At 62.0% G+C, this 57,671-nt stretch carries 41 protein-coding genes (2 of these 41 cut by a window edge); 8 read left to right on the forward strand and 33 right to left on the reverse strand.

The features are described from left to right. The 8 genes from CSQ87_RS07840 to CSQ87_RS07875 form a co-directional block, all read right to left on the reverse strand. Positions 1-2,566 carry the 5' portion of an immunoglobulin-like domain-containing protein gene (locus CSQ87_RS07840; RefSeq protein ID WP_100513322.1) on the reverse strand. The gene continues 311 nt to the left of window position 1, outside the view, so only the first 2,566 of its 2,877 coding nucleotides appear in the window; the start codon lies at positions 2,564-2,566; the stop codon falls past the left edge of the window. Between the two features lie 174 nt (positions 2,567-2,740). Then, positions 2,741-4,150, reverse strand: coding sequence for an MATE family efflux transporter (locus tag CSQ87_RS07845; protein ID WP_100513323.1), 1,410 nt, complete (start codon positions 4,148-4,150; stop codon positions 2,741-2,743). Positions 4,151-4,179: 29 nt separating this feature from the next. After that, entirely contained in the window at positions 4,180-5,298 is a 1,119-nt protein-coding gene (locus tag CSQ87_RS07850; RefSeq protein ID WP_100513324.1) for an EpsG family protein, read from the reverse strand. A 24-nt stretch (positions 5,299-5,322) separates the two neighbouring features. Then, complete coding sequence (locus CSQ87_RS07855; protein WP_100513325.1) at positions 5,323-6,240, reverse strand: glycosyltransferase; 918 nt, start codon at positions 6,238-6,240, stop codon at positions 5,323-5,325. Continuing rightward, the gene (locus CSQ87_RS07860; protein ID WP_100513326.1) at positions 6,241-6,729 is read right to left on the reverse strand and encodes an acyltransferase; all 489 of its coding nucleotides are present in this window, start codon (positions 6,727-6,729) and stop codon (positions 6,241-6,243) included. Beyond that, complete coding sequence (locus tag CSQ87_RS07865; protein WP_100513327.1) at positions 6,719-7,942, reverse strand: glycosyltransferase; 1,224 nt, start codon at positions 7,940-7,942, stop codon at positions 6,719-6,721. The genes CSQ87_RS07860 and CSQ87_RS07865 overlap by 11 nt, the downstream gene beginning before the upstream one ends. 115 nt (positions 7,943-8,057) lie before the next feature. After that, complete coding sequence (locus tag CSQ87_RS07870) at positions 8,058-9,122, reverse strand: NAD-dependent epimerase/dehydratase family protein (protein WP_100513328.1); 1,065 nt, start codon at positions 9,120-9,122, stop codon at positions 8,058-8,060. 51 nt (positions 9,123-9,173) lie between these two features. Then, on the reverse strand, positions 9,174-10,418 hold the full coding sequence (locus CSQ87_RS07875; protein ID WP_100513329.1) for a nucleotide sugar dehydrogenase: 1,245 nt from the start codon (positions 10,416-10,418) through the stop codon (positions 9,174-9,176). Positions 10,419-11,158: 740 nt separating this feature from the next. Here CSQ87_RS07875 and CSQ87_RS07880 point away from each other — a divergent pair. The 4 genes from CSQ87_RS07880 (at position 11,159) to CSQ87_RS07895 (ending at position 18,722) form a co-directional block, all read left to right on the forward strand. Beyond that, positions 11,159-13,834 (forward strand): hypothetical protein, encoded by a 2,676-nt coding sequence (locus CSQ87_RS07880; RefSeq protein WP_133122374.1) that lies wholly within the window; start codon positions 11,159-11,161, stop codon positions 13,832-13,834. A gap of 197 nt (positions 13,835-14,031) precedes the next feature. Beyond that, complete coding sequence (locus tag CSQ87_RS07885) at positions 14,032-15,696, forward strand: sugar transferase (RefSeq protein ID WP_100513331.1); 1,665 nt, start codon at positions 14,032-14,034, stop codon at positions 15,694-15,696. A 192-nt stretch (positions 15,697-15,888) separates the two neighbouring features. Next, positions 15,889-17,823 (forward strand): DUF4012 domain-containing protein, encoded by a 1,935-nt coding sequence (locus tag CSQ87_RS07890; protein WP_133122375.1) that lies wholly within the window; start codon positions 15,889-15,891, stop codon positions 17,821-17,823. A 353-nt stretch (positions 17,824-18,176) separates the two neighbouring features. Further along, positions 18,177-18,722, forward strand: coding sequence for an arsenate reductase/protein-tyrosine-phosphatase family protein (locus CSQ87_RS07895; RefSeq protein WP_100513402.1), 546 nt, complete (start codon positions 18,177-18,179; stop codon positions 18,720-18,722). A gap of 214 nt (positions 18,723-18,936) precedes the next feature. On the opposite strand, the gene CSQ87_RS07900 is transcribed toward CSQ87_RS07895, so the two are convergent. The 11 genes from CSQ87_RS07900 to CSQ87_RS07950 all read right to left on the reverse strand — a co-directional run bounded on the left by CSQ87_RS07900 (position 18,937) and on the right by CSQ87_RS07950 (position 33,335). Then, positions 18,937-19,842, reverse strand: coding sequence for a cysteine ABC transporter substrate-binding protein (locus tag CSQ87_RS07900; RefSeq protein ID WP_100513333.1), 906 nt, complete (start codon positions 19,840-19,842; stop codon positions 18,937-18,939). An 80-nt stretch (positions 19,843-19,922) separates the two neighbouring features. Continuing rightward, on the reverse strand, positions 19,923-20,771 hold the full coding sequence (locus CSQ87_RS07905) for an amino acid ABC transporter ATP-binding protein (RefSeq protein WP_100513334.1): 849 nt from the start codon (positions 20,769-20,771) through the stop codon (positions 19,923-19,925). After that, entirely contained in the window at positions 20,764-21,438 is a 675-nt protein-coding gene (locus tag CSQ87_RS07910) for an amino acid ABC transporter permease (protein ID WP_100513335.1), read from the reverse strand. The genes CSQ87_RS07905 and CSQ87_RS07910 overlap by 8 nt, the downstream gene beginning before the upstream one ends. Next, positions 21,425-22,078: an amino acid ABC transporter permease gene (locus CSQ87_RS07915; protein WP_100513336.1), complete on the reverse strand. Its 654-nt coding sequence runs from the start codon at positions 22,076-22,078 to the stop codon at positions 21,425-21,427. The genes CSQ87_RS07910 and CSQ87_RS07915 overlap by 14 nt, the downstream gene beginning before the upstream one ends. Before the next feature lie 258 nt (positions 22,079-22,336). Further along, complete coding sequence (locus CSQ87_RS07920; RefSeq protein ID WP_423734783.1) at positions 22,337-23,794, reverse strand: Nramp family divalent metal transporter; 1,458 nt, start codon at positions 23,792-23,794, stop codon at positions 22,337-22,339. Between the two features lie 1,304 nt (positions 23,795-25,098). Next, complete coding sequence (locus tag CSQ87_RS07925) at positions 25,099-25,830, reverse strand: HNH endonuclease family protein (RefSeq protein ID WP_100513337.1); 732 nt, start codon at positions 25,828-25,830, stop codon at positions 25,099-25,101. A 21-nt stretch (positions 25,831-25,851) separates the two neighbouring features. After that, positions 25,852-26,706, reverse strand: a complete 855-nt coding sequence (locus tag CSQ87_RS07930) for an aldo/keto reductase (protein WP_100513338.1) — start codon at positions 26,704-26,706, stop codon at positions 25,852-25,854. Positions 26,707-26,890: 184 nt separating this feature from the next. Then, positions 26,891-27,274 (reverse strand): hypothetical protein, encoded by a 384-nt coding sequence (locus tag CSQ87_RS07935; protein WP_100513339.1) that lies wholly within the window; start codon positions 27,272-27,274, stop codon positions 26,891-26,893. Beyond that, positions 27,274-27,639 (reverse strand): hypothetical protein, encoded by a 366-nt coding sequence (locus tag CSQ87_RS07940; protein WP_100513340.1) that lies wholly within the window; start codon positions 27,637-27,639, stop codon positions 27,274-27,276. The genes CSQ87_RS07935 and CSQ87_RS07940 overlap by 1 nt, the downstream gene beginning before the upstream one ends. Positions 27,640-27,794: 155 nt before the next feature. After that, on the reverse strand, positions 27,795-31,817 hold the full coding sequence (locus tag CSQ87_RS07945; RefSeq protein WP_100513341.1) for a thiol reductant ABC exporter subunit CydD/CydC: 4,023 nt from the start codon (positions 31,815-31,817) through the stop codon (positions 27,795-27,797). Positions 31,818-32,087: 270 nt separating this feature from the next. Further along, positions 32,088-33,335, reverse strand: coding sequence for a hypothetical protein (locus CSQ87_RS07950; protein WP_100513342.1), 1,248 nt, complete (start codon positions 33,333-33,335; stop codon positions 32,088-32,090). 205 nt (positions 33,336-33,540) lie between these two features. Between CSQ87_RS07950 and CSQ87_RS07955 the strand changes: the two genes are divergently transcribed. Both CSQ87_RS07955 and CSQ87_RS07960 read left to right on the forward strand, forming a co-directional pair. Beyond that, the gene (locus CSQ87_RS07955; protein WP_100513343.1) at positions 33,541-34,260 is read left to right on the forward strand and encodes a gamma-glutamyl-gamma-aminobutyrate hydrolase family protein; all 720 of its coding nucleotides are present in this window, start codon (positions 33,541-33,543) and stop codon (positions 34,258-34,260) included. A gap of 237 nt (positions 34,261-34,497) precedes the next feature. Next, entirely contained in the window at positions 34,498-36,318 is a 1,821-nt protein-coding gene (locus CSQ87_RS07960; protein WP_100513344.1) for an AMP-dependent synthetase/ligase, read from the forward strand. A gap of 415 nt (positions 36,319-36,733) precedes the next feature. Here the strand turns inward: CSQ87_RS07960 and araA are convergent, their stop codons facing one another. The 4 genes from araA to CSQ87_RS07980 form a co-directional block, all read right to left on the reverse strand. Next, on the reverse strand, positions 36,734-38,251 hold the full coding sequence (gene araA / locus CSQ87_RS07965) for an L-arabinose isomerase (protein WP_100513345.1): 1,518 nt from the start codon (positions 38,249-38,251) through the stop codon (positions 36,734-36,736). Positions 38,252-38,754: 503 nt separating this feature from the next. Then, positions 38,755-39,447, reverse strand: a complete 693-nt coding sequence (locus CSQ87_RS07970) for an L-ribulose-5-phosphate 4-epimerase (protein WP_100513346.1) — start codon at positions 39,445-39,447, stop codon at positions 38,755-38,757. A 39-nt stretch (positions 39,448-39,486) separates the two neighbouring features. Then, on the reverse strand, positions 39,487-41,118 hold the full coding sequence (locus tag CSQ87_RS07975) for a xylulokinase (protein ID WP_100513347.1): 1,632 nt from the start codon (positions 41,116-41,118) through the stop codon (positions 39,487-39,489). A 322-nt stretch (positions 41,119-41,440) separates the two neighbouring features. Next, positions 41,441-42,622: a LacI family DNA-binding transcriptional regulator gene (locus CSQ87_RS07980; RefSeq protein WP_165776797.1), complete on the reverse strand. Its 1,182-nt coding sequence runs from the start codon at positions 42,620-42,622 to the stop codon at positions 41,441-41,443. Positions 42,623-42,991: 369 nt separating this feature from the next. Between CSQ87_RS07980 and CSQ87_RS07985 the strand changes: the two genes are divergently transcribed. Next, complete coding sequence (locus CSQ87_RS07985; protein WP_100513349.1) at positions 42,992-43,936, forward strand: AEC family transporter; 945 nt, start codon at positions 42,992-42,994, stop codon at positions 43,934-43,936. 564 nt (positions 43,937-44,500) lie between these two features. Here the strand turns inward: CSQ87_RS07985 and fucO are convergent. The 6 genes from fucO to CSQ87_RS08015 all read right to left on the reverse strand — a co-directional run bounded on the left by fucO (position 44,501) and on the right by CSQ87_RS08015 (position 51,383). Beyond that, positions 44,501-45,658 carry a lactaldehyde reductase gene (gene fucO / locus CSQ87_RS07990; protein ID WP_100513350.1) on the reverse strand — a complete coding sequence of 386 codons (1,158 nt, stop codon included), beginning with the start codon at positions 45,656-45,658 and terminating at the stop codon, positions 44,501-44,503. A gap of 54 nt (positions 45,659-45,712) precedes the next feature. Next, positions 45,713-46,606 (reverse strand): dihydrodipicolinate synthase family protein, encoded by an 894-nt coding sequence (locus CSQ87_RS07995; protein ID WP_100513351.1) that lies wholly within the window; start codon positions 46,604-46,606, stop codon positions 45,713-45,715. A 73-nt stretch (positions 46,607-46,679) separates the two neighbouring features. Continuing rightward, positions 46,680-47,450, reverse strand: a complete 771-nt coding sequence (locus CSQ87_RS08000; protein WP_100513352.1) for an amidohydrolase family protein — start codon at positions 47,448-47,450, stop codon at positions 46,680-46,682. 144 nt (positions 47,451-47,594) lie between these two features. Beyond that, on the reverse strand, positions 47,595-48,878 hold the full coding sequence (locus CSQ87_RS08005) for an MFS transporter (protein ID WP_100513353.1): 1,284 nt from the start codon (positions 48,876-48,878) through the stop codon (positions 47,595-47,597). A gap of 211 nt (positions 48,879-49,089) precedes the next feature. After that, positions 49,090-49,881 carry an SDR family oxidoreductase gene (locus CSQ87_RS08010; protein ID WP_100513354.1) on the reverse strand — a complete coding sequence of 264 codons (792 nt, stop codon included), beginning with the start codon at positions 49,879-49,881 and terminating at the stop codon, positions 49,090-49,092. A 218-nt stretch (positions 49,882-50,099) separates the two neighbouring features. Next, complete coding sequence (locus tag CSQ87_RS08015; RefSeq protein WP_100513355.1) at positions 50,100-51,383, reverse strand: enolase C-terminal domain-like protein; 1,284 nt, start codon at positions 51,381-51,383, stop codon at positions 50,100-50,102. Between the two features lie 186 nt (positions 51,384-51,569). Here CSQ87_RS08015 and CSQ87_RS08020 point away from each other — a divergent pair, with 186 nt between their 5' ends. Then, positions 51,570-52,616, forward strand: coding sequence for a LacI family DNA-binding transcriptional regulator (locus tag CSQ87_RS08020; RefSeq protein ID WP_100513356.1), 1,047 nt, complete (start codon positions 51,570-51,572; stop codon positions 52,614-52,616). A gap of 79 nt (positions 52,617-52,695) precedes the next feature. Here the strand turns inward: CSQ87_RS08020 and CSQ87_RS08025 are convergent, their stop codons facing one another. The 4 genes from CSQ87_RS08025 to CSQ87_RS08040 form a co-directional block, all read right to left on the reverse strand. Then, complete coding sequence (locus CSQ87_RS08025; protein ID WP_100513357.1) at positions 52,696-54,006, reverse strand: ATP-binding protein; 1,311 nt, start codon at positions 54,004-54,006, stop codon at positions 52,696-52,698. Positions 54,007-54,611: 605 nt separating this feature from the next. After that, positions 54,612-55,952, reverse strand: coding sequence for a Maf family nucleotide pyrophosphatase (locus CSQ87_RS08030; RefSeq protein WP_100513358.1), 1,341 nt, complete (start codon positions 55,950-55,952; stop codon positions 54,612-54,614). A gap of 189 nt (positions 55,953-56,141) precedes the next feature. Next, entirely contained in the window at positions 56,142-57,188 is a 1,047-nt protein-coding gene (thrB, locus tag CSQ87_RS08035; protein ID WP_100513359.1) for a homoserine kinase, read from the reverse strand. 77 nt (positions 57,189-57,265) lie between these two features. Next, on the reverse strand, positions 57,266-57,671 hold the 3' end of the coding sequence (locus CSQ87_RS08040; protein ID WP_100513360.1) for a homoserine dehydrogenase. The gene runs 917 nt beyond the window's last position; 406 of the gene's 1,323 nt are visible here — the last part of the coding sequence; the start codon falls outside the window, past its right edge; its stop codon occupies positions 57,266-57,268.

Consider the following 57,671-nt stretch of genomic DNA (forward strand, 5'->3'; position numbering starts at 1 on the left):
CGTAGTACGTGTTACCACGACGAACGGCAAGCGTATCCTTGCCATCACCGTCCCAGTCACCCACCAGCACCTGATCATTGGCGAGACCGCGCTGGAAGACCGTCTGATTACCACCGCCATTGAGCTGGTTGGTCACGTAGTACGTGTTACCACGACGGACAGCAAGCGTGCTGATATGAGCGGCGGGAGCCTTAACCGTGATCGTCACCGTCGCGGTCTTACCGCCAGCCTGTGCGGTGATCTTCGTGGTTCCGGCCTTGACGGCCTTGACCAGACCGGCATCGGACACGGTAGCGACGGAAGTATCCGAAGACTTCCACGTCACCTTCTTATCCGTGGCATTCGCCGGCAGAACCTCAGCCTTCAGCTGCAAGGTGGTCTGAGTCTGCATCGAAGCCTTGCCGGAGACCACACCGCTGCCGGACAGAGAGATCGAAGAGACGGGAACGGCAACCGTCTTCACGGTCACGGTTCGCTTCGCGGTCGCCGTATTGCCGGCAGCATCGGAAACCGTATAGGTGAGCGTGTAGGTACCGCTCTTGGAAGTATCCACCTTGCCGCTCACCTTGATCGACTTGGTGACATCTCCATCCGTATCATCCTTCGCGGTGATACCGGCCAGAGGATCGAACACATCGCCGACGGCAATGGTGGAATCCTTGATGCCCTGGAAGGTCGGCGCCGTGACATCACCCTGACGATCGCCGTAGACGAGAATCTCATGGAGGCCCTGGAAGGCCTTTTCGTCCTTGCGAGCGATGAGATTGTCCTTGATACCGGTAATCGTCAGACGGACGTACCGCGCGGTAATCGGCTGGGAAAGCACATGAGGCACGAAACCGATATAGGTGTTGTTGTCATCGGCGACGTACGAGCTGAACGTCTTGCCATCCATGCTGTATTCGATCTTGTAGTTGAACGTGGTCTGATGGTACACGTTCAGTCTCGTGGCGAAGTCGATTTCCGAGACAGTGGTCTTGCCGCCAAGATCAACGGTGACCGCATAGGGAGGATTCTGCTCCTCCGCGTAGGCGGACGAGGTGGAGCTATCGCCATCAGTCAGTGCGGGAACGCTCTTGGAGGCCGAATCGGCGGCCGGGCGTCCGAGCGAAACCAGACGGGAGCTCTGCACCGGAACGGCGCCGTACTCAGAATCCACGTCAACACCCTGATACCAGCCGAAGGCCATGAACGTGCCATTGACCGCGATCGGGAATTCCCTCTGGATGGTTCCCAGCGGAGTGTGCGGCTTACGGTAGGCGCCGGCACCCCAGTGGATTCCCTTGGAGGTGTAGGTGGTGCGCTTCGTGCCGTAATCGGTACGGACCTTGTAATGCTGGGTATCGTACGTAGAGGTATCGCCGACCTCAAGCGTGGGCGACCAGCCGGAAAGCATCGACTTCGACCACTGGTACTTCGCCTGTGAAGGATTGTTCCAAGCGGAGCGCGACGTGGTCAGGTAATACAGTCCATCACGCTTGAATACGTAAGGAGCCTCACCCTGCTCGCCCTTGGCAGTAACCACAGGCTTGGCAGAAGAATCGACATCCGTCCACTGCTTGTTCAGCTTGACGATGCCGGTATCCTGCTGGTTGTTCGCGGCACCCACCAGATAGGCGTCGGTGCCATCGGCGAACAGGAACACGTCACGAAGATCCAGATTGCCGAAGTCCTTCACCTGATAGCTGATGACGACAGGTTCGACGGAATCCAGCTCGACGAGACCAGTGCCCGAAGGAGCGCTGCTGCCGGAGGACGGAACGATACGAGCGGCGGCAATGCTGTTGTGCGTCTGGGGATTGATCACATTGTGGTTGCCCGTGTTGTACTGAGCGTTGTCGATCTTCCAGACCTGACCCTTCGTGTTCAGCGTGGGGGTCCACTGGGAGTCGTAGCAGTGGTGGGTAACCGTCTTGCCGTTTTCGACACGATCATAGGCCCACCACGACTTGTGCTGCAGGTAGACGTAGGGCTTACCCGTGGACTTGTCGGTGGCGTTCACCCATGCGTACTTCGACTTATAGGGACGCGAATCCGCAGGGCAGTTAGGCGATGTGAACCAAGCCGGACGTCCCGCCGAATTCACCGAAGAGATGGCATCGGGCAGCTCATCGGACTCGTCGGAAGCCGGAACTTCACCCTTGATGTTGCTCATGCTGCGGGTGACATTAGTGGGAGTGAACGGAGTGACGGTATTGGAGACCGCGCTTGCGGAGCCAGGATTGGCTACTACTTCATATGCATATTTCGTGCCGACCTTCAGACCGTAGTCATCCCACGTATGGCCGATGGTGGTACCGATCTGAGTTCGAGTCGAACCTTCGATCCGGAATACGGTGAACGAACTCGCACCGCTGACGGTACTCCAGAAAATCTTGGCATTGTTTGCGGATTTCTCGCCGGAAAGGCGGAATTCCTGTGCTGCAACGGTCAGCGAACCGTTGGAAGTCGTCGCATCAGCGGCATTGGCGTTCAGCGGCATCAGACCGAACAACGTGGCGATGGCCACTGCAACGGCCATAAGGCGCCAGTGCAACCCTTTCTTCGAGGATGTCTGAAGTTTCATATACCTCACTCTTCCTTGTCATTCACTGCAGATCATCTCCAACCGATCATCATACAGGAGGCACCCCCTTGGCCATAAAAGCCAAGGAGGAACGGGCACCGATGCCATGACCGATAGCCAATCACGGTCAGATCATCCCATCGCCAGTTGAGCAGGAAGAGCGTGTTCGATGGCTCAGCGAATCCTCTTGAGGGCACCAAGCACACTGCGCAAGGTTCCGAAGTTCAGCAGACAGTAGACCACATAACCGATCAGCACGATGATGAAAGCAATAATCATGTCCAGCTTCAAGGCTACGGCGATGAACAACACGGTGAACAGGATCTCCAGCGTCTCGCCCTTGACCGAGGTTTTTACCTTGAGATCCTTAGCCAGCACATACTGAGTGATCAGATACCGCACGACCAAGGTCGCCGCGCCCGCGCCGATAACCGCATTGGGCGAGTGGAAGATCAGCAACGCAAGGAAAACCAAGCAAACGCTCAGTGCCACGGACACCAGATTGATGGCCAGAAGGAATTTCTCCTTCCTCAGCACCTTGAGATAGGTGGTACCGAGCACGTTCATCTTGCTGTCGAACACGCAGATGGGAAGAACCAGTGCAAACGCCGTCAGACTGGACCGGTATTGGGGCAGCCAATAGGACAGAATCCAGACCAGCGGGAAATAGGCCAGATACAGTGCCGGGAGAATGAGGTCCATGCAGTCCCTAGCATAGCGGTAGAAATGGATTCTCTCCTGCTGCGTACCCTGACGCAATGCCGGGAACAGCACCATGCTCACCTGAGTGATGAAGGACAGGAAGAAATTGCACATCGACAGGGAGAACGAGATTTTGCCGAATACCTCGATGCCCCACACCTGATCGATCACCACTCGTGCGACGCCCAGAATGGCCAGACTGGCCACTCCGGCGATCATCACCTTGATGCCGATTCGTATGCTGTTGGCCGTCCGTACCATGGTCTCCTTGAGACCAAGCGTTTGCGCGGCGAGGAAATCCCGGCCCTTCCAGAAGGTGTATACCAGCGAAACTGAACGCGTGATGAGGTATCCGATGACATACACCTGAAACAGCTGCTCCTTGGCGAACAGCAGGAACAGCAGGGCGATCATGAACAGGAAGCGATCAATGAACGTGGCAAGTGAGAACAGCTGCGTCTCATTGATGGCCTGAAACACGAATCCCAGATACCACGCGACATTGTTGATCAGCATCCAGATCGCGAAGGCGATGATGACGAATCGCCTGTTGGGATCCGGCTGCGTCAGGAAAGCCGGAACGCCGATGATCACGGCAAAGACCGCCTGCATCACGGTTCCGGCCAGAAACTGCGACTTAATGGACGGCTTGTCGACCTCGGACCTTCTCTGCCCGCCGATCAGCAAGTACACACCATCATTGAGACCCAGATGGAAAATGCCGGCATAGGTGGTGTAGAAGATGAACAGCTGCCAGTAACCGAATGCGGCGACGCCCAACACCTTCGGAACCAGCAACGTCGTCAGGCAGCTGACGAGAACGCTCGTTCCCTGGGCCAACACGGCAACGCCGAAATTCTGCAGTATCTTTTTGTAATCCATAGTCAGTGAGACATTCCCTTGACCGGTATTTACCAGAAGATGTTCTGGTCAAGAACCGGATAGAACCAATTCTCGATGAGATGCATGGTGGTCAGCGCCCAGAAATTGATTCCGCACAGGAACACCAATCCCATCGACAGCAACAGCCGTTCCCTGTCATCCTTGTTGTCATTAAGAGGTTTGAGCTCAAACTGCGAAACGAAGAACGCCGTGTATTCGAGGAACAACAGGCCACGGAAAAGTCTGTAACAGCTTGCCACATCGAAGAACAGCAGGATCAGGATCGGCAGGCAGAGATAGTTCATGCGCCGGATCAATTCCAGATACGCGATCTTCCTGTTTTCCGCCGTCAATGACGTTCGGTTGAACGCCGGCAGGGTATTCTCCGCGGTGTATCCGCGCGACGCCATGGCATACTGAACCAAAAGCACCATGGTCAGCAGCAACAGCCATGCCAGCACGACACCCCAACCCTGCGTCTTGCCGAAGTATGCGGTGGCCTTCTCTTCCGTAGTCATCGATTGGAACAGCTTGCGCATTACGCCAGTCGGAATCAGAGCCAGCGAAATCACCGTGACCGCTACCGAACAGTACCGGATATTTTTCTGATCGAACACACGGATCGCCGCAAACAGCAAGTAGAACAACGTGGAATAGTGGAACGTTCCCGCCAATATCACCAAGGCGATGTAGACCCACAGGCCGTGCTTCTTGTCCTTCAGCAAAAACCTAAGTGCGAACAGGCAAATCGACGAAGCGAAGAAGAATCGATACTGCGTGATGTTGATGATGAACGGAACGAAGAAGAACAACGCCAGCACTGCGGAAATCGATTCCGAAAAATCAAGAATGGTGGCGATGACCAGAATGATCGCCACCAGCAACAGAAAGTTCCTGAATGTCATGAATGACAGGGAGAACGATCTGAATACCTTCATCAGGAACTGATATCCGGGCTCACTCGCACCGTAGATCTTCCAGATCTGGGGATTGTCATACTGGGTCGAGAACATTCGATAATCGGAATTATCGGTATTGCCCAAACCGATAATCACCATGAAAACGACCAGAAGGCCTCCCACAAGTTTCGACTTTCTGGCGATAAGGCCAATAAAAGCGATAAAGGAGGCGAGAGCAAAAACGATCACTGTACTCCTCGGATCAGCAAGAAATTAATATCGTCCGAACATGACGAACAGACGGAACATAAGACGTTCCATCCTGCTCTGCGGATAGATGCCGGAATCGTGGATCAGCCACTTCTTCAGCGTGCGGCTTTTCCTGTATCCCGCAATCCGGGTAAAGAAGGCTTTCTGATCCTCGCTCATCAAATCTGAATAGTGATTCAGGAGAAGATCCGCCGGATTCGGGAAGTGCCCTTTGTCAAAGATCCGCTTGAGCTTACGGAACTGATTGGTGAACAGATTACCCGTATCGGAGACGTTACCACCATTGCCACCATGGATCACATGGTAGAACAGCGGTTCCGGATTGTAATAGACGTTACCGAACAGATATCCGATCAGACCGACCCAGTAGTCATGTCCCCAATTCCGGTCCAGTGGCATATCACGAATGACGACATCACGCATCCTCCGAGTCATCACCGAAGCACATCCCTGCGCGTATCCGTTCAGCACAGACCATCCGATCGATGACGGACGGGGAATCTTGTGCTGCTGGCGAGGAAGCTCATGAAGATCGTCGTCCACCTTCACCTTATTGCAGTGAACCAGACAGATATCACCACGCTGATCCTCGGGAATCATGTCGATCGAAGAGGACAGCTTCTCCGGCTTCCAGATATCATCCTGATCGGAGAACGCGTAGAAATCCGCCTCGGACGCTTGGGATAGCGCCACGAGGAAGCTTCGCCTCCAGCCGATGTTCGTTCCGCGTATGACCGACAGCCTCGGTTCGTGGGCGGCGTAGCGATTCAGTACCTCCACGGTATCGTCCGTGGAACCATCATCACGCACCAGACACTCGACGTTCACGGACTGCTGGGCGAAGATGCTGTCCAGCTGCTGCGTGAGATAGCGAGCACCGTTATAGGTGGACATCACTACGATCACATGTGGCGTGCTCATTTAGTGGAGCTCCTTAACAACGATATCCTGATGGGCAATGACAACGGAATTTGGGGGAACATCGTGCGTCACGACGGTGTTCGCACCGATGACGGAATTGTCACCGATAGTCACGCCCTTCAGCACGATGACACCCGATCCGAGCCAGCAATTGCTGCCAATCACTACGGGCTCCGCATGGATCGGCTGCTTGTTGAACGGGAGACCGTTCAACGCGAAGCCGTGGTCATGGTCATAGACCTTCACGCCTTCGCCGAAAATGGTGTAATTACCGATCGTAATGGACTCATGGCAATTGAGGCTACAGTCATTATTGAAAAAGACGTTATCGCCGATGCTGATCGCCGGCGACTTTTTCGATCTGATGTTGACGACGAATCGCCTTCTGAAGGAGACCGACCAGCCCAACTGAATCCTACCGCGCTGAAACAGTTTAAAAGAAGCGATACGCAACTTGCATCGCAGTGTCATCATTCGATCAGTCAGCATGCTTGTCTCCGCACTTGCGTAGTTTCTTGTAGAAATCGGTTCTGTAGGTGTCCAGAATGCGCTTGTTGTACTTGTGCGACAGGTCGAACTGCTTGTCGCGGGTGGCGATGGCCTTGTTCCAATGCGAATGGTATCCGGCCAGCATCAACGCATAGTCCTCGGCACTGTTTCGATCGGAGATGCACTCCTTGTCGAGCAGTTCCACCATGCCGTCGGCAGAGCTTCCGATGCACAGCAGTCCGGAGGCCATGGCTTCGATGATGCTTCGCGGCAGACCTTCCGAATACGTGGGGAACAGGAAGAACATGGACTTCTGCAGCTCCTGCTGCACCGCACGGAATCCGGACCGCCATCCGACGAAGTGGATCTCGTCGCCGACGCCCTTTTCGCGGGCCAGCTCCTCGAACTGCGGCCGCATCGGTCCGTCACCGATCAGCGTACCGTTGACCTGATATCCGCGCTGCTTGAGCAGTGCCAAGGTCTCGATGAAGATCGCATGCCCCTTGCGCAGATCCATCATCTTGCCGACGTGCGCAACGGAGATGGTATCCGGAGCCGACTCCGGCCATTCCTGCAGCGAATAGTCATCATCCGTGAGATTGATCGTGGAGTAGTGGGCGGTGAAGTACCGATCGCTCTCCCCTTCCCGAATCGCCGTGCACGGGAAATCCTGCTGCAGTACGTGTTCGGTGACGTAGGAAACGCCGTTGGCCTTGCGGCACAGTCGCTTGGTGGACGTTGTGGCGAAGAACTGCACGAACGGCTGCAGCGGCGACTTCATCGATTCACGGCTGTACGCGGTGATCGGGTTCATCGCCATCTCCACGGCGAACGGCTTGCCGGATTTGATGACCGTGTTGCCCACGCCGAGAGAGATCGGACTCGGGGCGCGCATGATCACGGCATCCGAAACCTGCAGTGCCTGCTGCAAAGCCGCCTTGATCTTGCCATGGTTCTTGACGAGACCGCCCACGCCACGGAAATCAGGCATCGGGAACAGATGCACTTCAGGGCGAGAGGAGAGCAGCAGCTTCTCCAGATTCTCCCCCGGACGGGCCTTACGGGTGCGGGCGAATACGTTCAGCTCGTCGAACGCCGACAGATACCGATCCCAGAACGTACGGTCGCACTGCACATCGGTGTAGAACGTGCCGTCATCGGCCTGAATAAAGTGCTGCTCCAGAATCACAAGCAGCTTGGAACGGGAACCCATCCACCCTCACCTTTCATGACAATGCTTGGCGGTTTCCCGCCAAGCATTCGTTTTCATACCATAGTGATCTTCAGACCGTTCCTGTATTCAGAACATTCACGGCCGGAAGACCGAATCAGCCGTAGTACTCCTTGTACCATTCTGCGAACCGGCGTAGACCGGTGCGCAGCGAGGTCTGCGGCTTGTAGCCGAAGTCCCGCTCGAGGGCGGTGGTGTCGGCGTAGGTGACCGGCACGTCGCCGGGCTGCATCGGCACCAGCTCCTTGTGCGCCTCGAAGTCGTAGTCCTCGGGCAGCACGCCGGCGCGGATCAGCTCCTCCTGGAGGATCGTCACGAAGTCGAGCAGGTTCTCCGGATGGGAGTTGCCGATGTTGTAGATCCGGTACGGCGGCAGGGGCAGGCCGTCCTCGCCGTTGACACGGTCGGGGGCCTTCTGCATCACGCGGAGCACGCCTTCGACGATGTCGTCCACGTACGTGAAGTCACGCTTGCAGTTGCCGTAGTTGAAGATCTTGATGGTCTCGCCCTTGCGCAGCTTGTTCGTGAAGCCGAAGTAGGCCATGTCGGGGCGGCCGGCCGGTCCGTACACGGTGAAGAAGCGCAGGCCGGTGGACGGGATGTTGTACAGCTTCGAGTACGCGTGGTCCAGCAGCTCGTTGGACTTCTTCGTAGCGGCGTACAGGCTGACGGGGTTGTCCACCTTGTCGTCGGTGCTGTACGGCACCTTCTTGTTCGAACCGTAGACCGAGGAGCTGGAGGCGTAGACCAGATGCTCTACGCCGGTCTTGCCGCCGTCGTAGGAGTGACGGCAGGCTTCGAGGATGTTGTAGAAGCCGATGAGGTTGGATTCGATGTACACGTCCGGGTTGGTGATCGAATACCTCACACCGGCCTGAGCCGCCAGATTCACGACGACCGACGGCTCGTAGTCGGCGAAGATCTTCTCGATGAGGGAACGATCCGCTATCGACCCCTTGACGAAGGTGAACGCGGGGAACTCCTCGAGCTCCTTGAGTCGCGCCTCCTTGATGTGCACGTCATAGTAGTGGTTCATGTTGTCGATGCCGATGACCTTGGCATCCTTGAAATCCGACAACACGCGTTTCGCCAGATTCGATCCGATAAAGCCGGCGGCGCCGGTGATCAGGATCGTCCTGTGAGACAAGTCAATAGCGGTCATTTCATCTCCAGAAGTAGTTTGCGAACATTCGTTGGCGATCGATCGCGGTGATCAGTCGCGCTTGAACAGGTCGCGGGTGAAGACCTTGTCGCTCACGTCGGCGAGGTCCTCGTTCCAGCGGTTGGCGACGATCACGTCGGCCTCGGACTTGAAGGCGGCGAGATCGTGGGTGACCTTGCTGCCGAAGAAGTCGGGGGCATCCAGCGTGGGCTCGTACACCACCACGGTGACGCCCTTGGCCTTGATGCGCTTCATCACGCCCTGGATGGAGGACTGGCGGAAGTTGTCGGAGCCGCTCTTCATGGTCAGGCGGTACACGCCCACGACCGGGGACTCCTTGCCCTCGACCTGCTTGAGCACCTCGTCGGCGATGAAGTCCTTGCGGGTACGGTTCGCCTCGACGATGGCGCCGATGAGGTTCTGCGGAACCTCGGCGTAGTTGGCGAGCAGCTGCTTGGAGTCCTTCGGCAGGCAGTAGCCGCCGTAGCCAAAGCTCGGGTTGTTGTACTGGTTGCGGATACGCGGGTCGAGGCACACGCCCTTGATGATCTCCTGGGCGGAAAGTCCACGGGCCTCGGCGTAGGTGTCGAGCTCGTTGAAGTAGGCGACGCGCAGGGCGAGGTAGGTGTTGGCGAACAGCTTGATGGCCTCGGCCTCGGTGGTGCCGACCACCAGCTCCGGGATGCCCTTGCTGCCGTCCTCGTTGGTGCGCTCGTGCTCGGCCGGGTCGGCGCCCTGAGACAGCAGGTTGGCGAAGGTGTGGGCGGCCTCGACGGCTTCGGCGTCATCGCCGGGAGCGCCGACCACGATGCGGCTCGGGTGCAGGTTGTCGTACAGGGCGTGGCCCTCGCGCAGGAACTCCGGGGAGAAGATGATGCGCTTGTCGCCCAGACGCTCGCGCAGGTCGGCGGTGTAGCCCACCGGGATGGTGGACTTGATCACGATCCAGGCGGTCGGATCCTGCTCGCGGATGGCGGCGATGGCGGCCTCGACGCTGGAGGTGTCGAAGTAGTTCTTCTTCGGATCGTAGTTGGTCGGCGTGGCCACCACGGCGAAGTCGGCGCCGGTGTAGGCCTGCTTCGGATCAAGCGTGGCCTGGAAGTTCAGGTCCATGGAGCCGTCCTGCTTGCCATCGAGGAAGCGGGTGATCTCCGTATCGACGATCGGGCTCTTGCCGTTGTTGAGCAATTCCACCTTCTCCGGCACGATGTCCAGAGCGTGCACTTCGTTGTGCTGCGAGAGCAGCAATGCCACGGACAGTCCGACATAACCGGTACCAGCAACTGCGATCTTCATAATCTCCCCCGTATTCTCCTATTCTTGAGGCACGATTACAGACAATTCGATCATAGTCGAACACCCGCCAAATGAAACCACCAGTCACAAGGTTCCCAAAACTTGGCCCACATACCCCCATCATGTGAGACGAGCGCTCGGGCGGCAGACGACGGCCATAAGGCTCCGTCATCCCCCGTAAGGAAAGGGTAAGAATGAACAATTCAGCTCCGGCATAACCCCTCCCAAAAAAAATGGCGAGGATCTTCCTCGCCTATTTGTTGAACCCGAAAGCTCGTTCGTTATTTTATCGCCTCTACCGAGCAGCCGGTGAACCATCAGTCACAAGGTTCCCAAAACTTGGCCCACATACCTCTCATGCGAGACGAGCGAGAGCCCGAAGCTCACGGGGAAAGTCAAGAAAAAAACGAAACAGCTGCCTTCGGATCGCCGGGTCAGAGACCGGGATATGTGGCGTCCGACCGTAGGCTTGGCCGAACGGCCTTGAGTGTGTCGGACGCCACATATCCCGGTCGACCACATGAAGAGTCGACTCTGTCAGACGAACTTGTCTGTCGGCTCGACTGCGCCCCAGGAACGCCACTGCCGTTCCCTTACCGGGCTCAGTCCGCGGGAAAACCGGAAACGTCTCCAACATTTATAAGGTGGCAAAACACTGTGAATGTGGGTAGGGTGACTTTTAATATGTCTTAGGCGTGCAGGTCGCACGCGACAGGAGCGGAAGACACTTGGGAGAGTCAATGGCCGGCAAACGAGACGACAGCCCCAAAGCGGACAGGAAGAAGATGGATCTGTGGTTCCCCATCGACGACGAGCCGCAGACCGCCAAGGATTCCGGAGCCGACTCCGATAAGAACGATCAAACCACAACGCAGGGCACAGCACAGGGCCAGTCACAGTCCGAGGCACAGACCGGAGCGGACCAGACCACGGCCCAGGCCAACGGCGGCACCGACAAGGCCTCCGACGCCGCCGGCAGCGGCGACAACGCCTCGCAGCCCGCGATCAAACCGCTGGCCGAAGGCGACGTGGTCAACACCCAGTGGGACATCCCTCCGATCACCTTCCCCGCACTGGTGGAGAAGACCGGCCCCAAGCACACGGCCGACGGCGCCGGCAGCGCACAGCCCAGCGCCCCCGCCCAGACCTTCGGACCGGTGATTCCCGCCGAAGACGTCACGAACGCCGGCGGTTCGCCCGCCGGTACCGATGCATCCGCCGGATCAGATGCCGAGCCCGACGAGGAGATCGGCCGTACGATCGCCTCCGCCACGCCGCATGACGGCGGCGACGATTTCGTCGACACCGCCGTGATCACCCCGCTCAACGCCGGATTCATGCCGAAGGCCGGAGCCGATGCCGCAGCAGCGTCCGCTGCGACGGCCACGACGGCTTCCGCGGCAGCATCCGCTCCGGCACAGGCCGCGGCAGGCGCGAACCCGGCCGACACCAATACCGACGCCCCGGCCGACAGCGGCAACGACATCAACGCCGATCAGCCCGAAAGCGGCGTGGAACAGCTCGCCGAGACCATCGCCGAATCGCCCGAAGAGGTGTTCGGCGACGCAGTGCATCAGCCGATCAACTCCGCCTCCACCATCAGCATGCCGGCCATCGGCACCCCGGCCGCGGCGCTCGCCTTCCCCGAGGCAGGCCCGAAGACCGAGTCCGCGACCGACAAGGCCGCGCAGGCGACCACAGCGCAGGCGACCAACACGCAGCCTGCCGAATCGCAGCCCGGCGACGCCAGTCCCGAGGCGACCATGGCGTTCAACCCGCTGGCAGATGATGCCGACGCGAACGCCGGCACCCAGAACGAGGACGCCGAGGCCACCGTCGCGTTCAACCCGAACGACGTCAACGCCGAGAGCGCCGAGAACGCCGAAGCCGACAAGTCCAAGGATCCCGCCAATGACCCCGAAGCCACCGTGGCGTTCAGCCCCGAGGACGTGAAGGCCGCGCAGGCGGCAGGTGAGGGTACCGGCACCGCCGCCGATCAGAAGGCGTCGATCTTCCCGGCCGACATGGATCCCACGGCCAACACCTTCCAGCTCGGTCAGCTGCCGCTCGCCCTGCAGCAGGCGGCGGACGACGAAGCCACCGTCGCCATGAAGCCCGGCGACATCGCCGCGGCCGGCGCGACCGCAGACGCCAACGCCAACGCCAACGGCAAGGCCGACGCCAACGGGGCATCCGCCGACGACGACCTGTTCAGCAAGCTGCCCATCCAGCCGAACGACGCCGAGCGACGTGAACGCGCCCGCAATCTCAGCTCCATTGAATCGCTGGAGCCCAAGCCCGGCGAAAAGGATCCGCTGGCCCTCGTGCCCCCGGAGGAGCAGGAGAAGAAGAAGCCGAACCGCAAGCCGATCATCATCGCGGCGATCGCCGCCGTCGTGGTGATCGCCCTGGCCGTGGCCGGCGTGATGTTCATGCGCGGTCGCAGCAATTCGAATACGGGCAACACCGCCAACACCACCGATCAGGCCCATCAGACGGCGGTAACCGCCTGCCTCGCCTCGGTGGACGACTACGACAGCGCGAAGAAATCGCTGGACTCCGCGGTCAAGGGCGTCAAGGACCAGCTCGCCATCACCTCCGATCAGGTGGCCGACGCGAACACGGTGACCACGCTGAAGAAGGCCGTGGACGCGGCGAACAAGACCGAGGCCTCGAAGAGCTGCGACGACTCCCTGAGCACCAAGGAGCTCAAGTCCAACACCAAGGACAACGCGAAGCTCACCTCCGACATGAAGAACCAGGCCCTTGCCGTGACCACCGCCGCCAAGTCGGTGACCAGCAGCAAGGATGCCAAGGACAAGACCACCACCGACAATGCGAAGCAGAACCTGCAGACCGCCGTCGACAACGCCCAGTCGCTGTTCGAAAGCAGCCGCTACAACGTGGCCGACGACCAGACGCGCGTGCAGCTGCAGATCGCGCTCGGCAACGCCAACACGCTGCTCGATCAGGACGATCCCGACCTGACCGCGGTACAGAATGCCATCAGCGCGCTCTCCACCGCCTCGGCCAACGTGGAGGCCTCGATGCAGGAGCTGCAGAACCAGAACGCCAACTCCACGCAGTCGAACGACGGCACTCAGGACGGCACGACCACCGACAACGGCAGCGACACCGGCACGACCAACGGAGGCACCACCAACAACTCCGGTTCCACCGGTTCGGGCAACTCGGGCTCCACCGGAAGCTCCAACTCCAATCAGAATTCCGGCAGCTCGAACAACAACTCGAAGCCAAGCACCAACAACAGCTCCAGCTCCAACAACTCCAACGGCGGCGGTTCCAACAGCTCCGGAGGCGAGTCCAACAATAACAACGGCACCACCGACGACAGCGATGGCACCACCGACGACGGCAGCGGCACCACCAACGGTCAGGATCCGGCCATCAAGTAGCCGACCGCCGGGTGAGTGCCATGGGCAAAGTGAACAGTCGATAAACTCGGGAACATACTTCCCCCCTTCGTCGGTTATGGATACTATGCTCTGCTAGAGAATAATTTGGATGATCATGAGGAACGAGAGCAAGAAGATTCGCACCGAGGGCCGCAACCGCCCGACGGTCACCGAATCCTCCTCTCCGAGGGGGTCATATGACTGCTGAGAACGGCAAGCCGGAGGTGCCGCCGACACCGCCAACGGAACCGAAGGCCACGAAACCTTCGAAGCCCAAGCTGTTCGGGTCCGCCGCACCCAAGAGCGCGTCGAAGAGCGCACCAAAAGGCACGCCGCGCAACGAATTCAAGTTCACGAACACGCCGTTCGAGGATTCGATCGACAGCTATCGACGCTGGGGCTTCAGGCAGACCCCCCGGTGGCGTTATCTGTTCGTGCTGAGCATGGTCGTCACCGATATCGTGGTGATGCTGATCTCCATGGTCATCGGCTTCGCGATCAACCCGCCGGCCTACAACACCGTGCTGCGCACCATGCCGATCGCCCTGTTCATCGTGATCCTGTGCGGCATCTGGCTGCTGGCGCTGATGTTCGCCGGCGCATACCAACGCCACGGCATGGCCGAAGGCTACGGCATCTACACGAAGATCATCAACGCCACGATCTTCACGATCATCCTCGCCAGCTGCATCGCCTTCATGTTCAATCTGGAGATGCCCCGCACCAGCCTGATCATCGTGCCGATCATCGCCGGCCTGATCGAAGTGGTGGCCCGCTGGCTGCTGCGCCGCTCCCTGCACCGCAACCGCCTGAAGGGCGACTGCAAGTACGCGACCGTGGTCATGGGTTCGCCCGAAGGCATCAACAAGGCCCTGCACACCATGCAGGACTACACCGCCCTCGGCTACGCGCCCATCGCCGTATGCCCGATTCAGGTGAACCCGCACGACCCGAACGTGGTCATGCACGCGCAGTACGTGCCCGACCCCACCATCGAAGGGGCCGACAAGCTCGAAGTGGTCACGCTCAACTCCCACTTCCCTCGCACCGCGGAACGCCTCGGCGCCCAGTCCGTGCTGGTGACCGACGTGCTCACCCGTGATTCGCCGCTGCTGCACGCGCTCTCGCTCGGCGTGGAGTCGCTGGGCATCGAGCTCGCCGTCTCCGTCTCCCTGGCCGACATCGGCGGTCACCGCCTGTACCTGCGCAACACCACCGAGCAGCCGGTGCTCAGCGCCAGCCTGCCGCAGTACCGCATCACCACCTACGTGGTCAAGCGCATCATGGACATCATCCTCTCCAGCATCGCGATCGTCATCAGCTCGCCGATCATGCTGGTCGTGGCGATTCTGATCAAGCTCGACGACGGCGGTCCGGTGTTCTTCACCCAGACCCGCATCGGCATGCACGGCATCCCGTTCACCATGTACAAGTTCCGGTCCATGGTCACCAACGCCGAGGAGATCAAGAAGAAGCTCGCCGAGGAATCCGGCCAGTCCGACCGCTTCATCTTCAAGCTCAAGGACGATCCGCGCATCACCAAGATCGGCAAGTTCATCCGCAAGACCTCGCTGGACGAGTTCCCGCAGTTCTTCAACGTGTTCAAGGGCGATATGTCGCTGGTCGGCCCGCGCCCCGCACTGCCCGAAGAGGTGGCCCGCTACAATTCGCTGTACGCCACCCGACTGCTCGTCAAGCCCGGCATCACCGGACCGTGGCAGGTCTCCGGCCGATCCGATCTTTCCCAGGAACAGTCCGAATACCTCGACGTCTCGTACATCGAAAACTGGTCGATCACCGGCGATCTGGCGATCCTGGCCAAGACCGTGCTCGTGGTGTTCAAGGGAACCGGTTCGTACTGATCCGGCTGATTTGTAGAGATCATGCCCGTCGTGGAGATTTCCGTCTCCCCGGCGGGCATTATTGATAGTTGGAGTTCAATGCTTCCGTACGGACGATCCGCCGGTCACCGTCACCGCACGGGCCGCGGATGATCCACGGCGAAATCCGCGGATGATCCGTACATCGGTAACAGGTAGTGAGGGGAGCGAGCATTGGCAAGACACGTTCAGGGATCGGGACGTACCGCGGGCAACGGCGGACGGTCTGCGGCACGGTCGGCGGCAGCGGCGGCGGACTGGAACGACATCATCAGTCAGCCGGAACCGTCCGCGTCACGCCGGTCGGGCGGACGACGCGGACACCGGCCGGAGCGCAAGCGGCACACCGGTCGCAATGTGGTACTGACGATCCTGCTGATTCTCGTGGTGCTGGCCGCGGTCGGCGGATTCCTCGGCCTGAGGTTCTACAAGCAGGCCCTCGAGGTCAGGGATCATGAGACCAAGGCCGTGCAGGCAGTGACCGCTCTGGCCGACCTCTCCTCGATCAAGGACACCCAGAGCCTGAACAGTGCGATCGCCGAAGCGAAGACCCACACCTCGGCCGCCAAGACGATCACCGACGGCGCGCTGTGGAAGGCCGCGTCGCTGGTGCCGGTGTACGGCGACGACGTGAAGACCGTGCGCGGCATGACCGGCGTGATGGACGCCATGGTCGGCGAGGCGCTGCCCAGCCTGAGCAACAACGTCGCCACTCTGATGAACGCGAACCTTTCCGCCGGCGACTCCCAGCTGAACCTCAAGCCCCTGCAGGACGTGCGCACCAGCTTCAGCAAGACCAACCAGCTGGTCCAGCAGCAGAAGCAGACGCTTGACGCCCTCCCCCAGCCGCACGTCGGCATGGTGAAGAGCGCATACGAGCAGAGCCGCAGCCAGTTCGACACGATCGCCGAGAAGATCGACCAGATCGACAACTCGCTGCAGTTCCTGCCGAAGTTCCTCGGCTCCGAAGGCAACCGCAACTACCTGCTCATGGCGCAGACTACGTCGGAATCCCGTTCCAGCGGCGGTCTGGTCGGCTCGCTCGGCTCGATGACCACGGCCAACGGCAAGATCACCATGGGCGACTTCCATCCGAACACCGAGTTCAACCTCAAGGGCGTGCTCACCGACGAGGAGACCAACGTGTTCAGCGAGCTGGAGGTGACCACCGATCCGCGTAACGCGCCGGTGCTGCCGAACTTCCCGCATGTGGCCGAGATCCTCAACAAGACCTGGCAGGCCTCCCCCTACGCCGGGCAGGTGGACGGCGTGATCGCCGTGGACCCGGTGTTCATCCAGCAGATGGTGAAGATCAACGGCTCCATCAAGCTGCCCGACGGCCGCGTGCTCACCGGCGACAACACCGCCGAGTTCATGCTCAACACCATCTACAAGGAGATTCCGGAAGCCCAGCAGAACGACTACTTCGAGTACATCGTGAGCACGGCCATCAGCCAGATGTTCGCGAACATGAACACCTCGAAGCTCATGCAAGTGGCCAACAGCATGGGCGATCTGGCCAGCAACCGTCACCTGTACATGTACAGCTTCCACGCCGACGAGGCGAAGAACTTCCAGGGAGCCGGACTGGCCAAGGGTACGCCGAGCAGCGAGGAGAACCCCGAGCTGGGCCTGTACGTGACCGAGATGAAGACCTCGAAGATGACGTGGTACATCCACCGCAAGACCACGATCACCCGTCAGGAGTGCAACGCCGACGGCTCGCAGACCTACCATGTGCGCGTCGCGTTCACCAACACCGTGCCTTCCTCCGACGTCAAGTCCGAGTACGAGTACATCGTCGGCAAGAACGACCACTACGGTCCGATGGGCACCGCGCACGATGCGATGCTGTTCTACGCGCCGAAGGGCGGCTCGATCTCGAACTTCACCACCAACGCCGACGAGAAGCCGAGCCAGACCACCATCGACGGCGAGACCGCGTGGCTGAGCAAGACCAACATCTCCCCCGGTTCGACCGTCTCGTACGAGTTCGACGTGAAGACCTCCACCAAGGCGAAGAGCGATCTCAAGCTCGATCAGACGCCGATGGGATGGATGGATCCCGGCGTGACCTACGACACCGCCGCCTGCGCGATCAAGCAGTAAGTGGCTCTGAGGGTGGTGGGCGGCCGTCAGGCTTCGTTTAACCACCCCCAGTCTGCCTACGGCATCCAGCTCCCGCCAGCGGGGGCACACATGCTTCGCTCCCGCTGGCGGGAGCTGTCCGACGGAGTCGGACTGAGGGTGGTCTAGTTCCCAACCGGCTCGACCACCCCCGCGGTTTCTTAGGGAAACGTATCGGAATGGTGAAGTGGCTTGGGACCGATTAGGTATCGGTAAACCCGAGCGAGTATTGTGGATGAGGTATTTTTCCACGGCATCGTCGTTGAGCATTGTTGCGTGACGTCGATTGCCGGCCACAAGAGAACACGCAACAGGAGAAGAGTATGCACAACCCCATGCACATCATGTTCGTCTGCACGGGCAACATCTGCCGCTCCCCGATGGGCGAGCTGCTGATGGCCGCATACCTGAGCAACACGTCCATCCACGTCTCCAGCGCCGGCACGCACGGTCTGCCGAGCGAGCTGATGGACAAGTCCAGTGCCAAGCTGATGCGCAGCGTGGGCATCAACCCCTACGAGTTCCGCTCCCGCCGACTGACCCCGGAGCTGGCGGAATCCGCCGACCTGATCCTGTGCTTCGAGAAGTCGCAGCGCAAGGACATCGTCACTATCGCCCCTACCGCCGTGAAGTACACGTTCCTGCTGCCGGACTTCGCCAACATGTGCGAATACTGCAAGACCAACGGACTGGTGTCGGGCCTGACGATCCAGGAGCGTCTGGAATCGGTGATCGATTCCGCCGCGATGATCCGCCCGGCCGTTCCGGAGGCCGCCGATATCGAGGATCCGCACTACAAGTCGTTCCCGAAGTTCCAGAAGGCCGCCGAACAGACGAACGCCGCGATCCGCAAGATCCTCACCAGCATGAAGAAGCACTGATTGGTGTGGGGGTGGGGGTTTGAGGCCCCTCATCCGACCGGCAGAGCCGGCCACCTTCCCCCAACATGGATTGATCAGGTAAAGGGGGAGATCCCATTGGGATCTCCCCCTTTACCTGATCAATCCACCGGTTTTTGGCAAATCCAAGCTTGAAGAGCCCATAATCGGGTCGTTAAAGCTTGGAATGACCAAAAACCGGGTTCTGACGGACGGATTACAGCTCGCCGCCTTCCACGACGATGTCGTCGGGGTTGACCTCGTCGCCGTACACCGGTTCGAGGGTCTGCTGGTAGTCCTTGTGGAAGAACTTGTCCTTGCCGAGCTTGACGATCTCGTCGTTGACGAAGTTCAGCAGCTCGGTGTTGCCCTTCTGCACGGCGGGGGCGATGGTGTCCTCGTCACCCAGCTTGGTGATGCCGACGGTGAAGCCCTTGTTGGCCTTGGCCCAGGCGAGCACCTCGGTGTTGTCGGTGGAGAACGCGTCGCCGCGGCCGTCGAGCAGCGCGTTGTAGGCGTCGGCGTACTGATCGTACTTCTGCAGCTTCACGTCCGGGTAGTTCGTGCCGAAGTAGGTCTCGGCGGTGGTGCCCTTGGCGATGATCAGCGTCTTGCCCTTGAGCTCATCGACGTTCTTGATCACCTTGCTGTCCGGGGAGACCACGCCCAGCGCCACCTTCATGTACGGCTTGGCGAAATCGACCTTCTGGGCGCGCTCGTCGGTGACGGTGAAGTTGGCGAGCACCAGATCCACCTTGTTCGAGGTCAGCACGTCCACGCGGGCGGCCGGATCCACGGAGGTGTACTTGGGGGTCACGCCGAGATCCTTGGCCAGCTGCTCGGCGAAGTAGACGTCGTAGCCCTGGTACTTGCCGTCCTTGTCCACGTAGCCGAAGGGAGCCTTGTCGGAGAAGACGGCCACCTTGAGCTCGCCGGACTTCTTGATCTCGTCGAGGCTGCGGGCCTTGGTGGCGGAGGTGTTGCCGCTGGCGGAGGCGGTGTCGCCGGCCTCGCTCGGCGTGGACGCGGACGGACCGCATGCCGCGACGGAGACCAGCATGGTCAGTGCGGCTCCTGCGGCGACGATGGCGCGCGCGGCGCGGCCGAAGAGTTTCGTGGTCATGGTTTCCCTTCTTTCTGTTCTGTTGTGTGGTTGGTTGGTGGTCTGGGGTTGGCGATTCGCGGTCAGTCGGTACCGATCAGTCACTCGTGCCGCTTGAACTGGAAGGTCCGCAGGAACTGCCAGGCGCGTTCGCTGGCCGGATCGGTGAAGAAGCGTTCGGCGTCGTCGGACTGTTCGACGATGTGGCCGCCGTCCAGCAGGACGATGCGGTCGGCGATGGCCCGGGCGAACGCCATCTCATGCGTGACGATCATCATGGTCAGTCCCTGATCGGCCAATTCGACGATCACGTCGAGCACCTCGCGCACCATCTCCGGGTCAAGGGCCGCGGTCACCTCGTCGAACAGCATGATCTCCGGGTGGAGGATCAGCGCCCGGCAGATGGCCACGCGCTGCCTCTGGCCGCCGGACAGTTCATGCGGCCAGGCGTCCTTACGATCGGCCAGTCCGACTCGTCCCAGCAGTTCCAGGGCCTCCCGCTCGGCGTCGGCCTTGGGGCGCTTCTGCACGATCGTGGGGGCCAGCGTGATGTTGCCCAGCACGGTCTTGTTCGGGAACAGATCGTAGCTCTGGAACACCATGCCGACGCGGGTGCGCAGATCGGAGCTGCGCTGCTGCCGGCCGGACTTCGCGTTGCCGGACTTTCCGCTGGCGATCACCTCGCCGTCCAAGGCGATCTCACCACCCTGGATCGGCTCCAATCCGGCGACCGTACGCAACAGCGTGGACTTGCCGGAGCCGGACGGGCCAAGCACCACGGTCACCTTGCCGGCGGGCACGGTGAGGGTGATGTCGTCGAGTACCGGGCGGTCGGCGTTGGCGTACTGCTTGACCAGATGGCTGATCTCAAGGTTCTTGCCGGACGGCTGGGCGGTTCCGGTCTGCACGGTCGGTTCGGTCTGCACGGTCGGTTCAGTCTGCTCAGTCATGAGCCCACCTCTTTTCCAGTCGGCGGGCCACGATCGACAGCGGCCAGCACACGATGAAGTACATGAAGAAGATCACGCCGTAGATCCACAGCGTGGCGGTCGGGAATTCGAAACGGTGCGCGTCGATGATCTGCTGACCGACCTTGATCACCTCCACCACGCCGAGCAGCACGGCCAGCGACGTGGTCTTGACGATGCGAGTGGCGAGGTTCACGCTCGCCGGCAGCAGACGACGCACGGCCTGCGGCAGGATCACGCGGGAGAACGTCTGCCACGGACTCAGGCCCAGCACGTACGCGGACTCATACTGACTCTTCGGAATCGATTCGAGCGCGCCGCGCACCAGATCACCGAGCTCGGCGCCGCCCCACAGCACGAAGACCAGCACGCAGGCGCCGGTGGCGTCGAGATTCCAGCCCCATGCCTGCGCGAAGCCGTAGAAGGCGATGAACAGCAGGGCGAGCTGCGGCATGATGCGGATGAAATCCAGATAGATACGCATGAGGATGCGGATCAGCGGATTGCGCAGCGTCATCAGCCAGCCGACGAGCAGACCGACCGGGACGGACAGGCCGACCGATACGCCGGCGATCCACACGGTGACCCACAGGCCCTGCAGCAGACGGGGGAAGACGCCCGGCTGGAGGAGAATCTCAGCGCCTTGCATAGTCGAACCTCCGTTCCAGCAGCGTACCGACGATGGAGATCGGCAACAGGATCACCAGATAGGTGATGATCAGCAACGTCAGTGATTCGTAGGTGTCGTAGTACATGCCGATGAGGTCCTTCGTCACGTACATCACGTCGGCGAGCGCGATGGCCGAGACCACCGACGATTCCTTGACCAGGAAGATCACGTTGGCCACGACGCCGGGGATGGCGGTGGACAGGGCCTGCGGCAGGATGATGTGGATGAACGCCTGCGCCTTGCTGAAGCCGAGCATCTGGGCGGATTCGTGCTGGATGGTCGGCACAGCCTCGAGACCGCCTCGCAGGGCTTCGGACATGTAGGAGCCGCCGAGGAAGGCGAGGCCGATGATCGCGCAGGTTTCGGCCGACCAGACGACGCCGAGCTTCGGCAGACCGAAGAACAGGAAGTACAGCTGCACGAGCAGCGGAGTGTTGCGGCTGAGTTCGATGTAGGCGCGGACGATCTGGTAGAGCACCGGGATGCGGGTGATCTCCACGGCCGCGCACAGCAGGCCGAGCACGACGGCGAGCAGGACGCCGAAGAAGCTGATGAACACGGTCATGTAGCCGGCGTTGACGAAGTAGGGGGCGTAATGGGTCATGAATGCCCAATCCATGGCTCTCCTCCTCGCGTTTCGGGGCTGGATGTCTCTCTCGTTCGTGGGCAATCATAACGGAGACGGCGGGGAGGCTTGGCGCTTGCGCTATACGAATAAGTTATAGAGGGCGTGCATGCAGGACAGTGGCTTCCCCCATTGGGGGAAGCTGGCAGCCGTAAGGCTGACTGATGAGGGACCTCGAACTCGAGCACCTCATCCGTCCGGCGTTCGCCGGCCACCTTCCCCTCAAGGGGAAGGCTCCAGTGGCAGGCTCACTCACGCCTTGCCGAGGAAGGTGAGGACGACCAGCAGTACGTTGAGGGCGATGATCAGTACGGCCACGGCGATGAAGATGGCGTGCTTGATCGGGCCGTCCGCCCATTTGCCCATGAGCTCCTTGTCGTGCGTGTAGCGCATCAGCGGGATGATGGCGAACGGGATGCCGATGGAGAGGATCACCTGGCCGACGACCAGCGCATACGTGGGGTTGGTGCTGAACCACAGGATCACCAGCGCGGGCACGAGCGTGATCACGCGGCACGCCCACATCGGGGCGTCGACGTGCAGCAGGCCGTGCATGATCTCCTGACCGGCGTAGGTGCCGACCGAGGTGCTGGACAGGCTGGAGGCGAGCAGGCCGATGGAGAAGATCGTGCCGATGACCGGGCCGAGCACCTGCACGACGGCGTGCTGGGCGCCTTCGATGGTGTCGGTGCCGGCCATGCCGTGCAGGGCGTTGGCGGCGAGGAGCAACAGGGCGAGGTTCACGCTGCCGGCGAGGAGCAGCGCCCACACCACGTCGATCTTGGTGCCGAACAGTTCGCGTTTGATGCCCGGTCGGTCGTTACGGCCTTCGTAATGATCGTTGACGAGGGTGGAATGCAGGTAGATGGCGTGGGGCATGACGGTGGCGCCGAGCATGGAGCTGGCCATGAGGACCGAGTCGGTGCCGGTGAAGTTCGGGATCAGGCCGCCGAGCACCTTGCCCGGGGCCGGCGGGTCGATGAACAGGCCGGCGATGAAGCCGAAGGTGATGACCAGCAGCAGGGCGATGATGAGCTTTTCGAAGACGCCCTGACTGGAGCCGCCCTGAAAGCGCAGCAGCACCGTGGAGATCGCGCCGATGACGCAGCCGCCGACGAACAGCGGCAGACCGAACAATAGGTTCAGGGCGATGGCACCGCCGATCACTTCGGCCAGATCGGTGGCGATGGCGATGACCTCGGCCTGGGCGAAGAACAGCAGACGGCCGCCGGGGTTCATGCGGTTGCCGAGCAGGGCGGGTAGGGACTGACCGGTGACGATGCCGAGTTTGGCGCTCTGGTATTGGATCAGCACGCTCATGGCGTTGGCGAGCACCAGCACCCAGACCAGCAGGAATCCGTATCGGGCGCCGGAGGTGATGTTGGCGGCCACGTTGCCCGGATCCACGTAGGCGACGGCGGCGACGAACGCCGGGCCGAGCAGCGCGGAGAGCTTGGCCTTCGCCCCGGTGTGGGGTGTGGCGAGCCGAGGCACGCTGTGCATGTGTTCGGTGTGCGGCCGTCCGCTGGCGGCGAGCACCTTCGCCTCCTCCGGATCGACGTGACCGGCATGATCGGTGGGCACGGTGTGCTCGGAGGATACGGTGTGATCAGTGGGCACGGTGTGATCAGCCGTATGCTCAGTGGATACGGTGTGCTCGATGTGATTGGTATTGGTGGGATCCGCGTTGGTGGAATCCGTAGTGTTCATTGCCTGAAGCCTCCCTGCGTTGTTATAGCACGCCGAAGTGTCGGGCAGCGGTTGTCTCGCTGGATTGCCGGTGAATTCGATTCCGCGGGGCTTCGTTTGACCATGGTGGATCATCGGCATGCTTCGTTTGACCACCCTCAGTCACGCTCCGCGTGCCAGCCCCCGCCAGCGGGGGCATCACATAATCCGGCTCCCGCTGGACGAACAGTCCGGTGGACCGTTCGTAGCAGTACGCCCCCTACGGGCGTACGCCGCACAAGACGTCGGGGCTGTCGGCATCAGCCGACTGGGGTAGCCGAACGACGTCTGTTCCTCCGGAGGCCATTCCTGTGGATCGGAACGCAAAACCACGATATGCAGCCGAATTCCTCAACAGCCAGTGACCTCTAATGGAGACCACTGATGGATTGGAGCGCATTTTGCGCGAAATGCAGTCCGATCCATCACAATCCGGCGATATCCGATGGAGCGGACTGCGGAAAACCCGATTGTGCAGTCCAATCCATCGGAACCCGGCCCACGTGATTTCGAGATCATTGGAATCATGCGGTTTTGGAGGACCAGTGGTCCGATGCACGATGGAGAGCAGCGCATTTCGCGCGGAATGCAGCCGAATCCATCGAAAACCGGCGATATCCGATGGAATGGAATGTAGAAACGCCGATATGCAGTCCGATCCATCGGGCCGGCGGAAAGAGATCGTGCGATGTGATGACTGGGAGTGCTGATGCTTTGCATGGTCGACTGGGAGGTGCGGCATCCGACACATTCAAGGCTGTTCGGCCAAGCCTACGGTCGGACACCACACCTCCCAGTCTCCGGCCCGGAGAATTCCGGGCTCGGGCTTCCCCCTTTGGGGGAGGCTGGCGGCGTGGGCCGACTGATGAGGGATCCCGAACATCATACGTTCCATTCCCATCTCCGGCCCAACGATTCAGCTCTCTCGTTCTTCACCCTCGATAGACGGACCGTTCGTGACAGTACGCCCCTACTGGCGTACGTCGCACAAGACGTCGGGAGCTGTCCGGCTTGCCGGACCGAGGGTGGTCGAAAGGGCAACCATGCTGGCTCGTTGCCGTGCCTCGTTCATCACCTCATCCGACCGGCATACGCCGGCCACCTTCCCCTCGAGGGGAAGGCAGGAGCAGGCACCGCCGCGCGCAATCCTCCGCCGGCCACCTTCAGACAAGAGTGGACGGCCTATGGCCGCGTCATTAATGCTCGTCTGCCGACTCGCCTGAGCCCTGCGAATGCCTCCGGCGTTCGCGTAACGGGCTCAGCCTAAGGAGAAGGCAGGAGGAATTTCACTGGGTGGGGAGGGGTTGGCTGGGGCAGTCGTGGAGGACTTTGAGCATGGCGGTTTTCTCTCGGCTGGTTACGCTCAGCCCGTATTTCGATTTCACGCCGATCTGCCGGGCCACGTACGCGCAGTCGTATTGCTTGTTCGGCGGCAGCCAGTCGGCGGCATTGGCGTCGCCCTTGTCTTCGTTGGTCGGCCCGTCCACGGCGAGCAGATTGTATGGGTCGTTGGCGAATTCGTACCGCTTGTGCGTGTTCCATGTGCTGGCGCCGGATCGCCATGCGTCGTTCAGCGCCACCACATGGTCGATCTGTACGGCCGTGCTGGTCGTCGCTCCCCTGCGGAACTGGATAGTCCTGCCGGTATACGGATCGTCCAAGGTGCCGGACTCCACCTTGCATCGTTCGGCGTTGCGATAGGTCACGTTCTTCAGGTCCCGGGCCAGGGTGTCGTTGCGGGAGTCGCATCCGTTGCCGTCCGGATCGTATTCGCGGAATCCGAAGGCGTCGCGTCGGTACTGACTGGCCGGTTTGGAGCCGTCCGCCACAGTGAGCCGGTTCAGGGCGTCGGCCGCCCCGCCGCTGGCCTGATACTGACCGGTGATCCCGCCCACGGTTTCGCTGATCTGCGGCAGCAGCAATCCCGCGCTGATCCCGATGATGATGGCGATCACGATCAGGATCAGGAAGCGTTCCAACGGCAAGGAGCCGCTGAATCGGCGTCGGCGTCTTGCCATGGCGATCAGGGCTCCTTTCGGTCAGCTGTACGAGAAGGTCATCGGATCGTGGCCGGCGCGGGTCGGTCCGTCGAGCGCGTCGATGGCCGCGTGCTCTTCGGGCGTGAGCGAGAAGTCGAACAGGCTCGCGTTCTCGATCTGACGTTCCCGGTGCGTGGACTTGGGGATGATGATCGTCCCGTTCTCGATGTGCCATCGCAGGATGATCTGGGCGTGCGACTTGCCGTGGGCTTCGGCGATGCGACGGATCACACCGTCACCGGCGTCGAGGTCGGCGCCGCGTGCCATGGGCGAGTAGGCTTCCACGGCGATGCCGTGTTCCTTGCAGAAGCTCACGACCTCGCGCTGCTGCCAAGTGGGGTGCAGTTCGATCTGGTCGACCGTCGGGTATTCGCCGGTCTCCTCATGCAGCTTCTCCAGATGCTCGGGCAGGAAGTTGCACACGCCCAGCGTGCGCACGCGCCCCTCCTCGCGCAGACGCACGAAGGCACGCCACACCTCGTCGCTGCGCCAGTCGAACGGCGTGGGCCAGTGGATCATGTACATGTCCACGTAGTCGGTCTTGAGCAGTCCGATCTGACGGTCGAACGCCTTGAGCGCGGAATCGTAGCCCTGCTCGGAGTCGCGCAGCTTGGTAGTGAGGAACAGCTCCTTGCGCCGCTCCCCGCTCGCATAGCCGGCGTTCACCAGCGCCTGGCCCACGCCGCCTTCGTTGTGGTAGCCGGCGGCGGTGTCGATATGCCGGTACCCCGCCTGAAGCGCGGATTCCACCACCGGCGCGGTATCCGCGTCGTCGATGCGCAGCACGCCGAGTCCGATCTGCGGAATACGCACCCCGTCCGACAGCGTGACCTCAGGAATCGGTCCAAATGTCATCTCATGCTCCTTCGTCGGTTCCATGGCATGTCGTCATGATCGGTCAGTTTCATGATCGATCGGTTTCATGTCCGATCAGTCAGGCATGCCCGATACCTGTCAGCCTATACCGTATTGATCGAGACGATACCGTTCAAGGCCCCATCTCAAGGCATCATCAACGCATCATCTCAACGCATTGCGGTCAGTCCCCCAACTGCGCCAGCCGGTCATAGATGTCGGAAGGCAGATGACGACTGCCGAAGCCCTTGATCTGGATTCCCTCAGGCACCCGCCGGTAAATCACTCTCATATCCGCTCTCGCCCCCTGCCGACGACGGTGCTGGAAATGATAGGAATACCAACCGGATAATCCGTATTTCAGTGCCGTCCCCTCCACATGGTCCGCGACCAGCAGCTCCAACGCATACCGCACACTGGATACGGCCTGTTTGAACTCCTGATCGTCCGGCCATACGTAGGCCAGCAGAACCACGTCATCGGCCAGCGTACCGGCATCCATCTGCACTCCCCGCACCGAGGCGATCACGGCAACCGCCTGAGACAGCAACGTTTCCGATACCGCCATCAGCGTTCTCCACCGAGAAACTCCCGAATGGCATCCGCACGTCGTCGCAGATTGTCCTGAGCCTCCCGTTCAAGCTCGTCACCGGCTTGCCAGTGCTCCCGCTCACCGCGGGCGATGAACAGCTGCTGGGTCGTGACCCGCTCGATTTCGGATTCCAGCGCATTGATGGAATCCAGCATCTCGTTCATCGCGTCGACGGACACCAGATACGCAGCCGTATCGGTACGGTCCACGATCTCCAACAGCCCCCGTTTCTTCAATGTCGATCGCCACGCACTCGATCGGGCCAGTTCGGTCAGACCGATGCGCGATCCAGGTTCCGCCGCCTCACGCAGCACTTCCGCCCGTTCCTTGACACCAGCCATCACACCTCCTGTTCCATGCCACACCGCATAACACTACAATCAATAATCACATATTGTTCTGTAATTATATACAGAACAATATGTGATTGTTATCCGTCGTGTCGGAATCATCGGACGGCATACGGCCGTCGTCAGACGATCGCAGTCACGCCCTGCTACCGGGCCGCGATGATACGGTCGGCGATGCGCATGGCGGACTGTCGATGGGAGACCATCACCACGGCGGGCGCGTGACGGCCACGGTCCGGAGCGTCTGCGGTATCGGCACCACCGGCGTCGGCCTCATCCCCGCCGTCGCCATTCACGGGCGACATGGCAAGACCGGCGATGGACCGCAGAATGATGGCCTCGTTGAGGGCGTCCAGTCGGCTCGTCGGCTCGTCGAACAGCACAAGATCGGCGTCACGCAGGAAGACGCGGGCCAGTCCGATACGCTGACGTTCACCCTCGGACAGCCGGTCCCCCAGCTCGCCGACGGGGGTATCCAGCCCCTGCGGCAGGGAGTCGACGAACTCCGCCACCGAAGCCCGCTCCAAGGCCGTGCGCAGCCGCTCGTCGTCGGCGTCCGGATCGGCGACGAGCAGATTCTCGCGGATGCTGCCGTCGAACAGATAGGTCTCCTGCGCCACCATCGTCTGCATACGGCGGCGGCGATGGGGGTCGATCCTCCGTAGATCGATCTCCTTGCTCCGGCCGTCCTCATCCCCGCCGCCGCGGACGATGACCCGGCCCTCCTGCGGATCCCAGTAGCGCATCAGCAGCTTCAGGATCGTGGACTTGCCGGTGCCGGACGGTCCCTGAATGCCCAGCACGCCACGCTCCGGCACCTCCAGCGACACGTCGTCCAGCACGAGATCCGACGCATTGCCGGTCCGGTCGTCACCGGGGCGGTCGTTCTCCTCCCGACCAGCCCGATCACCGGCCCGGCCCCGCTCCCCGTATGAGAAGCCGACGTGGTCGAGTGCCATACCGCGATAGGCCGCATCCGCTGTGCCGGTCTCCTCCACCGCGGGGGTTTCGTCCATCAGGGAGAACAGTCGTCTGGCGGCGGCGAACGTCTGGGTGAGATTGGCCGGCAGGGCGCTCAGAGCCAGCGTGGGGCCGAACGAGCTGGCGATCAGCACGACCGCGGCGATGGATGCCGGAACCCCCAGAGGATCCGGCATGGCGCACAGGATCGCGACCACGGCGGCGAGAATCGTGAACAGCTGGACGAGCAGTCCGCCAATGCCGGCGAACCGGCCGTTGACCGCGCTGAGCTTCGAACGGACCTCCGTGAGCTCGCGGGTGCGGCGGGCGATCTCCTCGATGCGGGTCGGGCCCTGCGCGAACCGGATGGTTTCGTCGATGCCGCGCATGCCGTCAAGCACATAGTCGTCCAGTTCGGCGCTCTGCCGCCTGATCCGCGGGCCGATGCCGGACACACTGCCGGCGAACAGCTTCGGGACGAGCACGCCGACCGTCAGATGCGCGGCGATCAGCACCAGCGCCATCCACGGGTTCAGCGCGGCGAGCGCGACGGCGAAGACCAGCGAGGTGATGACGGCGATCGAGACCGGGGAGATCGTGTGGGCGAAGAAGATCTCCAGCAGTTCGACGTCGGTGGTGATCAGTGCGATCAGATCGCCCTTGCCGCGGTCGGACAGGCGGGCCGGTGCCAGACGACGCAGCGCGGCGAACGCCCGGTCACGGAACAGGGCGAGCAGACGGAACGCCACGTTGTGGTTCATGTACTGCTCGGTGTAGCGCATGATGCCGCGCAGCAGCGCGCACACGACGAGTCCGGCGACGGCCGCGGGCAGTCCGATGCCCCAGACGGGGTGACCGGCGACGGCCAGCAGGGCGAAGACGCCGAAGACCGGCAGGAAGGTGGCCGAGAGATGGCCGATCGTGCCGAAGACGGTGGCGCAGACCATGAATCGGGTGAGCGGACGGGCCACGCCGAGCAGTCGGAGGATCAGCGCGCCGGTTGAGGACGGCCGGGGTGAGGACTGGTCGGTGTGGTCAGTGCGATCAGTGTGGTCAGCGTGATCGGCACGGTCGGCGGTGTGGGCAGCCCGCACCATGCGGTCGGACCGATCGGCATGGTCATCGTGATCTCGGTGACCGCCGTGCAGGTCCAGCGTTTCGACCGTCGGCGACTCGCCCGACGTCGATTCCGCCACCGTCGATGCCGACGATGTCACCGCTGCCGAGACCGACGATCGGCCGTCGAACGTCTCCACGGCGTTCTGGGTGCGGAACAGTTCGGCGTAGCGGCCGTCGGTGGCCATCAGCTCGTCATGGGTTCCGGTTTCGGTCACGGTGCCGTTGTCGAACACCACCACCTGATCGGCGTTGACGGCGTTGGCCATGCGATGCGTGATCATCAGCACGGTCTTACGGGCGGCGAGGGTCCTGATGGCGTCGAGGATCAGCGTCTCGCTTTCCGCGTCCACGTTGCTGGTCGCCTCGTCGAAGATGTAGATCGCGGAGTCGTGCAGCAGGCCGCGGGCCAACGCCAGACGCTGCTTCTGCCCGCCGGAGAGGTTGGCCGCGCCTTCGTCGATCATCAGGTCGAGGCCCTGCGGCTGCTCGCGCACCCAGTCGGCGATGTGGGCGCGGTCGAGTGCCTCCCACAGGTCGGCGTCGGTGGCGTCGGGACGGGCCATGAGCAGGTTCTCGCGCACGGTGGCGTGGAACAGGTGGCTGGACGCGGAGACGATGGTCACCTCGCGCAGGAGGGAGTCCGTCGCGCAGTCACGGAGCTCGATGGCGGTGGGAGCGGGGTCGGTATGGGCGTCGCCGGTGCGGGCGTCGTCGGTGCGGGTCGAGCCCAGCCGGAACGTCACCGAACCGTCGTAGCCGGGGAGTCGTCCGGCGAGAATGCCGGCCGCAGTGGATTTGCCGGAGCCGCTGACGCCGACGATCGCGGTCAGGCGGTGCGGGGGCACGGCGAACGAGGCGGCGTGCAGCGCCTGGGTGCCGGTGGGCTCATTGCCGACGGGGCTGGGCTCCTTGCCGGCGGGGTTGTTGCCGGCGTGATCGTCATAGCGGTACGAGACGTCGGTCAGCTCGATCGCCACGCCATCATCCGGGATCTTGGGGATGGGCCGGTCGCCGTGGGCTGGCTCGGGCAGATCAAGCAGGGCGAAGATCTTGCGGCTTGAGGTCATGCCGTTCATCGCCACATGGAAATAGGAGCCGAGCTGACGCAGCGGGATGAAGAAGTCGGCGGAGAGCAGCACGATCAGCACGCATCCGGCGAGGGACAGGCCATTCGCCCCGGGGTGCAGATACTGCGTCACGGCGACGATGATGCCGGCCGCGGTGCCGCCGTATGCCACCAGATCCATGGCGGTGAGCGAGCGCAGCTGGATCTGCAGCACGTTCATGGTCATTACACGGAATTCCTCGGCGCGACGGTTCATGCGCGTGTGGGCGCGTTCGTCGGCGTCGAAGATCTTCAGGGTTTCGAGGCCCTGCAGATCGTCGAGGAATTCGGCGCCGAGATCAGTGTACTTGCCCCAGTACTTCTTGAAGACGCGGGCGGCGCTCATGGCCACCGCGCCCACGATCAGCACGATCAGCGGCGCGCAGACCAGCAGGGTGACGGCCGCGGGCACGTTGATCGGCAGGACGACCACGAACAGGGTAATCGGCGCGAGCACCGAATAGAACAGCTGCGGCAGGAACAGTTCGAAGAAGGTCTGCACCTGTTCGACGCCTTCGCCGGCGAGCTGCACCACGTCGGCGGTGCGCACGGTGTTGGCGTATCCGGGGCCGAGGGCAAGCATCCTGCGGTACAGCTTGGTGCGCAGGGCGAGCTTGACGCGTTCGGCGGCGAGGAAGCCCAGATGGTTCGCGCCTTTCGTGGCGAGATAGCGCACGAGGAGGATCACCGCGAAGGCGACGGCATAGGCGCCGATGCGCGCGGGCGGCCAGGCCATGGTGTGCGACAGCGACGCCAGAGCATCCAGCCGGCCGAGCGGGACGCAGCCTCCGTTGCCGTGGTTGACCATGCACACCGCGGGTATCGGCCCCTTGCCGTCGGCCGCGACCAGCAGGTCGCTGAGCATCAGCACCAGCGTGACCGCAAAGGCAATGTTGCTCAGCAGCGTCAGCCAGAGCATCAGCACCTTGCCCGCGATCAGCCGGCCGAGTCCCGGCACCAGTTGCAGCAGTCGTTTGTCGAACATGCACTCCCCAATCGTCATGCCGGGTCTTGCTTCCCGGCCCCTTGCACAGCCAACCATATCGGCCCGGAAGGCGCAATACCCCCTGTGCTGATTCACTCTTTTTCACGGCGCCGAAAGAGTGAATTGAAAAATGTTCATATGAACACCCAAACGTTCTGACGATCCTTGAAATTGCGTTGAGAATGTGTTCGTTTGCTGTGATCTGGATGATAGATTCGTTCACTCTTTTCGGGGCGCATCCAAAGAGTGAACTGATTCATCACCTATTCATCACCGTATGACCAGATACAGCAGCATGGCGGCGACGATGACGACCAGTCCGATGACGATCACCGCCACCAGACCGGCACGGATGCCGAACAGCCGCCCGTGTTTCGGCTCGTGAGGGTCGACGGCCCGGCCGCTTTCCAGCAACACGGAGAACGAGCCGAACGCCACAAGCAGCGACCCCATGAGAATCAGCACCATCAGGGCCCGGGTGGGGAACGCGAGTCCGTCGCCCAGCTGAATGGAGGCGATGACGAACGAGATGATGCCGGCGAAGAAACCGATGAATTCGAGCATGTCGATGCGCTCGTTGTCGAAGCGACGGCCGAGCTCGTCCATTTTGTCGTCGAGCTCCCGCGCGCGCTGCCGTTGCGCCGTCTGCGCGTCGTCGATGACCGTCGACAGCGAGCGCATGTTCGACAGCATGTTGCAGGTGTTGCGCGCGTCGAAGATCTCGTTCATCTCGGTCACATACGTGCTGGCCTTGATGGTGTTGGCTCCGGCATCGTTGTACCGCGCGTTCTCGACGTCGACGGCCTGCGAGAATTCGTTTTGCGCCTCGCCGTACCGCCCGAGGCAGGCGAGGATCCGCCCGTAGCTCACATGGAAGATCGGATGCCATCCGTCGCGGGGACGTTTGTCGAACGATTCCAGCAGCCCGTTCAGCGCCGCCGTATCGTCGTCGCCGGGCATCTGCCGGCCGGAGGAGATCAGCTCGCGCTCCACGCGTTCGAGGATCTGCTCGGTGTACGTGTTGAGGAATCCGATGTGATCGGGAGCGATCTCCAGGGCCCGTCGCGCGGCCTGCTCGGCGCGTACGCCGTCGCCGCCGTACAGGTGGAACATGGACAGCGCATACTGGTACAGCGCGAATTCGCCGAGGCATGCGCGCAGCAGCGGCACGAACCGTCCCCAGTAGCGCAGTCGCCGGTCGGCGTCGAATTCGCAGCGGTGGAACCATTCGAAGGCGACGAAGAACGCGGCCAGCAGCGCGGGATCGTTCTTGTGCCGGGCGCTGACGTCGAGGACGGAGTCGCTGATGTCGATGACGTCGGCCCGGGAGAACGTCTCGTGTTCGATGACGTCCTCACGTAGGTAGCGTTCGAATTCGGGGTCGTCGGGCGAGACTCCGGCGAGATGATCGTAGACGCCGCGCAACCGGTCGATCACGGCGTCGGAGACGGGGAACTCCGATCCGGCGAGTTCGCGCAGCAGGACGTCGGCACCGGGAAACGTATGATCATCGGCCATTGGGGACCTCCGCTCGAACTCATATAATCGCAATGGACGTATCGCCATTCAGTGTATCGCCGTGGGCACGGCGGCAGGACTGGCGACGCGGGTATGGCGCGGAACCGGCAAACGTCCGGCGGAAGACCGACGGCACAGGCAGACGGTCAGACAGACAGGCAATCAGATAGGCAGACCATACAGGCAGACAGGAAAGGCGGCGGCGATGAAACCCATCGTGGCGTTGATGATGCAGTATTCGGAGACCGTGCCCGGCGCGTTCGACGTCGACCCCGGTTATCTGCGGCTGCTGGAGTTCGCCGGCGCGAACGTGCTGACCGTGGACCCGTCCGACGACGACGAATACCTGCTGGCCATGCTCGATCATGCGGATGGTCTGCTGATTCCGGGCGGCAACGACATCGATCCGGCATTGTACGGCGGCAGGACGCTGCCGGGCATGGATGAGCCGGTGCCGCTGCGTGATCATGCCGAGGCAACGCTGCTGCGGGCCGCATACGAGCGGCATATGCCGTATCTGGGCGTGTGCCGCGGATTGCAGATGATGTGCGTGCTGGCGGGCGGCAACCTGTACCAGCAGATCACGGACGACGTTCCCGGGGCGATGAATCATTGGCAGCGCACGCCGTTCGACAAGCCCTCGCATGAGGTGCATGTGCTGCCCGACACTCCCCTGCATCGCATTCTCGATCGCGATACGCTGCCGGTCAACAGCGTGCATCATCAGGCGGTGCACCGGCCCGGCGAAGGCGTGAAGGTGCAGGCCACGGCCCCCGACGGCATCATCGAATCCGCGTACCGCCCCGACCGCGACTTCTTCATGGCCGTACAGTGGCATCCCGAACAGACTCCCGCCGACGAACCAAGCCAGCGTCTGGCCCGCGCTTTCGCCGCAGCCTGCAATATGTATCGCACGCGGCGGTAAGAGCGGTGAGGTGACGCCCGTACAGAATCATGAAGGTTGTACGCCCGTACAAGGCCCTACGGGGAAGTTGGTGGGGCCGCACAATGGCGGTTGCGGCCGGACCTGCGTACTCTTGATCGTGGATGATTGGTTCGCATCCGACCGGCAAGCCCATCCGGACGGAACCATCCGAAACCACGGGCGAGCAGGCGGTTCGACGACCGACCGAATGACATGACGGAATGAGGCAATCAAGGCATGATCAAGGAATACACGGCTCCCGGTGAGATCGAGGTACGTGACGACGAGACGCTGTACTCGCTGCTGACCGATCGTATCGAACGCACCGGCGAGGATACGGTGATCGCCAGCCGCAAGACCGGCCCGGGTTCGTGGGCGAACATCACGACCGGCGAATTCTACAGTCTGGTGCGCGCGGCGGCCAAGGGGTTCATGGCGTTCGGCGTGAAGAAGGGTGACGCGGTGACCCTGTTCTCCCCCACCCGCTGGGAGTGGGGCGTACTGGATTTCGCCTTGGCGGCGATCGGTGCGGTGAACGTGCCGATCTACGATACGGATTCGGCGATTCAGGCCCGCAATATTCTGTGCGATTCGTCGGTGACGATCGCCATCGCGGACAATCAGGAGCGGTTCCACCGTCTGTATTCGGTGATGGACGACTGCCCGGATCTTCGCCGTATTCTCATGCTGGATTCGAATGCGCTCGGCGCGCTTGAGGGCGTGGGCGTGACGGTGACCGACGAGGAGCTGGAAGAGCGGATCGCGTCGGTGAAGGCCGACGATCTGGCGACGATCGTCTACACGTCGGGTTCGACGGGGGCGCCAAAGGGCGTGGAGCTGACGCATCGCAACTTCCTGTCGATCGTGCGCGCCGGATTCGTGTGCATGAAGGAGATGATCTGCGACGATCATCCCCGTCTGCTGCTGTTCCTGCCGCTGGCCCACTGTTTCGCCCGGTACATCCAGTACTGTTCGATCGGTTCGGATGACGGCGTGGTGGGTTACCTGCCGGATACGCATTCGCTGCTGCCGGATCTGCGTAGCTTCAAGCCGACGTATCTGCTGGGCGTGCCGCGCGTGTTCGAGAAGGTGTACAACGCCGCCTCCCGTAAGGCGGGCATGGGCTTCAAGGGCAAGATGTTCGCCAAGGCGGCGGAGGCGGCTCGCGACTGGTCGCGTATGGAGCAGGCCGGTGAGAAGCCGACGCTGTCGCAGGTGGGCGAGCATGCGATGTACGACTCGATGGTGTATCGCACGGTCCGTGGGGCGCTTGGCCCGAACATCAAGTACGTGGCGTGCGGCGGTGCGCCGCTGAGCCCCGATCTGGCGCATTTCTTCGCCGGCATCGGTCTGCCGATGATTCAGGGTTACGGCATGACGGAGACGGCGGCGCCGTTCACGGTGACTCGCGTGGCCGACAACCGGATCGGCACGGTGGGCCAGTGCGCGCCGGGTTCGTCGGTGAGGATCGCGGACGACGGTGAGGTGCAGGTCAAGGGCGCGAACGTGTTCCGCGGCTACCATAATCTGCCGGAGAAGACCGCCGAGGCGTTCACCGAGGACGGTTGGCTGCGCACCGGCGATCTGGGTTCGCTGGACGATGACGGCACGCTGACGATCACCGGCCGTAAGAAGGACATCATCATCACGGCGGGCGGCAAGAACGTGTCGCCGATCCCGCTGGAGGAGATCATCACGAAGTGCCCGATCGTGGAGCACGCGGTGGTGGTGGGTGACGGCCGCCCGTTCATCGGCGCGCTGATCACCCTGGATCCGGAAGGATTGGAGGCGTGGCTGCCGACCCGTCGTCTGCCCGCGTCGATGCCGCTGGCCGAGGCCGCGCAGAACGATGAGGTGCGGGCGGAGATCCAGACGTATGTGGATCGGGCGAACAAGACGGTGTCGCGTGCCGAGTCGGTGCGTAAGTTCGTGGTATTGGCCGACCGGTTCACGCAGGACAACGCGTGTCTGACCCCGTCGTTGAAGGTGGTGCGCCCGAAGGTGAACACGGTGTTCGCCGACGTGATCGACCAGCAGATCTACAACGGCAAGCGGTGAGGGCTGATCGCTGATTCCCGACTGGGGCTTCCCCTTGAGGGGAAGCTGTCGTCCCGGAGGACGACTGATGAGGTGATGTGAACCATGCCCCTCATCAGTCAGCTATCGCTGACAGCTTCCCCCAACGGGGGAAGCCCGCCTTCGGCGACAGTGCGAGAACTTGATCAGTTGGGGTTTTATACGCGAAAAGGGGTATCCGATCATATCGGATACCCCTTCAGCGTCTCTGGCTCACATGCCTGATTGACACCTCATCCGACCGGCAAAGCCGGCCACCTTCCCCTCAAGGGGAAGGCAAAGAGCGCCATTCATGCAAGCAACCGGAACTGATTGACGCGTGCGGCTTCAAGGCGCGGGAGGCGAAGGCGTACGAAGGTACGTCGAGCCTCCCGCAACGCAGAAGACGCTCCGTCAATCAGTGACGGTTGTTGAGGCGGTGGTACATTTCGCTCAGCTCCAGCTCCTTCTCGAACTGGCGGGTGGTGGTGTTCTCGTCGATGACGGCGAGTTCGACACCGGCGATGCGGGCGAAGTCTTCCCAGGCTTCACGGCCGACGGAGGTGGTCATGCAGGTGTGGTGGGAGCCGCCGGCGGTGATCCAGCACTGGACGGCGGTCTTGAGGGAAGGCTGCGGCTTCCAGACGGCGCGGGCGCACGGGAGCTCCTTGAGGGAGCCCTGGGGCTCGACGACGTCGACGACGTCCATGAGGAGGCGGAAGCGTTCGCGCTCGTCGGCCATGGAGACGACGACGGCATCCTTCTTGGGGGCGCCGGAGAAGACGAGGCGGACGGGGTCGGCCTTGCCGCCGATGCCGAGCGGGTGGATTTCGAGCTTCGGCTTGGCGATGGTGCCGATGGCCGGGGAGACCTCGAGCATGTGGGAGCCCATGTCGAGCTCGTTGCCTTCGGTGAAGTTGTAGGAGTAGTCCTCCATGAGGGAGGCGCCACCTTCAAGGCCGTAGCCCATGACGGCACCGATGCGGACGAGGACGGAGGTCTTCCAGTCGCCTTCGGCGGAGAAGCCCCAACCGTACTCGGAGGGGAAGCGCTGCGGGCCGACGCCCGGGAGCTGCGGGAGAGCGCCGAGGTCTTCGAAGTTGTCGACGCCGGCGGTGCAGCCGTTGGCGCGCATCATGTTGACCATGGCGGCCTCTTCCTTGGCGGCGATGAAGAGGGAGTCGTACTTGGCGTCGAGGAGGGCCGGGTCGATGTCGTACTTGGCCTTGTAGTCCTCGATGATTTCCTTGACCTGATCGTCCTTGACGGCGTCGTAGGCGGCGACGAGCTCGTTGACGGCCCAGGTGTTGATGGAGGCGCCGAAGACGCGCTCGGCTTCGGTCTTGTCGCCTTCGGTGACGGCGACGTTACGCATGTTGTCGCCCCAGCGCATGACCTTCATGTTGTTGGAGGCGTCCCAGCCGGCGCAGGCGCGGGCCCAGGTGCCGACCTTCTCGGCGACTTCGGGGTCGGTGTAGTGGCCGACGACGATCTTGCGCGGGATGCCGAGACGGGAGACGATGTAACCGAACTCACGGTCGCCGTGGGCGGCCTGGTTCAGGTTCATGAAGTCCATGTCGATGGTCTCCCACGGGATTTCCTTGTGGTGCTGGGTGGCGAGCTGCAGCAGCGGCTTGGTGAGCACTTCGAGGCCACGGATCCACATCTTGGCCGGGGAGAAGGTGTGGCACCAGGTGATGACGCCGATGACGTTCGGGTTGGCGGAGGCTTCGACCATGAACTCCTTGACGCCGTCGGAGGACTTCAGGGTGGGCTTGAGGACGATCTTGGCCGGGATCTTGCCGGTCTTGTTCAGGTAGTCGACCATTTCACCGGAGTGAATGGCGACCTGACGCAGGGCTTCCTCACCGTAGAGGTCCTGCGAACCGACGCCGAACCAGATCTCCTTGCCCTCGAAGGGGTTTTCGAATGCCATAATTGGCTCCTTTGTTGTTTACTTCATTGTGTTTTCGGGATTACGTGTTGTTGTGGCTTCCCCGCACGGGGAAGCACCGGCAATGCCTTCCCCTTGAGGGGAAGGTGGCCGGCGAAGCCGGTCGGATGAGGTGATCGGACAATGCTTCGCGCGTCACCTCATCAGTCTGCCTCCGGCAGCCAGCTTCATCAGCAAGGGCGGACGGCCTACGGCCGCGTTCCGTCAGCTCGCCTGTCGGCTCGCCTGAGCCCTAAAAACGCCACCAGCGTTTTCTTAACGGACTCAGCCTAAGGGGAAGCGGACGGCCGGCAGCCGACTGATGAGGTGATCGGATAGTGCTTCGCGCGTCACCTCATCAGTCTGCCTTCGGCAGCCAGCTTCCCCTCAAGGGGAAGCCCAGACCTTCGCTACAGCGACGCATCTGACGCGTGCGGATTCGGGATGCCGGAGGATGAAGGCGTATAGCAATACGTCGATTCCTCCGGCAGCCCGAAGACGCACCGTCAGTGCTGGCCGTAGACGTTCTGGTAGCGGTCGTTCAGCTTATCGATGTCGGACTGGTCGATCTCGATGATGTCGCCCAGCTGACACGCCGCCCACATCGTGTGCGCGACCTCCTCGGTCATGGCGGCGGCCTTGACCGCACCCTCCGCGTCCTTGCCGATCGTGAACGGACCATGGTTCTGCATCAGCACCGCGGGAGACTTCGGATACTTCTTCAGCGTCTCCACCACGCCCTTGCCGATCGCCTCGGAGCCGATCAGACGGAACGGGCCGACCGGCACCGGCCCGCCGAACTCGTCGCCCATCATCGTCAGACCGCACGGGATGTTCTGGCCCGTCGCCGCCCACGCGGTCGCGTACGTCGAATGCGTGTGCACCACGCCGTACACGTCCGGCATGTTGCGGTAGATGTACGCGTGCGACGCGGTATCCGAGCTCGGGGCCTCGGCGCCGTCGACCACGTTGCCATCCAGATCCACCACGACCATGCTCGACGGGGTCAGGTACTCGTAGCGCAGACCCGACGGCTTGATCACGAACAGATCCGCCGTGTGCAGACGCTGCGACACGTTGCCCGCCGTCCACACGACCAGATTCCACTTGATCAGCTGCTGATGCAGGTTCGAGACGACCTCACGAACCTGCTTGACCTCCGCACGGACCTCGGGACCGTAATCAGCGAGAGTAGCCATTTGTCATTTTCCTTTCGATTGCGAACAATCTGCGAACAATCACTTGCTTTCGAGATCGATGTTGCGCACGGCGCTCTTTTCGATCGCGAGTCCGGACTGGAAGCGGGCGAAGAAGTCTTCGAAGCCTTCGACGTCCTTGGGGTCCGGGGTTTCGGTGGTGGACTGAGCGTCCTTGAAGACGCGCTGGTCGAGGTAGTCGGCCAGCGGCCACGGGGTGTGCCACAGGTAGTCGGCGAGCACGGCCATGCCCCAGGCTCCGCCTTCGGCGGCGGTGGACATGACCTTGATCGGGGTGTCGAACGCGGCGGCGAGGATCTTCTGGGCCACCTTCGGGGTGGTGAAGATGCCGCCGTGACCGACGAGGGAGTCGATCTTGACTTCCTCATCCTTGGTCATGACGTCCATGCCGATCTTGACGGGGCTGAAGGCGCTGAACAGCTGGGCGCGCATGAAGTTCGCGAGGTTCATGTGGGCTTCGGGGCTGCGGGCGAACAGCGGACGGCCTTCTTCGAGGCCGGCGAGGAATTCGCCGGAGCGGAACGGGTAGTTGAGGAGGCCTCCAGCGTTGGCGTCGGCCTGATCGCTGATGGCGAGGCGGAACAGGGTGCCGTAGAGGGCGCCGGTGTTGACGGGCTGGTCGATGGCCTTGGCGAATTCGCCGAAGAGGCCGACCCACGCGTTGAGGTCGGAGGTGAAGTTGTTGGCGTGGCTCATGCCTGCGAGGTCGCCGGCCGGGGTGGTGACGAGGTCGACTTCGGGGTGCAGGCGGGCGAGCTTCTTTTCGAGCACGACCATGGCGAAGATGGAGGTGCCGGCGGAGACGTTGCCGGTGCGCACGCGCACGGAGTTGGTGGCGACCATGCCGGTGCCGGCGTCGCCTTCCGGCGGGGCGAGCACGATGCCGGGCTGGAGGTTGCCGGACGGGTCGAGCAGCTTGGCGCCTTCGGCGGTCAGTTCTCCGGCGGGGGTGCCTGCGACGAGCGGTTCGGGCAGCAGGTCTTCGATCTTCCACGGCTGGGCGGCGATTTCGGGCAGTGCGGAGAACTTGGCGAGCAGTTCCTTCTCCCACGTGTGGGTGGTGGGGTCGATCGGGAACATGCCGGAGGCGTCGCCGACGCCGAGCACCTTCTTACCGGTGAGCTTCCAGTGCACGTAGCCGGCGAGGGTGGTGAAGTAGGCGACCTTGCCGACGTGCTCTTCCTTGTTGAGCACGGCCTGGTAGAGGTGCGCGATGCTCCAGCGCTCGGGGATGTTGTACTGGAACAGGTCGGAGAGCTTGAGGTGGGCTTCGTGGGTGTTGGTGTTCTGCCAAGTGCGGAACGGCACGAGCAGTTCGCCGTCCTTGTCGAAGGCGAGGTAGCCGTGCATCATGGCGGAGAAGCCGATGTGGCCGATGCGGGTGAGCTTTTCGCCGTAGGCCTGCTCGACGTCCCAGGCCATGGCGCCGTAGGCGCTCTGCAGGCCCTTCCAGATCTCCTCCTGCGAGTAGCTCCACAGGCCGTCTTCGAGGTGGCTGGCCCACTGGTAGTCGCCGGAGGCGATGGTGTTGTAGTTGTCGTCGATCAGCACGGCCTTGATTCGGGTGGATCCGAATTCGATGCCCAGCGAGGTCTTGCCGGCGCGAATCTTCTCTACGATTCCTGAGATATCCATCTCGGAAGCATCACTCATGCGTTTACTCCTTTGATCGGTCTTCGGGCGACGCGAAATGCAATCGCCACCGTTAGTGCCAACGTCATCGTTGCGCCTTCGCCAACCCCTTGCGGAGCGTGCGGGCGTCTCGTCGGAATCACAGATTGTGAACGCTCACATTCTGGTTACCATCGTACATCCCGACACCCGCACGACGCAACGAAAACCCGGATTTTTCCGTCACGTTATTCAATTGTTATATGCACGGTCATTCATCCGGCCTATGACCGACGTCGATCGCCGACCGGCATCCGGCCCATGACCGGAGTCGAACACGCCGATCCCCGCACGACCCCGGCGACTACCGCGCGGCCTCGGCGGTGGAATCGCGCACGACCATCCGCGCCCGCGACACCTTCACGCCGTGGATGACGGGCAGCTCGTCGAGCGACGGCGAGCCGGCACCGTCCGCACCATTTGCACCGTCCGCACCGGCGACACCGTTCCCGCCGGCGCCCGATCCCTTCACGGCCGACGTCGCCGGAATCCGGCCGTCGGCGCCCAGCTGGGCGAACAGCGCGGTCATCGCCGCCACGCCGAGACCGGAGAAATCCGGGTGGATCGTGGTCATCGGCGGAATGGAGTTGCACACGGCCGGCATGTCGTCGAATCCGATGAGGCTCACGTCCTGCGGCACGCGGATCCCATGCTCGAACAGGGCGCGGTTGACGCCCATGGCCTGCAGGTCGTTGGCCGCCACGATCGCCGTGGGCAGATCCCGCTTCGGATCGTCCAGCGAATCGAGATAGGCGTTGAACGTGTCGTAGGCCAGCGACGACCCCCAGTCGGTCAGATCGATCACCTGCGTATCAAGCCCGGCCTTGGCGCTCTCCTCCAGCCATGCGATCCGGCGGGTCTCGGCGTCACGCCACTCGGACGGCCCCGCCAGATACAGTGCGCGACGATGACCCAGCGACGACAGATGACGGACGATGTCTCGCATGGCGCTCCACTGGTCGATGCCAAGGACGGCGATGGTCGGATCCTTGGCCGTATACGGCTCCACGTCCACCGCGCCGTGTGAGGAGGTGAGGATCACGCGCGGCACGCGAAGACGGGCCTTGAGCGCGGCCTCGACCATCGGGTCGGTGGGCGCGACGAACACGAACGCCTCCACGCCCTGATCGAGACAGGCGTTCGCCACCTGCTCGAACGCCTCCTGCGTGTACTCGTGATCGTTCATGATGGCGATCGACACGTACAGCCCGTGCTTGCGGGCCATGTCCTCGATGGAACTGATGGTGGACAACGGACCGAAGTAGCTCATGCCTCCTGCGATCAGCGCGATCGTACGGGTGCGGTTGGTGGCGAGCGCGCGGGCGGCGCCGGACGGCCGGTAGCCGAGTTCGTCGATGGCGGCCTGCACCTTGGCCCGGGTGGCCGGCGAGACGTTCGGCGAATGGTTGATCACCCTGGAAACGGTCTGATGGGAAACACCTGCGGCCTTGGCCACTTCGAAGATCGATACACGCTTACCGGTCATAGTCACTACTCCTTGCACATCATCCGACCCGATCCCCCGCACCCGGAAACCGTGCGACAGCCACTGTCGTCCGGCGACCCTCAGTCCCCATTCGCCCATCGGTCGGTCTCTACGGACCGGATGATCGCGGTGATCATTGGAAACATGGTGCTGTTAGCGTTCACAGATCGGACCGTCCCATCTTATCGGACGTTGTCGCCGTCCGACAATTCGATGTCGGACCGTGTCGGGGCGGACGACCGATCATCACCGGGCCGTCGACCGATCATCACCGGGCCGTCACCCATCGGGCCATCAATGGAAACACCGGCGCCCTATTACGGACGGTGTGGCAGTATTGGTGGGGTTGTCGATCGGGAGGAGTGTCATATGCCGGGTTTGCTGAGTGCCATGCAAGGATTCTGCGTGATCGGCATCGTGATCGCCGTGGGGTACGTGGCCGCCCGTATGCGCATCGGCGGGCCGAGCGCCCAGATGGTGCTGAACAAGTTCAGCTTCTTCGTCTCCAGCCCGTGTCTGATGTTCGCGATCCTGTCCAAGGAGCCGATCTTCGAGATCTTCCATTCCTCGATCATCGTGGCGTTCTTCTCCGCGTTCCTGGTCGGCGTGGTGTTCCTGATCCTCAACCGGCTGTTCTTCCACATGGGTGCGGCCGACGCAACCATCGGCGCGCTGAACTCGCTGTACCTCAATTCCAACAACATCGGCCTGCCGATCGCCACCTATATTCTCGGCAATCCGGCGCTGGTCGCCCCGATCCTGGTGATGCAGCAGGCCATCTTCACGCCGGTCGGCCTCACCGTGCTCGACGTGACCACCAAGGGCAAGGTGACGGTGAAGGAGATCGCCAAGCAGCCGCTGCACCAGCCGCTGCTGATCGGCTCGCTGGCCGGCATCCTCGTCTCGGCGATCACCGCGAAGATCGGCTACTTCCCGGTGCCGAAGTTCATCTTCGACCCGATCGACATGATCGGCGACTCCGCGGTGCCGATGATCCTCATGGCGTTCGGCATGTCGCTGCACGGCACGCGGCCGATGCAGCAGAAGGGCGACCGCACCGCCACCATCACCGTGGCCGTGCTGAAGAACATCGTCATGCCGGTGATCGCGTTCCTGCTCGCCTACTTCGTGATGGGCTTCCGCGGCGCCACGCTGTACGCCTGCGTGGTACTCGCCGCCCTGCCGACCGGCCAGAACGTGTATAACTACGCGGCCCGGTACAACGTGGGCCTCACCTTCGCGCGCGACGGCATCCTACTGAGCACCATGACCTCGCCGATTTTCATCGCCATCGTCGCGTTTTTGCTCAGCTGAGGATGCTGAGGATTTGGGCCGAGCCCTATCCAAAAGCAACACGACTAGGGCCCGCTGGCGGGATTTCGCCGGCGATGGATTCGACCGCAAAATCGCGGTTTTCACGCCCCGATCCGTCGAACACCGGACGATCTCGATGGAGCGACCGCAAAATCGCGGTTTTCGCACTACAATCCATCACCGGATCGAGACACGGGACCGAAGAACCGCATGATTTCAACGATCCGGAAATCACGAAAACCGGATTGCGATGGATTCGACCGCAAAATCGCGTATTCTGCACTCCAATCCATCGAATATCGGCGAATCCCGATGGATCGGACCGCAAAAACCGGATTCTTACACTCCGATCCATCGAAGCGCGGCGATAAGCCCCGGCTAAACTGCGCTTTCGGATCATCTCATCCAAACCGGCATCCGCTGCTCACGGCGGGAATCACAACAACAACCACAACAAAAAAAGCGGAGCCGTTGGCACGGCCCCGCTTTGTCAGCGCAGGAATCAGAAGTAATATGCGCCGGCGATCATGACGACATCGCCGGCGTATGACAGCAGGTCTTCAATCACATGAGGCTCTTGTAGATGGTGAGGATGTCCTCCTCCGTCGCCTTCCTCGGGTTGCCCGGCGTGCACACGTCATTAAACGCGTCATGCGCCAGCGGCGCCAGATCCGCCTCCGTGGCGCCCACCTCGGAAATCTTCGTCGGGTTCTTCAGATCCACGGTCAGCTGATGCACCGCCTGCACGGCCGCGTCACGCGCCTCCTCCAACGGCATCGCGTACGCGTCCTTCACGCCGAACGCGTCGGCGATGTCGCGGTACTTCTCGCCCGTGTAGTCCTTGTTGTAGTCCATCACCGGGGCCAGCAGGATGCCGTTCGCCACGCCGTGCGCGGCGCCCAGGCGCCCGCCCAGCGGATGCGCCATGCCGTGTACCAGTCCCAGGCCCACGTTCGAATACGCCATGCCCGTGATGTACGAGCTGTACGCCATCTGCTCGCCCGCCGGTACGTCGCCCTCGGCCGACTTGGCGAGATTCGCGGCGGTCATGCGGATCGACTGCAGCGACAGCGCGTCCGACAGGCTCCACGCGCCCGGGGTGATGTAGCCCTCGATGGCGTGGGTCAGCGCGTCCAGGCCCGTCGCGACCTTCAGGCCCCGGGGCATGCCGTCGGTCAGGTCCGGGTCCACGAACGCGACGATCGGGATGTCGTGCGGGTCCACGGCCACGAACTTGCGCTTGTTCGGGGTATCGGTGATCACGTAGTTGATGGTGGTCTCCGACGCGGTGCCGGCGGTGGTGGGCACGCCGAAGATCGGCACGGAGGGGTTCTTCGTGTCCGCCACGCCCTCAAGGGAGAGCACGTCGCCGAACTCCGGGTTCGCGGTCACGATGCCGATGCCCTTGCACGTATCCTGCGGCGAGCCGCCGCCCAGACCGATCAGGAAGTCCGCGCCCGACGCCTTGAACCGCAGCACGCCGTCCTGGATGCACTCCACCGGCGGGTTCGGCTTCACGTTCGTGAACACCTCGTACGGCAGACCCGCGGCGTCCAGCACATCGAACACCTTCTGGGCGGTACCGACCTTGGGATCGGCCAGCACCGGGTCCGTCACCACGAACGCCTTCCTGAAGCCATGCTTCCTCGCGACCTCGGGGATCTCCTTGATCGCGCCGCGACCGAAGTACGCCGTCTGGTTGAAAATCATCCTGTAGACCATTGTTTTTGCTCCTTGTTGAGTGATGTGTCTGATTGATATTGACGAAATAATGGATCAGAGCAGTGCCTGAATCTTGGCGTACTGATCCTCGGTGAGCTGCACGGCGGGCTCGCGGATCAGCGTGCTGATCGGCAGACCCTTGGCCTTCACGGCACCCTTGATCGCGGCGATGAACAGATCGGCGCAATCATAGATAGCCATAAGGTGGCTGATGCGTTCGGCGGCCTCGATCGCCGTGGCGTAATCACCGGAGACGTACGCCTTGTTGAGCTTGGCGAAGGTTTCCGGCTCCACGTTGGTCAGTCCGCAGATCACGCCGGCGCCGCCGGAGACGCGGTTGACGAGATAGTACTCGTCGAATCCGGAGAACACGGCGAAGTCCGGCTTGATCCCGCTCACCGCGCGGATGACCTTGCGGGTGTGGCTGATCGTATCGACCGTGTCCTTGATGCCCACGATCGTCGGGTATTCGGAGGCCAGTTCGGCCACCAGTTCGGGGGTCAGATCCGAACCGGTACGCGGCGGGAAGTTGTAGAGAATGACCGGCAGATCGGTCGCACCGGCGACCGCGCCGAAGTATGCCTTCGCAGCTCCCGGGGTAGGACCGAAGTAATACGGGGAGACGACGACCAACGCATCCACGCCGCTCTTCTCCGCAGCCTTGGCGAAGTCAATGACCTTGTCGAGATTCGTGTCGCCCACGCCGGCGAATACCTTGATGCGACCGGCCACATGCTTGGCGACGAAGTCGACGGCCTGCTTCTTCACCTCCAGAGGGAAGGCGTAGAACTCGCCGATGCTGCCGAACACCAGCACCCCGTCGACACCGGCTTCGATGAGATGGTCGAGATGCCGTCCCCACAGGTCGTAGTCAATGTTGCCATCATCGTCGGTGATGGTGATCGATGGGCAGATCACACCGGAGAATACGGTTGCGCTATTGGTCATGGTTTCCCTTTCCTTGTGATGGAATCGCCGGGGCGGGTGGGGGTTGATGCCGCACCCGCCCGACGACGTGTGACTACAGTTCGATGCCGTAGGCCCGAACCGCGTTGTTCATGAAGAAGTCCTCGTCCTCGCCGAAGGTGTCGAGCATGAGCTGGAAGTGCGTGGCGAACGTGGAGTTGAGTTCCACGACCGGCCAGTTCGAGCTGTACAGCACCTTCTTCGGGCCGAACGTGTCACGGACGAACTTCACGATGTCGGGGTCGACGGGATTGTCGCCGGAGACCTTGATGTACGAGTTCGGCAGGGCGGCCAGATCGGTCAGCGCCTGCTTCGTGGTCTCATCAAGGCCGGGGGCGTTGCCGAGATGGTCCAGAATCACCGTGACCTCGGGCACCTGAGCGAAGACCTCGGCCATGTCGGGCAGCTCCTCGCCGCGGTTGCACAGTTCGAACGGCATGCCCTTGGCCGCCATCGCGCGCAGTCCCTCGATGAACGAGGGCTCGAGACAGCGACCGCGGGGCTCGGAGTCCACGTGCAGCGGCTCGCGGATGCCATCGGCGTTGATCGGCACGCGCATGGTCGGGCTGAGTGTCACTCGCAGCATGCGCTTGAGGATCTTCGGGGACTTGTTCTCATACAGCAGGCGATCCTCCTGCTCGTGGTCGGCCGCGTCGACCTCCACGTACACGCCGCCGAGGAAGTTCACGCCGAACTTCGCGTATTCGGCCTCGAGATCCTCGATGGTGTACTTGTTCTGCAGCTTGGGCAGACCGGCCAGCCAGGGCAGGTTCTGCACAGCCGGGTCCCAGATGTGGAAGTGGGAGTCCACTACGTTCAGTGTCATGTCAATGTCCTTCTGATTGTCCGGAACAAGCCGGAACGAACGAATATGGTGTGATCGATCGGAGGATCGGATCCCGTCCGATCGGTTCGAAGTGGATCGGACGGGCCAGAAGGAAAGGAAACCGGCCCGCCCGAAAATCATCGATCAGGCCTCCTTCAGACCGATCTTGGAGCCCCAGAAGGCATACCAGGCGAGGTACAGGAATCCGGGGACCGTAACCAGCAGGGCGATCTCGATGCCGGCGGCGTCCTGGATGACGCCGAGCAGCAGCGGGATGAGGGCCGCGCCGACGATGCTCATCACCAGTGCGGAGGATCCGGTCTTGGCCGCGGAGCCCTTGATCCCCTTCAGCGTCAGCGAGAAGATCGTCGGGTAGCCGATGGAGATGAACAGGTAGGCCACGAGGAAGGCGATGACGGAGATCTTGCCCAGTCCGAGGAACACCACGAACATGAGCGCGGCGCTGATAGTCATGTATACGCCGAGGATCTTCGCCGGATCGAACTTGGCCATGAGCGGCGTGGTGACGAAACGGCCGATGGTGAACAGCAGGGAGAGGATCGACAGCATGGTCGCGGCCAGGCCGGCGGTCACGCCCGGACCCCAATGCTTCAGCGCATAGGCGGAGAACATGGCCATGCCGGCGACCTGCAAACCGATGAAGATGAATTCGGCGAGCACGCCGAGCGCGAAGTAGGGGCGCTTGAGCAGTCCGAAGAACGAGGCGTCGCCGCTGGCACCGGATTCGGCCTCCTCCTCGTCGCCCGGAGGCGTCGGCAGCTTGAAGAACGCGAATACGAGCAGCACGACGACCAGCACGATGCCGATGACGATGTAGATGTGCTGGGTATCGCTGAGGAACTTGGTCTTGGCCTCATCGAATCCTTCTTTTCCGGGTGCGATGGTCTGCGAGAGGATCTGTGCGAGGATCAGCGGACCGACGATGTTGCCCACACCGTTGAAGCTCTGGGCCATGTTCAGACGGAACGACTCGCCCTTCTCGTTGCCGAGCTTGGTGATGTACGGGTTGCAGTTGGTCTCCAGCGACGCGGCACCGAGGGCGATCACGAACATGGCGAACAGGAACAGGCCGTAGCTGGCGTTGCTGGTGGCCGGGATCACGATGAACGAACCCACCGCGAACAGGAACAGGCCGGAGATCACGCCTCCCTTGTAGCCGAACCGTTTGGCGATGATGCCGGCCGGGATGGCCATGACGAAGTAGGCGCCGTAGTAGGCCACCTGCAGCAGCGACGATTCCGTACTGCTCAATTCCATATAGTTGCCGAACGGCGAGTTCAGTGCGTTGACGAGATTCATCGTCAGACCCCAGATGAAGAACAGCGAGGTGACCAGCACGATGGCGATCATCGCCTTGGAACCTGTGGTATTCTTCTCCGGAGCGGCAACATTCGTAGTGGATGTCATCATCGACTCCTTAAATTTCTTCTATGCAAGCATGAAATGATTGGATGTTTTCGTCTCTGAAAACGACTTCATCGGCCCCTGACCCAATTTCGGGGCCGATGAAGCCACTCAACGATCACGGAAAGGCAACAGCGACGATCGTTGGGAATAGGCACGCCTTGCGGCGTGGGACTCGGCTCCGGAATATCACCGATGCCGAAGATCGGTTCGATCAGCTCAGGGCACGGTCGAGGTGGACGTAGCCGCCGTCGACGAACACCCACTGACCGGTGGTGTGCGAGGAACGGTCGGACAGCAGGAAGGCGGCCTCGTTGCCGATTTCCTCGGTGGTGGTCATGCGGTGTTCCAGCGGGATCTTGTCGGTGATGACCTTGAGTCGCGCCTGCTGCTCCTCCTCGGAGCCGAAGGTCTTGATCCAGTCGGCGTACAGCGGAGTCCAGCATTCGGAGACGACGATGGCGTTCACGCGCACGCGATCCTTGACCAGCGCGGCGGCCCATTCACGGGTCAGACCCAGAATCGCACCCTTGGCGGCGGCGTAGGCACTGGTCTTGCCCTGACCGGTGAGCGCGGTCTTGGAGGTGATGTTCACCACGGCGCCATGGCTCTCCTTGAGATAGCCGACCGCGGCATGGACCAGCTCGTAGTAATGGGTGAGGTTACCGTGGATGGACTTCTCGAACTCCTGCCACGACGTGGTCTCCAAGGCCTTGTTATCGTTGACGCCGGCGTTGTTGACGATGCCGTCGATATGCCCGTACTTCTTGTAGGTCTCTTCGACGATGGGGGCGATCTTGTCGGTGTCGTTGAGGTCGAGGATGTGGATGTCGTATCCCTTGCTGATGGGCTCGATCTCTTTCTTGTACTCTTCGACGACGTTGGCGCTGCGGTCGAGAATCACCGTGGTGGCGCCTTCGCGGGCCAGCTGGAACGTGATGCCCTTGCCGATGCCCTTGAGACCGCCGGTGATGATGAATACCTTGCCTTCGAGATGCAGATCCATGGGAACTTCCTTGTCCTTCCTTATTCTGCGTTTAATGGGTACGCCATTAACAAGCAGCGTTGATTGTTGATTGTTGATACTTTGCATTGCCATGCCGGTCGGAGCCGGCGGGTTCAGTTATCGATATTCAGTTATGGAAAACTTGGGGCGGGACCGCCGTCCGCAATCGTTTCGGAAGAATGACGGCGGTCCCACGTCTGGTGTCCGGAGTCGACGGATCACCCCTTGTACAGGTACTTCTCCGCGGTCTCCAGCGTCATTTCGGTGCCGTTGCCCGGCGCGGTCGGAGCGACATAGTTGCCGTTCTTGATCACCGTGGGGTGCACGAAGTGCTCGTGCTGGTTGTCCACGTACTCGATCATGCGACCGTCCATCGTGCCCGAAACGGCCACGTAGTCGAACATCGCGAAGTGGCACACCGCCTCGCACAGTCCCACGCCGCCGGCGTGCGGGCACACGGGCTTGTTGAACTTCTTCGCCAGCAGGTATTCAAGCACGATCTCCTGAGGTCCGGCCACACGGGTGGCGTCGATCTGCATGATGCCGAAGGCGTTGGCCTGCAGATACTGCTTGTACAGGATGCGGCTCTGCATTTGCTCACCGGTGGCCACCTTAATCGGGTTGATGGCGCGGGCGATGGTCGCGTGTCCGATCACGTCGTCCGGGCTGGTGGGTTCCTCGACCCAAGCCAGATCGAACTCATGGAAGCGGTTGATCCATTCAATGGCGGTGGGCACGTCCCACACCTGATTCGCGTCGACGGCCAGACGCACGTCCGGGCCGATGGCCTCGCGGGCCAAAGCCAGACGCCGCAGATCGTCGTCCACGTTCTGTCCGACCTTGAGCTTGATCTGCTTGAAGCCCTTGACCTGCGACTCCTCCTTGGCCAGGGCCACCATCTTCTCATCGGAGTAGCCGAGCCAGCCGGCCGCGGTGGAATAACCCGGGTATCCGACCTTGAGCAGGTTCTCGATGCGCTCGGCCTTGCCCTTCTGTCCTTCCTTGAGGATCTCGACGGCCTCCTCGGGGCGCAGGGCATCGGTCATGTAGCGGAAGTCCAGCGTGGAGACCAGTTCCTCGGGCTCCATCTCGGCGAGCAGACGCCACAGCGGCTTGCCGGCGCGCTTGGCCTTGATGTCCCACAGGGCCGAAAGCACCGCGCCGATGGCCATATGCTCCACGCCCTTCTCCGGACCAAGCCAGCGTAGCTGGGAATCATGGACGAAAAGGTTCCACGCCTTCTTCATGTCGTCCAGCAGCGGCTCGACCTCCATGCCGATCAGTCGGTCGCCCATGGATTCGATGGCCTTGCACACCACGTCGTTGCCGCGGCCGATCGTGAACACGAAACCGATGCCCTTGACGCCATCGTCGGCATCGGTGTGGATCTCCACGTAGGCGGACGAATAGTCCGGATCCGGGTTCATGGCGTCCGAACCCGACAGGGTGTTCGACGTCGGGAAACGGAAATCGAACGTCTTCACTGCGGTAAATCTGCTCATTGGAATGGCTCCTTCGCCTGTACGGTTCGCTTGTTTTGTGAAGCACTTCACACTATACACGCTTTTTTCGAAATTTGCGCCGTTTCTTGCGAAATTTACTGAACAATTTTAATGTTGCGTTTTCTTCAGGCCGATACAATGAAAACGCGTCCGCACGGACGCGACATCACAACGAGAGGGAAACCATTGGCTTCGTCGGAACGTAAGATCCTCGTATCGGACATCGCGCGCATGTGCGGGGTGTCCATCACCACCGTATCCAAGGTCATCAACGGTCGCGGGGACGTCTCCGACAAGACCCGCGAAAAGATCGAAAAAGTCCTTGACGAAGTCGGGTTCTCCAAGCCGCTGTCCAGCACGAAGATCACCAACACCATCGAAATCGTGATGACGCATATGGCCAACAACGGCACCATCGCCATCACCCGGGCCTGCGCGTTCCAGGTCAAGGACAAGCCCATCGGCATCACCATCACCGAGGTCGGCGAAGGCGACGAGGGAACCGACAACGCCCTGATGGGACTGCTCGACCGCAATCCGCTCGGCGTCATCATCATGATGAGCGCGGTTTCGGACCACGCCAAGAATCTGCTGGTCTCACGCAGCATTCCGTTCGTCATCCTCGATCCGATCGAAGAAGTGGAGGACCGGTACTGCACCGTCGGCATCGACAACTGGTCCGCGGGATTCAACGCCACGAATCATCTGCTGAGGCTCGGCCACCGCAACATCGGCACGCTCACCGGACCGAAGAACACACAGTCATCGCTGGCCAGATTCGCCGGATATACGGCCGCCATGAGCAACGCGGGTCTGGCATGGGAGGATCTGCCCACGGCGAGGGGCGACTATCAGGCGGAACCTGCGTACCACGCAGCCTGCGAACTGCTGGATCGACCGGACCGTCCCACCGCCATCTTCGCCTTCAACGATCTTTCCGCGGTATGCGTCTACAAGGCCGCGCACGAGCGGAACATCCGGATTCCCGAGGATCTTTCGGTCGTCGGATTCGACAACGTCTATCCGTCGAAATACATGGCCCCCGCGCTGACCACCATCGATCAGCCGTTCGACCTGATGGCGAAGAAGGCCATCGACATGATCCTCGAGGCGCGAGAGCATGACGGCAAGGTGTCGGAACCGCATATCGTCCTGCCGGCAAAACTCATCATTCGAGACAGCACGGCGGTACCGACGGGTGCTTCGGCCGCTCCCGACGATATCGATATCTAAATTTTTTCGCCATTAATCACGAAAATAACTATCGAACGGCAACAATCCGGATCACCAATACGATCGGTACACCCGCCCCTCAGGCGCCGAGCGTGCCGATCGGAATGACGTAGATACCGTCATCGCGTCGATAGGCGAACTCGCCGATGCCGACAAGCACGGCGAGGAACTCGGGCTCTCGCGTTCTGGCGGCAGGATTGCCCAGCAATTTCGCCCGCATGCGGTTCAGATTCGTCGCCGCCGTAGGGACTTTGTCCTCACTGGTCTTGATCTCGATGCCTGCCCAACGTCCATCAGCCAGCTCTATGATCACGTCGCATTCCAGATCGGAATCGTCATGATAGTACCGAACGGGTTCCATGCCAACATCAGGCAACGCACGCGCGTACACCAGCAGATCGCGTATGCATAGGTTCTCAAACAGGAATCCGAATGTCTGCCAATCCTCCAGCATCGCCTGCGGATTCATGCCCAAAACGGAGGCGGCAATGGACGGGTCCGCAAAATATCGACGCGGCTTGGTCCTCAACCGCTTCGGATCACGAGCGGCAGGCACCCATCCCGGCACGCTATCGATCAAAAACATGTCCTCAAACATGGCGACGTACTCGGATACCATCCGATCGGAGATCAAATCGTCAAGATTCTCCTCCGTGCCATACATGTCACAACGAAGAGTCCTATATGTGACCGACTGACCGAGATTACGAGCAAGTGAGGCCAACAGTCGTCTGCCCACATCCGCGCTCTTGCCTTGCTTGGGTACGCTCTCGGTCAAAGTAAGCCGAATGTATTCTCGAATAAGCGTCTGCGCATCCGAAACGTCCATTCCCAGACTTTCCGGCCATCCCCCTCGACACACGGCATCGAATATCGCACGAGTATCGGTAGGAGATTTTGCGGCCTGAAACCTGTGCTCGAACAGACCGGAAAGACTGACCTCTCCCGAAGACAACCCTGATTCGGACAGGGTCATGGGATTCATGCGGATACGTCCGATTCTGCCGGCGCCACTGTGATGGGGAGTTCGATCGTGCAAGGGCGTAGATGAGCCGGTCAGAATCCATTGCCCCTTGGTGGACGGATTGTCGTCCACACCGTGCCGCACCTCATCCCAGATGGCCGGAGCCAACTGCCATTCATCAATGACATGCGGAACATCCCCAATCAGCATCAGGGACGGATCGGCTGAAGCAGCCGCGAGATTATTTCCACGATCCACATAGGTAATGCTGGAAGCGTGCGCCCGAGCCGACCATGTCTTGCCGCACCACTTGGTCCCCGTAATCTCGACCGCGCCGAAAATGCGCATATAACGTTCGATCTGCGCATCCACGATACGCGGACGATACTCAGCCGGAGCAACGCCGACGCCACTTCTCTCAGCCATATACGCTGCCGTTCCTTACCTGAAATATCACTATTACCAAAATCCGAATGGTTCAGCTACCAAAATCCGAATTCCTCAACAACAATAATCCGAATATTTCAGCTACCAAAATCCGAATGGTTCAGCTACCAGAATCCGAATTGGCAATGGCAAAGGTAGGTACTCAGCCCTCGAGTCAAACCGCACCACAGGATGGAATCCCAAGACCCCTCATCAGACGGCCATACGGCCGCCAGCTTCCCCCGGCGGGGGAAGCCAAACAACGGGCCCCCGCTGGCGTGGGCTCCCGGCGCAAGCCGGGTGGGGTGGCCGAACGAAGACCGCTTGACCACCCCCAGTCGGCTCCGCCGACAGCCCCCGACGTCTTGTGCGACGTACGCCCGTGAGGGCGTACTGCCACGAACAGTCCACCGGACTGTTCGTCCAGCGGGGGCAAAATCATGTTCCCAACCTCTTATGCGAAACGTGTTCCCGCCGGATGGACGGTCCGGTGGACCGTCCATAGCAGCATGGCCCCACGGCCATGCGTCGCACAACACGTCGGGAGCTGGACGCCGACAGACGGACTGAGGGTGGCACACCAGAGCCCGCCGAAAACGCACCACTCAGAACGTCTGGCGGCTGATCTTGCGCAGGCGCTCCTCGAAGCGGGGCCAGTCGGTTTTCATGGCGGTGAGCAGCGGGAGCTTGCCGACCTCGTCGATCGGCACCCACGTCACCTCAAGGCTTTCGTCGTCATTGGCATGCGGCTGCACCTCATGCCCGGGCTTTTCGAACGCGAACACCGTGGTGTAGCCCCACGGGCCGTGGTCCTCCATGTACGAACCGACCACGTCGATGTCGCGCGGACGGATGTTCGCTTCCTCGAAGCTTTCTCGCAGCGCACCCTCCAGCGGGCTCTCGCCGTCGGCGGTCGCGCCTCCCGGAATGCCCCACTTGCCGCCTTCGGCACTCCACAGCGCGCGATGCTGCATGAGCACATGCGTCACCTCGCCGGTTTCGGGGTTACGCCTGGCCAGCAGCACGCCGGAGGCGCCGTTGAGTCCCCAGTGCTTGTGCCCGCAGGCGCAGTCAATGAACCCGTCGCCGGGCTGGTGCACGTTCTCCTTGGGCGGCGTGGCCCCGATCGACTTCAACACGGACACCGGAATGCTGTGCTCCTGCTGCTCTTCGCGGTCCATGTTCCACAGATCGGTCCAGTCGATGTCCAGCTCCTCGACCAGCTGACGGGCCAGCGGCAGGCTCAGGCCGATGATGCCGCTCGGGTCACCTTCGATGCGGTCGATGAACGCGCCGCCGAACCCGTCGAGCGTGAACGATCCGGCCACTTCCAGCGGCTCGCCGGTGGCGATGTAACGCTCGATCATGTCGTCGGAGAAATCGCAGAACGTCACTTCGGCGTGGCTGGCGCGGCTCACCATGCGGCCGGTGGCGGCGTCGATCACGCAATGACCGGTCCACAGGGTGCCGGTGCGTCCGCGCATCATCCGCAGACGCTCGCGCGCATGATCCTCGGTATGCGGCTTGCCGTAGGGCACGCCGTCGAGCTCGAACATCGAATCGCAGCCGATGATCAGTGGCCCGACCTTGGCGTCGGTCAGTCCCTCATGCTCCTCGATGGCCTCGTGCACCGACTTGACCTCGGCCACCGTGCCGAATCCGTCGGTCAGCGGGTACGAAACGTGCATTTCGCCGGTCGCCTGCGCGGCGGCGGCCGAAATCTCCATGTATTCGCGGTAGACGGCCGCGGCCTTCGCCCGGGCCAGCAGCGGCACGCGATCCTCGGTGGTCATCTCGTCCACGGCAATGCCGCGCTGCGCGGCAGTACTGGCCACCACGGCCGCCTCATCGACGTGCGAGACGCGAATGGTGGCGCGGATTCCCGCATGGAACAGCACGTCGCGGCGCGCCTTGGACTTCGACGCGAGAATCAGTGGAATGGACATGGAACGACTTTCTTCAAACGTATCGGGTATGTACGGTATGCGAACTAACCACCGTAGCAGATGGTCACACCAACCGAACGGTCCAACTATACCGACCGAACGGTCTGACCATACCGACCATACCGACCACACCGACCACACCGACCAGATCAGCCGGTCCGACCCCGGCGGATCAGACGCGGGCTGAGGTCAGCACCCCTCCGCCTCGTACAGCACGCCGCTACGGTCGATCGCCGGGTGCAGCATCCGCCAGTGCCCGCCGGCGAGCCAGCGCGAATCCAGCAGATCGCGCAACGCGGCGGAATCGTCGCCGTCGTGCAGCACGAGCACGCAGGGGCCGGCGCCGGAGATCGTGGAGGCGTAGCCGTTGGCGCGCAGGAAGGTCATTAGCTCCCAGGACTGCGGCATCAGCGAACTGCGGTACCGCTGGTGGAGCGTGTCGGCGGTGGCGGAGAACAGCATGGCGTTGACGTCGCGGCCGTGATCGGCGGCCATCGCCGCGGGCAGCAGGGCCACGCGGGAGACGTTGAACACGGCGTCGGTGCGGGGCACGTCGGTCGGCAGGGCGTGACGGGCCTCCTCAGTGGAGAGCTTGAAGTCGGGCACGAACACCCAGGCGTTGATCCGCTCGCCCACCCGGTAGTTCACCGTGTGGTATCCGCCCTTGAACGGTTCGGCCGATCCGGGGAACGACGCCGTACCGTCCGTTGGGGAGACCACGGTGCGGGCCTTGAGCACGGGAGAGTCGATGACCGGGACCTCGCGGGACGGCTCGAAATCCCAGGAGACGGTCATGCCGCCGTAGACGGCCGGGGCCACGTTGTCGGGATGGCCTTCGATGTGCGCGGCGAGATCGAAGATGAAGTCGCGTGCCTCGTCGCCCAGCCCCGCGAACGCGGCCGCGGCGGAGACGCCGGCGACGATCGCCTCGGCCGACGATCCCATGCCGCGCTCCTGCGGAATGCGGTTGATCGCGGTCAGCCGTACGCCGGTCTGCGGCAGTCCGATCTCCTCCATCGCCCGGCGGAGGGATCGGATCACCAGATGACGATCGTCACGCGGCAGCGTGGTCTCGCCCTCGCCGTGGATTTCGATCTCGACGTCGCTGCTCGGCAGCAGTTCGAAATGCAGTTCGTCGCGCACGTCCAGCGCCAGTCCCACGGCGTCGAAGCCGGGTCCGAGATTGGCGCTGGTGGCGGGAACGGTAACCTTCACGGCATCGGTGGCGAACTTCATGCTTCTGTGACTCTCCTCTTGTCTTCGCGTACCGTCTGCGGTCAGTGTGTGCTGCGGTTTTGCCGTCTTTGCTGCGGTCAGTCGAGCACGCGCAGGATGGTGACCTCGTCGGTGGTGAAATCGAGCTGCTTGACGGCTTCGACGGCCTCGCGCAGCGTGCTCTCCTCGCACAGATGGGTGACCAGACGCAGCTGCTGCAGTTCGCCGCTGTATCCGGGCTCGTGCAGGGTGGGCTTGAGATCCTGGTTCACGCCGTTGATCGACAGGCCGCGCTTGGCGAACTCCTCGGCGATGGCCGCGAGCACGCCCGGCTTGTCGTGGATCACGAAACGCACGGCGAAGGCGGACTTGCCCACGCCCAGCGGGGCCTTCGGCAGGTTCGCGTACATCGGGATCACCGGGCCGACGCAACCGTGGGTGATGTGACGGGCCTCGGTCACCACGTCGCCGACCACGGCGGAGGCGGTGGGGGCGCCGCCGGCA

It is taken from the genome of Bifidobacterium simiarum, from assembly GCF_002802905.1.
In the GTDB taxonomy this organism is placed as follows: Bacteria; Actinomycetota; Actinomycetes; order Actinomycetales; family Bifidobacteriaceae; genus Galliscardovia; species Galliscardovia simiarum.

What these genes read in the sequence shown, in the direction of transcription:
- CSQ87_RS07960 (WP_100513344.1), top strand. Translation starts at nt 34,498, where the DNA reads ATGATCAAGGAATACACGGCTCCCGGTGAGATCGAGGTACGTGACGAC.
- CSQ87_RS07920 (WP_423734783.1), bottom strand. Translation starts at nt 23,794, where the DNA reads ATGAACACTACGGATTCCACCAACGCGGATCCCACCAATACCAATCAC.
- CSQ87_RS07950 (WP_100513342.1), bottom strand. Translation starts at nt 33,335, where the DNA reads ATGGCCGATGATCATACGTTTCCCGGTGCCGACGTCCTGCTGCGCGAA.
- CSQ87_RS07910 (WP_100513335.1), bottom strand. Translation starts at nt 21,438, where the DNA reads ATGCAAGGCGCTGAGATTCTCCTCCAGCCGGGCGTCTTCCCCCGTCTG.
- CSQ87_RS08010 (WP_100513354.1), bottom strand. Translation starts at nt 49,881, where the DNA reads ATGGATCTGCATCTCGAAGGCAAGGTATTCATCATCACCGGCGGTCTC.
- CSQ87_RS07900 (WP_100513333.1), bottom strand. Translation starts at nt 19,842, where the DNA reads ATGACCACGAAACTCTTCGGCCGCGCCGCGCGCGCCATCGTCGCCGCA.
- CSQ87_RS08025 (WP_100513357.1), bottom strand. Translation starts at nt 54,006, where the DNA reads ATGGCTGAGAGAAGTGGCGTCGGCGTTGCTCCGGCTGAGTATCGTCCG.
- araA (WP_100513345.1), bottom strand. Translation starts at nt 38,251, where the DNA reads ATGGCATTCGAAAACCCCTTCGAGGGCAAGGAGATCTGGTTCGGCGTC.
- CSQ87_RS07865 (WP_100513327.1), bottom strand. Translation starts at nt 7,942, where the DNA reads ATGGGTTCCCGTTCCAAGCTGCTTGTGATTCTGGAGCAGCACTTTATT.
- CSQ87_RS08030 (WP_100513358.1), bottom strand. Translation starts at nt 55,952, where the DNA reads ATGTCCATTCCACTGATTCTCGCGTCGAAGTCCAAGGCGCGCCGCGAC.
- CSQ87_RS08000 (WP_100513352.1), bottom strand. Translation starts at nt 47,450, where the DNA reads ATGACACTGAACGTAGTGGACTCCCACTTCCACATCTGGGACCCGGCT.
- CSQ87_RS07905 (WP_100513334.1), bottom strand. Translation starts at nt 20,771, where the DNA reads ATGACTGAGCAGACTGAACCGACCGTGCAGACCGAACCGACCGTGCAG.
- CSQ87_RS07895 (WP_100513402.1), top strand. Translation starts at nt 18,177, where the DNA reads ATGCACATCATGTTCGTCTGCACGGGCAACATCTGCCGCTCCCCGATG.
- CSQ87_RS07955 (WP_100513343.1), top strand. Translation starts at nt 33,541, where the DNA reads ATGAAACCCATCGTGGCGTTGATGATGCAGTATTCGGAGACCGTGCCC.
- CSQ87_RS08005 (WP_100513353.1), bottom strand. Translation starts at nt 48,878, where the DNA reads ATGACATCCACTACGAATGTTGCCGCTCCGGAGAAGAATACCACAGGT.
- CSQ87_RS07915 (WP_100513336.1), bottom strand. Translation starts at nt 22,078, where the DNA reads ATGGATTGGGCATTCATGACCCATTACGCCCCCTACTTCGTCAACGCC.
- CSQ87_RS07855 (WP_100513325.1), bottom strand. Translation starts at nt 6,240, where the DNA reads ATGAGCACGCCACATGTGATCGTAGTGATGTCCACCTATAACGGTGCT.
- CSQ87_RS07970 (WP_100513346.1), bottom strand. Translation starts at nt 39,447, where the DNA reads ATGGCTACTCTCGCTGATTACGGTCCCGAGGTCCGTGCGGAGGTCAAG.
- CSQ87_RS07940 (WP_100513340.1), bottom strand. Translation starts at nt 27,639, where the DNA reads ATGGCTGGTGTCAAGGAACGGGCGGAAGTGCTGCGTGAGGCGGCGGAA.
- CSQ87_RS07845 (WP_100513323.1), bottom strand. Translation starts at nt 4,150, where the DNA reads ATGGATTACAAAAAGATACTGCAGAATTTCGGCGTTGCCGTGTTGGCC.
- CSQ87_RS07935 (WP_100513339.1), bottom strand. Translation starts at nt 27,274, where the DNA reads ATGGCGGTATCGGAAACGTTGCTGTCTCAGGCGGTTGCCGTGATCGCC.
- CSQ87_RS07995 (WP_100513351.1), bottom strand. Translation starts at nt 46,606, where the DNA reads ATGACCAATAGCGCAACCGTATTCTCCGGTGTGATCTGCCCATCGATC.
- CSQ87_RS08015 (WP_100513355.1), bottom strand. Translation starts at nt 51,383, where the DNA reads ATGAGCAGATTTACCGCAGTGAAGACGTTCGATTTCCGTTTCCCGACG.
- CSQ87_RS07945 (WP_100513341.1), bottom strand. Translation starts at nt 31,817, where the DNA reads ATGTTCGACAAACGACTGCTGCAACTGGTGCCGGGACTCGGCCGGCTG.
- CSQ87_RS07880 (WP_133122374.1), top strand. Translation starts at nt 11,159, where the DNA reads ATGGCCGGCAAACGAGACGACAGCCCCAAAGCGGACAGGAAGAAGATG.
- CSQ87_RS07980 (WP_165776797.1), bottom strand. Translation starts at nt 42,622, where the DNA reads ATGACCGGTAAGCGTGTATCGATCTTCGAAGTGGCCAAGGCCGCAGGT.
- CSQ87_RS07985 (WP_100513349.1), top strand. Translation starts at nt 42,992, where the DNA reads ATGCCGGGTTTGCTGAGTGCCATGCAAGGATTCTGCGTGATCGGCATC.
- CSQ87_RS07930 (WP_100513338.1), bottom strand. Translation starts at nt 26,706, where the DNA reads ATGACATTTGGACCGATTCCTGAGGTCACGCTGTCGGACGGGGTGCGT.
- CSQ87_RS07885 (WP_100513331.1), top strand. Translation starts at nt 14,032, where the DNA reads ATGACTGCTGAGAACGGCAAGCCGGAGGTGCCGCCGACACCGCCAACG.
- fucO (WP_100513350.1), bottom strand. Translation starts at nt 45,658, where the DNA reads ATGGTCTACAGGATGATTTTCAACCAGACGGCGTACTTCGGTCGCGGC.
- CSQ87_RS07870 (WP_100513328.1), bottom strand. Translation starts at nt 9,122, where the DNA reads ATGACCGCTATTGACTTGTCTCACAGGACGATCCTGATCACCGGCGCC.
- thrB (WP_100513359.1), bottom strand. Translation starts at nt 57,188, where the DNA reads ATGAAGTTCGCCACCGATGCCGTGAAGGTTACCGTTCCCGCCACCAGC.
- CSQ87_RS07925 (WP_100513337.1), bottom strand. Translation starts at nt 25,830, where the DNA reads ATGGCAAGACGCCGACGCCGATTCAGCGGCTCCTTGCCGTTGGAACGC.
- CSQ87_RS07860 (WP_100513326.1), bottom strand. Translation starts at nt 6,729, where the DNA reads ATGCTGACTGATCGAATGATGACACTGCGATGCAAGTTGCGTATCGCT.
- CSQ87_RS07975 (WP_100513347.1), bottom strand. Translation starts at nt 41,118, where the DNA reads ATGAGTGATGCTTCCGAGATGGATATCTCAGGAATCGTAGAGAAGATT.
- CSQ87_RS07875 (WP_100513329.1), bottom strand. Translation starts at nt 10,418, where the DNA reads ATGAAGATCGCAGTTGCTGGTACCGGTTATGTCGGACTGTCCGTGGCA.